Raw genomic sequence first — 56,852 nt, 5'->3', positions numbered from 1 at the left:
TCTCGCCCCTCTATGAGTTCCATATAGAAATCTGTATACGCAGCCTCCAAGTCTTTATATGACTGTAAACTTGTCTCAGTGAAAAGCTTGTAACCTGGAATATCTCGTGGCTCAACCATTTCAGTGATTTGGCCTCGCTCTGCTCGGGAAAGCAAACCTTCAAGATCCAATAACAATATTGAAGCATCAGGGTCATGACTCTTATAGAAGTCAAGCTTATCTCTAAGCTTTATAGCTGCCGCCTTCAAGGCATTAATATTCATGCTCGTGTAACCCCTAATTATCTATTGCACCAATTAACCGAGGTGCAGACCATTCACCTCGGTTCGTTACTATACTTTGAAACGCTTCACCAGACCTGGCAATACTTCCACCAAACTCCGTAGTCGGTGCGACCTTGTTCACGAAAACTTCGGTTGGCTTTATTGGTACTATTTCGAATACCGAATATTTTGATGCTTCACTGGTTAGGGGAAGGCCAAAATAATCCGCGAGTGTAGACTCGCTTTGACTGGCTTTTTTTAATTCATCCATCGTAGTGAAGAAGGGTGAGTAGTCGGTAACTTCTTTCCCTACAGGCACGATTTTGACCAGTGGTGAATCCATCACCACTATTTTCGGTATTGTGCTTCCAGATCCAATTTGGCCAACAGCACGTTTGAATATTTCGTCAGCAGATGCGTCTGGCGCAGCAGCTCGCAACTTATCCAAGTACAGCTGTCCATCTCCTGTAGAAAGATAATCTGTTATTTCCTTTTGAGAGAGGCCTTGTGTATCAAACATTTTTGCTTTTTCAAGTTTAGTATCATGAGACACAAAATCAGAATCTTGCTTGGCATAGTACTCGCGCATATTATCGAGTTCTACGTTCTTTAGCGGAGCCGGCCCATTAACCTGCAACTCAGGCAGAGTCAACAACTCCTGCTGATTACGCGCCAACCAATTCGCAAACTGCTTGTTCGAAATCTCGGACTGAAGCTTGGCACTGCGCGCTGCGATGCTGTCCATGCTGCCCATGAGGCCTGCCTTGACCTGCCCACGCGTCATATAAGTCACGATGGCAGTGAAGAGCAGCAGCACGAGTTGTTCCTGACCTTTGGCCAGTTGTCGAGCTCCGCGATCAATGCGCTCCTGGATTACGTATGCCGAACCACCGGTAGGATCGAGGCCCTCGGGTTTCAGCCCTTCATCAGCGTGCCAGGCAGTGGCGAAGCCTTCCTGCAAGGTAGAAAGGCAAGCAGGCAGACCTTTATAGAAATATTCAGCGATAGATGAGAGGCCCAGCGCCATTAGGATCAGATTGCCGACCTGCAGACCGATGCCCGCGCCAGCTGCTGCTACGGGCACAGCGCCCACACCAAAGAAGAACGCCCCGGCGACGCCGCCAGCGACTGTCCCGACCGCAACGCTGCCGCCCAAAATCATCGCCACTTCTTTGACCAGTTGCAGGAGCACCGGGAGGATTTGTTCAATCTCGATGGACGCCCACTTACGCTTGAGATTTGACTCGATGATGGGGTAGGAAAGCCTCATCGCCGTTTTCACCGAGTCAATGCGGTTGCCGCCCATGAATCCGTAAGCTTGAGTCGCGGTGATATTGACGCGTCGGGTGAAGCCATTCCAGCTATCATTGGCGCTCTGCAGCCCATCGCTGTAGCCTTGATTCAGCGTGTTGAATTTATAGTCGAGGTTTCGCTCGATGTCATCCCAGCTTGGAATATTGGCTAAAAGGTCCATTTACACATCACTGTCCCTGGATTGAAGGAGGCTTGCACCGATGTCTTACGTGACCACACATTGACATGATCTGAGCATTGCGTATGTCGCCCTATCAGACCTGAATATTTGAGCTGAATCCAGGACGAGCTCATTTTTCTCATCTGCAAAACAGACCGCGATGATGACAATACGCCACTACAAAGTCGAGTCTCCACTTAACTCGTTGTTACGCTTGGATATGTGCCAGCTAGCGCATTCTTCTAGCGCTCCGCAATTAAGACAGCTCACCTATGCTGGGAATGCCTCAGATGAGCGCTATCGTCCGAGGCCCTTCGTTGTGGTTGACACGGCGCAGCGCCCCGGTGTCTCCTTTCAGCCTCTCTGGAACTGTAACGGTTTTGAGAGAAATGTTGGCTGTTTATTAACGGGCTAGTGGCACTTTCGCACTATCTTGTGGCCACACGTTCCAGTAATTGCGAGATACGGAATGCGTCTGTAGCTTTGGTCTGACGAGATTTTCAGAGTTTTAGGACCGGTGAGTATCTGTTGCTGATGTCGGAGCAATATCCTAACTGGTTGATACTTAAGCACCAGACCCGTGCCTCACTTGTCAGTTTGTAAACGTAAGCCGCTGACTGCGGCGGTGCTGGCCTCCCTGCCTTCAAGGAGATAGACCTGGCCGCGATGCTTTCGCCGCAGAACCGGCGCCTTTTCAAATTCAAGAACCTCGCCAACCCTGAGCAGGAATTGCTGCTGGAGTCCTTTAGAGGGACTGAAGGTCTGTCACGTGCGTACCAATTTGACCTGCTGTTGGTGTGTCAGGACTCCGGAGTCGAGCTGAAGTCGATGATGGGTCAGCATGTGGGGACAAAAACTCAACCCTTAATTTAATCCAATAAAAACAGGCCGAAACTCAACAATAACGCCGCCCACAAGCCGGCTTTTTAATGCCTGAAAGAAAGCCTACCTGTCATCTGAAACGACTGAATGAGGGGTTGTCGAGCCAAGGACTCATTGATGTCGTAACGACAAACGTCATTACAGGTATCTCACCATGGCTTCCATCAACATCCGCATCGACGATGACCTGAAGCAGCGTTCATTTGCTGAGCTGAAAAAGCTCGGGGTAACGCCTTCCGAACTTCTGCACCAAACCCTTCAATACGTCGCCGAACACGGTAAGTTGCCTTTCAAAGCAGCATTACTCAGCGAAGAGGATGAAGCGCTCATCGCCGTAGTCACCGAACGTCTTACCGCCCCTCAGCGAGTCAAGGTAAAGCTGGATGAGCTATAGCCAATCGCACCACCCTCAAAGCTCAAACCGTATCCGACTTTCCTGCCGCTGCCCCACCGGCAACTCCTCCCCCCGCCTCACCGCCACCAACATCTGCTCAACCCCCACATGCACCGCATCCGCCCGCACATTCACCGGCTTGAAACCCACCGCATTATCAAGTCCTTCCCTATGCGCCTGAATGATTTTCACGTCCTGGCGAATGACGATGCGGGTGTACAGGTGGATGAACGGGCGCAATGTTCGCAGTAGCCAGCGGGGTAAGCGGAAGCGGTAGGCGATGTAGGTGTAGACGCGGGACTGGCGGGTATTTATCGGTGTGATTTGGCTGATGATGTAGAAGGCCGAGCGGTCGCCCCACTGGTAGTCGCAGCGCGTGACGTTGGGGGCAAAGAAGCGATCGGTGTGGACCAGTGGCTCGCCGTCGGGGTTGCTCAGCCAGTTCAGGAGTCCGATTTTGTCGCCGTCGTCGTGATAGGTCACTTCGATGCTGTGTGCCTTGCAGGCGAGTGTGGCTTCCATGGTGCGGCCGGTGCCGGACCTGAAGATGCCTTCGTGGACGAAGACGGTGTGTGGCACGTCCATGAAGTTTTGCACCAGGCTGCCGACGTCGGCCTCGAAGGTGTTGATCATGAAGTAGGACTGCCAGCCTTTTTCGGTGTAGGCCGGTAGCCTGAACACCGGTTTGGCTTGCGGGTCGCTGGTGCCGGTGTACACCCAGATCAGTCCGTCCAGTTCTTGCACGGCAAAATGGCGCTGTTTAAATCGATGCTCTCGCGCTGTCGATGAGCACGGTTTATCGCCGACGCTGGGGATGTACACCACTTGTCCCTGGGCGTCATAGCGCCAGCCATGGTAGGGGCAGACGAGGCAATCGTCGGCGATCTTGCCGGCCGACAATCGTGTGCCTCGGTGCAGGCACTGGTCGAGCAATGCCGCGACCTGGCCGTCACGCTGACGAAAGAGCACAAGGTTGAGTTCAAGAATCCTTGCCCGGTAAGGCTTGCCCTTGGGCAGTTCCTTGCTGGAGCAAGCCACATACCATTGTTCGAGGGTTGCATCGCAAGGCACCTCGACGGTGCTGATCAAAGGTGCTGACATTGGGTTTCCGTCAGGGCAAGAATGGCGTCGGCTGTCTCAAGCCGATTGATAAGTGGGCGCGGTTTGACGTCACCTGCGCGGATACCGCTTAACTCCGCCGCCTGTTGCAGGACCTGAGCGAGCAGATCAGCGCCACCGTTGAGCAATCGAACCCGTAGCGGCGCCAGTTGCCCAAGGCTGCGGGCCTGGGCGTAATGAAAGACGCCCGACAGTGCCGACTCGATAGCCAGCGCCAGCGCCTGTGGAGCAATGTCTTCGCCGGTGGCGACCAACGCCAGGTAATACGGCGGCGTGGCCGAGGCATTGGGGATCAGGCACGCGGCGGCCGCTGTGGTAAGGCAACGATCGAAGATGCCCTGGACGATTTGCTCATCGAGCTTCTCACCTACCAGATCACTGGTCACCGCGGCGCGCCCGATAAACTCCACGCGCGGCGTACGACCCTGCATACCAACGACCCGGACCCGATCCCCCAATGCGTAGCGATACAAGCCGCCACCGGTGGTCAGCAAGACTTCTGCGGTTTCTCCCATGCGCAACGCATGAGCATTGCGCAAGGAACCGTCGTCGCTGAGAAATTCCAGGTAATGACTGCCAATTGCAAGCGGGCACCCGGCCTCGTCACCATAGGGCACGCTGACCACGCCTTCAGTGGCGAACAGACCTTTGGGTAGCCATTGTGCTTGCGGAAAACGCACCGCCAATTGTTTGAAGTAGGTGCGGCTGGGGCCGTCCATCCAGCAGCTGACGGCGGCCAGTCGCGGCCAGAGTTCGGTGCACACGCCCTGGGATCGCGCTCGACGCAAGGCAGACTTGCGTGAGGCGGGAAGCGCCTCTTCCAGCCAGGCAAATGTCTGGGCATGTTCAGGTGTTTCGCCGTCAAACAACGGCTGCAACAGACTGGTCAGGAACGTCGGGCTCCACACACTGATAAAACTCAAATCAGCATCGGCCAACAATGCCAACAGGGTCTGGCGGCGCCACTGCGACGGATCGCCGGCAAATTGTGGAATCAGCAAAGTCCCTGCCAGGCTGGCGACATTGCTGCCGCTCAGATACTCCAGATCACTGGTGGAACCAATGGAAACCCCATTGGGAGCGGCCACCGGCATTTGCAGCGGCGGCGACATCGACCAGTAGCCTGAGCCATGACTGATCTCGGGGACTTGACGATACATGTCGGCAAGCCAGACGTTTAACGCACTGTGCATTTCACCGAGGAAGGCGCGCGTATAAGGAATCGCTTTTTGCAGGGCACTGCTGCCGCTCGTGCGCTCGAAAAACACCGGCGGGACGGAGGTCAAAATCGCTTCTGACTCGTGCTGCGCGCGCTCGATCCAGGGATGCAGTTGCGCATAAGAGTGGATCGGTACGTTATCGCGAAACTGCGTTGAATCAGCGATATGGGCGAAGTCGTGGGCACGCCCGAATGCGCAGTCACGATTGGCTTTCAGCAGTCGCTGCAATACCCGTTCTTGCGCCAACTCCGGCTGTTCAGTTTGTTCTCGCCAGAGATCAAGCGTGGGCTGGGCACTGTCGATAAAACCCTGCCACAGGGCACGTTTGGCGCCGTTGTTGGCGCTCATCAAAAGTAGGTCTTGTCGAGTTGGGTCAAGTCATCGGGCAAGCGTTGGGGCGGCAGGAACACCTGCAGCCAGCCAAACCATAATGGCCGGGTTTCCTTGAGGTTCGATGCCCGGTGCATCTGCTGCCAATGCAGCCCCGATTGCCGGTGATGGGTCAGGTTGTAATTGAAGTTCAGAAACGCCCAGCGGACGAGGCGCGGCGCCCGCATGTTATAGGCGCCCTCGACGACATCCAGCGGCGTGCGCATGTGGTACACCCACTGCAGCGATGACCAGGAAAATGCAAAAGCGATGTAGGCAATGAGCACCACCTGCCATGTCCAGCCCAGCAATAGCCCGGCCGATAACCACACCGCGAGACTGGCGATCACCTCCAGGCGGATACGCCGGAAGTCGCTGTTGGAGAAATCCTTGAAGGCCGCGGCGTAGGTATTGACCTCAGCGGTTTGCGACCATTTATCAGTGATGCGCGCCGGTAGCAGCGGTAACAAGAGACTGCCGATAAACGCCGCGAGCCAGATACCGCCGAGCACCGCAAAGTAGTACTCGATCCGCTTGCGCAGCAGCGACTCATCCGCGACCGCGAAATCCGCCAGTTCGGCACGAGTGCGATTGCGAGTGTGGTGGCCCAGATGGTTGATATGAATCAGCGTGGCCGAGGCACCAAACAGCGTTGAAGCCCACCACATGACGAAGTAGTTCAGCGACTTTTTACGGTGGGCCAACCCATGAAAGGACTCGTGCATCATCGAGAACACGCCTTGCATGACCAGGCAAAACGGAATCAGGACAAGCCACTTGAGCCAACCCGCATCGGTGTGTGACAACCAGGTCAGCGTCGCCCCCCACATCAGGGTTTGCAGCGCCAGAACACACAGATTGGCCACGTCGAAACGACTGGTTTGTGAACTGTCAGTGGAACTGCGCATGAGGGATCCTGTGGAAAGGTCGAATGTGCCGAGTATAACGCCCAGTCCTCTTCACTCACGATAACTTGCCCGGTCTATGCGGCAACGACGAAACGCAAACAACTTCGCTATTTCTACTGGTTGCGATGCTCAAGAAAAGAGATAGCCTGTAGTTTTTCAAGGCAGCTCCCGTCGATATGTCGTATCTCAAACGCCTGTTCTCCCGGTGCCCGCCTGCACAATCAACTAGCACAACAATTCCCCATCGCAACGTTCGCTTTGCACTGGATGCGAGCATTCCCCGTTACTGGTATCGAGACTGGCCCCTCGTCACGCGTTTTTTTGATGGGCTGTCGATCATGTTTCCCCTCGGCGAAAAACTGTTTATTGATAGTGTCGTGCACTTTCGTGCCGCGATCGAAACAGATGCCACGCTTTGCAGGGCGGTTGACGAGTTTGTTTATCAGGAAGCGTCGCATATTCGTGAACACCGGCTGTACAACCAACTGCTGGCGGCACAGGGCGCGCCGATTGATGAACTGGAGAACCTTCTCCGGCGCCGACAGGAAGTCGGCAATCGGTTTACGCCTGCGACGCGTCTGGCCATGACCGCCAGCCTCGAGCATTTCACCGCCATTCTCTCCGATCAGTTGCTGCGCCACCCCGCCGTGCTGGAAGGCGCCGACCCTAGGATGGCCATGCTGTGGCGCTGGCACGCCATCGAAGAAACCGAGCACAAGGCTGTCGCCTTCGACGTGCTGTGCGCGGTGGTGCGCAATCCGCTGTGGCGCTACCTGATGCGCTGCGGGGTCATGCTGACCATGACGGCTTACTTTGCCGTCGACGTCATGTATTTCATCTACCGCCTGGCCGGGAATGATGGGCAACGCCGTAACTGGCGAGGGTGGCTGCGCTTGCAATGGTGGTTATTTGTGAACCCCGGCCCGCTGACACGCGCCTTTCCAAGGTGGCTGTTCTGGTTCGTTCCGGGGTTTCACCCCAACCGCCTCGACACCACTCAAGCCCTGGACGCGGCACGCCAAACGCTGGACGAATACGCCAGGCCCAATCAATGAACACGCCTTGGATGCCAGAAGGCTTTGACGATTGGCCGCTGCATTTTCCGGCCACGCCATTCGTAAGGCCTGCGGCGCACCTGGATTGGACGGGGCGATTTATCTCGTGCTGGGACAACCCCACGCCAAGCCTTCCCCCAAGCACCCTGGTGGTGCTGGTGGCCGGTTTGTTTTCTGAATGGTTGCCACGGTGTTTTCAGGATTGCGCCCAGGCGCTGAGGGACGCGGGTTATCAGGTGCTGCGCATGCCCGTACGTTCTTCGCGCGGGGTCATGGCGCAAGGCAGGCATATCAGCAAAGTGCTGACCGCCGAACTCCAGCACGGGCAACGATTTGTCCTGCTGGCGCACAGCAAGGGCGGGCTCGACGCGTTGGCGGCATTGTCTCAGGACAAAGCTTTGAGCGACGCGTGTGATGGCGTTGCGCTGGTGCAACCGCCGACCGGTCCGTCGACCGTCATGGATGAGGTGCTGGGTTGCGCCGCCGGGCAACCCGGCCACAGCTACCCGCTCGACCGGGTTCGCCGGGTGCTGGCAAAAACGCCGTGGATGGCCGCTGGCACACGGGATATCAGCAGCCTGCGCGACCCGCAAATCGCGCAACTACTCAATCAACTGCCCGCCGACTTGCATGCTACCCACGTCGTCAGTTGGACCGCCGCGCCCAGTTCGCGCTTCGACACCCATCATGCGCGCCTCAATGCCCAACGACCGGGTTGTGCCCATGACGGCCAGTTTTACATCGAGAACCTGCGCATCGAGGGCATGCCGCAGATTTGCCTGCCGCACCTCGATCACGGCCAGCCGGTGCTGGGCGGTGGTGGCTTTGACGCGACCCGTTTCTGGCTGACGCTGCTGAATGTGTTGCATGAGACCCGGCCCGGTCAGACCAGATAAATCTCGAACCCCGGGATACGTCCTGCATCCAGCGCCAACGCGGGGGCGGTGCCGACGCAAGGCGCCGTGTACAGATCCATGGGAATGGACACTGAGCGATAACGTTTCATCGCCCTCCACAGCGGATCATTGTCATACAGGCACATTTGCATCAGCGCGTACCGGCCGCGAAGACGCGCCCAGGCGACATCCAGCAGGGCGGCAAAAATCTGCGAGTTACGCTGCCGTATGTGTAGATGAGTCAAGTAGATGTCTTGCAGCGCCTGGCCTGGGGCGGCGATCGCCGGGCGACCCAACGCCGGCGCACAGGCATTGAACGCGAGGCGCAGCGCCTGGTGTGACAGCGGCAGTTTCTCCAGCACCACCCGCTTGATACGCCCGGCATCCCAAGGGGCGACGCAACCGAGCAGATTGTCTCGCGCGTCCACGGCCAGGATAAATGACTCGATACCGAAGTCCGGCCAGGTCTCCAGGCGCCGCGAAAACTGCGCTTCACTAAAGACGCTACCAAAGGGCTGGCCCGTCGATTCACTGTCGAGAAATGCCCGCAACGCATCGGCATGGCGGGGCTGTGCCTGGACGATGCGCACGTTCTCCACCGTTCGCGGCGCGCTTCCCCAGCCCCGCTGACCATACACGGCGACGTTGCTGTAGCCGCGCCAGTGGGAAAGCATCAGCGGATTGGCACGCCGACCACCGAGCAGCGAATGTGCCGCCAGCCGATTGCTGCGGATGACGCAGCAATAGGCGTGCTGCACACCGGTTTCATCGGCCAACGCTTCGAGCCGGACTTTGACCTCGGCCATCCACGACTTTGACAGGCGCCGGTCAGGCACCAGCCGCAGATCCCCCAGGTAAGCCACCGGCTGAATGCGCTCCTGCAAGTAGCCATCACGCACCACCAGGCTGGCGATGCCCTTCAGCTCACCGACCTCGCTTTCGGCAAGCCACGTTCGATGATCCGCGGCATGGCAATGGTGCAGCGCGAAATAGTCCGGCCCGCGATCAAAGCGCATCGGCAAGTTACCCTGCATCGCCCGCAGCGCCTGAAAGTCGAGCAGTTTCAGGTTGTCTGCAACGCTGGCCTGGCGGATCAGCATGGCGTCGGGCGCGCGTCTGCAAACAGGCGCAGTGCCAGGGGCCGAAGATTGTCGGGGTGCAATTCACACAGGCATGCTAGTTCGTCACCGGAGGCATAGCGGGGATTTTTTTCGAGGAAATATAGAACGTTGTTCAGGCGCAGATGAGGCGCTGGAACCTCGGCCAACTCCGTGGTCAGGCGACCTTGAGGCACGTCGAAAGACAGCACACCGGTGTTCGGATCATAGGCTTCGCCGAAGCGATCGATCGCCAGGTGATCCAGCAATGCCTGAGTATCAGGATCCGTCACCGCACCCGCGCGCGGGGCATAGCTTAGCGCCATGGCGCCCAAGTACCGATAGGTCCGGTGGCCCTTGCAGATCAGGAACCAATAGAGCGGGACGTCAGGCATCGCCTGCCAGATCTCCCCCGTCAGCCGCATCCAGGCGAATGCCAGTTGCTGGCTCCCCCAGTGTTCACGATCAATGATCGTATCGCCCGAAAAAATCACTCTTATCGGTTTGCCCGCCCAGGTTTTTTCATAAAGCTTGAGGGTGGTAAACCCGACAATAACTTCAGCTGCATCACGCAAAACGATGCAGTGGGTTTTGTCCTTGAGATCCTGATCAAAGCGTAAACGCGAGGTATCGTGGTACGACGCAGAATAAATCTCGAACATCCGATCAATTTCATTTAGGCGCAGCCGGGAGCATTCAAAGGACGTTGCGCATAAACTCATGGAGACCTTCTGCATCAAGAGCAAGATAGCCGGATTTTGGCGGGATCAATCGGCCGATGCAACGTAGACTTCCGTGGGTCAAACAGGTCAACCAAGTACAAACTTCACCCATACGTGTCCTGATATATCCAGGTGCCTTTATTCATGCCCCACGCCGCTACCAGTCTTGGTTTTAATACTTCCCGTGTGACCCGCCCCTTTAGTTGGCTAGTGGTCTACATCCTGGTGACCGGTGTTTTATATTTTCTCGTCACGCACTTCCCGATGGGGCCGGTGCGGATTATTCAGCCGGGCATGATTGACGCACACATTGCGAAGTTACCCTACACGCTGCCGCTGTATTTGAGTTATCTGTTGATCATGCCGGTCCTGGTGTTGATGGGCCGGCGTCGCGAGTGGCTGCTGCCGGCCTTTTTTGCCGCCGCCCTGGCCTCCGGGACTTGCCTGGTGAGCCACCTGTTCTGGCCCACCCTGGTGATGCGCCCGGACACTCCGTCGCAGTTGCTCACGTGGTTTTACCGGATCGACTCACCGCTGGCCGCCTCCCCCAGTGGCCACGTCGCGCTGCCAGTGGCCATCAGCGTGGTCCTGGGTTATCTGCGCGTGCGCCAGGCCCGGCTGTTTGCGCTGTGGAGCGTGGTGCTGGCCATGACCGTGCTGACCACCGGGCAACATGTCTTTCTCGACGCGGTATACGGCATTGCCGTTGGCGGCGCAGCGGGCCTGATAACCGTCCTGCTGCATCGGCTGAAGGTGGATTTGCGCACCATGGGCGCCATTCTGCTGGAATGGCTATGCATCATCGTGACGCTGCGCATCGCGATCTATGTCGCGGACTGGCGCTTGTATGGCCTGGCCTTCGTCATCATTGCCGCGCGCCAACATGCGCTGTTCATCCTGTACCACGACGCTACGCACTACCACCTGACGCGCCACCGCCGTACCAACGACTTTTTAATCAACCTGGCCATCGGTGTTCCGGGAACGGTGCCCATCGAGTTCTATCGGCCGCTGCACCTCGAGCATCATCAGCACACGGGCGCCGCAAGAGACCCGGAGCGGCGCTTTCTTTATCATCGACAACCCTGGCAGTTCCGGCCCTTGAGCGGGAGGTTGCTGCTCCGGCAATTACTGGGCGATTTGTTCATCATCAATATGCTGCGTAATCTGCGCGCTTACAAAAACGCAGGCGGCGCATCACTGAAGATGAGCCGGCCTGTTATGGCTGCGGGCATTATCTGGCTGGCGCTGTTGTCAGTGCTGGCCTGGCAATGTTCCGCACAAACACTGTTGCTGCTCGCCCTGCTATGGTTTGTGCCACTGGCCACGCTGGGCACCCTGCTGCAGAAAATCCGCAGTATTGCCGAGCACAGCGGTGGACCCGATGTAACCCCCGGCTGGCCGGAATGGACTTACGCATGGCAAGTGGGCTGCATCGGCAGGTTTTTCATTTGGCCGTATCACATCAATCTGCATTTGCATCATCATCGCAGCGCCAACCTTCCATGGCATGCCCTGCCGGGACTGGTCAGCGCCGATGAGCGTCTCATGGACTCCCGTGCGCTGCTGGCCCTGCTCTGGTCGGGGTCGAAGCAAAAAGGCTGAGTTCATTCGCTTCGGGCGAAAACGCTTGGGCTAACACACTTATTACGAAGCAACTCGGGATGCCAATGGCGCATAGAAACAGGGAAGTAACGAGCGGCCTGGATGTCGTCGCGGCCAACACGGCATTAGTCGTCGAAACCAATAACCTGCGCGGCGGCCATGATTCACAGGAAGCGTTGGCGAGCCTGAAACGGCTGATCATCGCTTTTGGCCAACAAACACTGGCACCGCAGACTTTTGCGCAGTGGGTCATCACCCATGACGGTCTGGATGCCCAGGCGTGCAACGAGCTTTCAGAACTGGCCGGGCGGCCGATCGACTTCATCGAAATTGATGCCCGCACCGGCTACTACGATGCGAAAAATGTCGGTTTCGACGCTGTCGATCAGCGCCGCTGCCAATACGTGGTCTTTGCCGATGCCGATTGCAGTCCCTGCCTCGATTGGCTTGAGCAGTTGCTCTCGCCCTTCGCCCAGCCCGGGGCGACGGCACCGATGGCGGTCGCCGGGCGCACCAGTTACGACGCGAGCCCGACCGGAAGCGCCCTGACCGCGATCGACTTCATGTATTTCCCCAGCCCGTTGCGCGAAGGCGCCACGCGCAACTTCTACGCGAATAACGTCGCGTTTCGCTGTGACACCTTCGAACAGCATCGCTATGAACCGCTCGATGGCGTGTACCGCGCGCATTGCCAGGTCATGGGCCTGCGCCTGCAAGCCGCCGGGGTTGCGGTGCAGTACGCCCCGCGCGCGCACACCGAACATAAACTGCCGGACACCCGTGGCGAAGTGGTGAAACTGCGTTGGCTCCGGGGCGGCGACAGCGTCGGCCTCACACCCTATCTGGTACGCGCCTATATGCCATCCTGGCTGCAATGGCTCGGCCGCAGTGGGCCGCTGGGCCCTTTTTGCGTGATGGCGGGACGTCTCGGTTACAGCCTGCGCGCCTTGAACCATCAGGATTTACCGCCGCTGCACGGTGTGCGACGCATCGCCGCGACGGTGATTGTAATTGGCATGTCGTTGCTCGATACCGCAGGTGCAATCGTTCGTGGGCTGGGCATCTCTGCCGGGCGCGCGAAAGCTCGCCATTCTGAAGCACTGTCCTATCACCGACCTTTGGATTGATACCGGGCAACGTCGCATTTTTTTGCACGTAAACCCGATTACAGGAAGTAATGATGAAAACTGACTCCTTCGCCTCACGCTGTTCCTACCTGACAGCCCTGGTCCTGCTGTCGCTGAGTATCCAGGCCAGCGCTACGCCAGCCGAGTTTACCGGCCGCGGCGTCTTTCACTTCGCCTCCACCGAGGGCTGCCCGCCAGACCTCATGGGCGGCACGACGGGCAATAACGCGCAGTGCAACCGCATCGCGCTGGATCTACCGGATGCTCGCGCCAGCCTCGACACTGAAGCCCACACCATCGTGATTTCTGCCTATGCCGCCCATGACAGTAAAACCGTGATCGGCGACGTACTGCTGCACGGCAGCGGTATCGCGTCTGACGGTCAGCGTGTGCCGTTGAGCCTGCATGTGCTGCTGCGCCGATCGGGCAAGACCTGGAAACCCGACACCTACGTCCACTCGCCGGTGCGCGGCAAATTCGACGACATCGTGATGCCTCCTTACCGGATCAGCGTTCGCGAAGGCAGCACTGAGCGCGTGCTGTTTACTGCCAAACAGGCGCGCGATGTGCTCGCGCATCCATCGCTTGCCGCGCGGGTGGCCAACTATTTCGTCGCCGTACGCCCAAGCGATGCGCAGAATCCTTCCGCCAACGACATTACGATTGCCCTCGGCGTCGGCAAGGTCTCGAAGTCACTGATGCGGGCCGGTTTTACCTCGGATGAATCGACCAGCACCGACCTGAACCAACTGCTCACCAATGGCAGCTGGGGTCTCAAACTGCAAGCGTTGAGCAGCCACATTCCGGTGTGGGTGGTGCAGCGCCAGCTGTTTATCTTCGGTCTCGAAGACAGTCCGCTGCTGCAGGACGTGCGTGAGCATGGCTTTAATAAACAGGACACGCTGGAATTCGGGGCTCGCAACGGCAAAGGTTATCTGCGTTACAACGATCGTGAAGAAGCCTTCCCCGGCGCCGCCACTTCGGGTTACGCGTTTATGCAGGACAGCTTTATCGGCTTGATCCTGGCCTGGCACCGCAAGCCGCAAGCGCAAACCACAGCAGCGACCGTCGACACCGCGCAGCAGTCGGCGCAATGACTGTGGTTGAACAAACCTGCGTCGATGACGGATTTGCCTGCCTGGCGACACCCAAGGCGCAAGGCCTGGGCGCCGTGCAGGCGCGCTGGGTGGACCGGATCAAGCGTGCCGCACTCGCACGTTTGCACCGCAGCCAACGCGGCGAAAGGTTGCTGCTACGCATGTACCTTGCCGGGGAAGACGCGACGGAACGCGCCCTGCTGGAAGAGTTATTGCCGCAGTCGCCCGACTGGCTTGAGCGTCAGGTCGAGCAGCATCTGGCCGATGAACGCCGGCATGTGACGCTGTTCAGCGAAGCATTACGCGCGGTGGGGGACGATGGCGAAACGCACCTGGCCCCGGACTGGCTCAGCCGGCGCAAGATCCTGCGCTGGCAACGCCTGGCGCATCGCTATGCAAAGCACTTTGAACACGGTTTGTTGGTGCCCGCTTACGCGACAGGGCTGTGCGCCGAGCAGATGGCCGAGCGCGTACTCAGTCGCCACTGCGCCGTCATCGGCCCCGAGCATGGATTCTATCCGTTGTTATCCCGGGTGCTGGCCGACGAAAAAGCCCACGTCCGGCTGTGCGAACACACCTTGCGGCGCATCGTCGGCCCCCAGGAAACGGGCCACCTGAGCACGTTGCTGGCCGAGATTCGCACGATCGAATCCGGCTTCGGCGTGACCGGTGCACTGGCGATGTACGTGGCCGGCTGGGTCTATGGCGGGACACGCGGTGGTGACCGATGAAGCCGCGCATTCTCTACCTCGCCACCGCCGATGCACGCGGCCATTTGATGCGCGCACAACTGCTGGTGCACGCGCTGCACAAGGCCGGCACGCAGGTCGAAGTGCTGACCACCTCGGACGAAGGACAACGCTTTCTGGAAAGCTTCGGCATCAAGGCCGAGATCCTGTCGCGGCACTATGCGGTTCAGTTCGACAGCGGGCAGAACATGCTGCGCAAAGCGACCAACAGCAATGTGGCGCACTATGTTTTTCGCCCTGGCAGGATGTTTCGCGACATCGTCCGCCTGCGCGACAAACTGCGTAGCGTCGACCTTGTGATCAATGACTCCTTCCACCCGGCACTGCTGTTCATGGGCACGGTGCCCGGGTGGCGACACAAAGTCGTGCATGTGTACGGTGCGAGCCTGAAGGTCGCGTTGATCAACAATTTCGAGGGCATGTGGCCGCGCGCCTTCGGGCGGTTGTTCGGCTGGATCGTCGGCCGGCAGATAGACGCGGCGCGAGCGTGTATCGAGCATGACTTCGCCCATGAGATCGACGATTCCAAGGCACCAGCGCTGTTTCGATTACCGACCCCGGTTGCCCTGGCTGACACGCAAACGCCATCACAGCCGGTTGGCGCGGCGATTTACCTGAATCCGCATTTCAGTGACGTCAGTCTGGCCGAAGCCTTGAGCGCGGGCATCGCCGATGCAGGCCTGAGCGCCCATCAAGTGGGCGAAGGCTACGCCGGTGTTGGCGGCTGGCTCGGGGTTGACCCGGACTGGGCCAGCCGCGCGGCGCAAGCGCAGTTGATCGTATCTGCACCGGGCATGGCCGCGTTGTCGATCGCGCGGGTCTATCGGCGGCCGATCATCCTGGTCCTCACCGATCAGCCCGAACAGGCCACCAATGCCGCCCGCGCGGCACAGTTACAGCTAGAGCACCGGGTGGTGACCTGGCGCAGTGACGTCGCTGATTTTCGCGGCCAGGTGGCGAAAGCCGCAGCGGAATTGACCGAGACTCAAGCGCCTGATCGCGACGGAGCGACCGGCAACGCGTGCGCCCAGGCGCGGATCGACGCGTGGGTCAGTCGCCTGCTCAGCTTGTGAATCCGCTCACTCACGCCGCCACACACAAGGAGGTGACGCAGGTGTCCAAACCCAATTCCCGTGCCGGCGACAATCCGGCCCTGAATGCTTTCACGCCGCCCGCTGAACTCTTTGCGTTGAAACCGTGGCTCACTCTGCTGGCACTGCTGGCGGACTGGGGATTGATCGCTGCGTCATTTGCCGCGGCGGCGCTGTGGCCGCACCCGATCACTTACCTGCTGGCGGCGATCATCATTGCCCGCAGCCAACTGGCGCTGGCGGTGATCATGCATGAAAGCGCCCATGGCGTGGTGCTGCGCCATCAGGGTCTGAATGATTTTATCGGGCAGTTTTTTGCCGCCGGTCCGTTGTTCCTGTCGCTGCACACCTACCGTGCCGGGCATTTGAAACATCATCTCGCGCCGATGCGGCATGACGACCCGGTGGTCGCGGTGTTTGGTCTCGGTGACTTCCCGCTGCCCAGGGGCAAACTCGCCGCAAAGCTGTTGGCGGACATCTGTGGGGTGGGCTACTTCATCAGTGCTGGCAAATTTGCCCGCGGCGACTATCGGGACATCATGCCCAAGGTCAATAAATCACCGGGCCAAATGGCGTGGGAAGTCTTTTCAATGCTCGCCAGCAACGGTTTGCTGCTCGGCGTACTGGCGTGGTCCGGGCACGCCTGGCTTTACCCGATCTTGTGGTTGCTGCCGGCCATTACCCTGCTGCCCTTCATGGGCCGCGTCCGGGCCATCATGGAGCACGCCGGCCTGCCCGCCTGCGATGACCAGAGCCAGAATGCGCGGAGCATTGTCCGGGGCAACTGGCAGACCTTTGTGTTCGGCCCGCACGCCATTCACTACCACATCGAGCACCACCTGTTTGTGCGCGTGCCCTTCTACCATTTGCGCAGCGTGCATCAACAACTCGTGGCCCGGCAGCTGGTACCCACCGGCAATCTCTATAACGGCTACATCGGGGTCTTGCGCGATGTCAGCCTCCCGGCCGCTAAATTGCCGACCGCCTGATTCGACATCCTGCGGGGTTGCTCAACTGGCGGCGTCGCCTTTTGGGGTTCACAGTCCTCTGGCTACCCCCTTACGGATAGCTGAACCCCTTAACCAGCGTCAACTCCCCCACCGCCCGCATCGGCACCAGGAACGTCTCCATCTTCTCGTTGGGCGTTCCTTCCTCGGTGATCACCGTCACCTGCGCCGTGGTCAAAGCCTGAACCGCATCCTCCTGCCCTTCCTCATCATTACGATAGCCACCGCCAAAGTAATTCACATACACCAGGTACTGGCCTTTGATCGGCGCCGGCATGGCGAAGATTTCCGGGCCATACCCCGTGGTCACGTCGACATCGAGCGCCGCGCCATTGGGTGCAACCCGGTCGCCGTACCAGATGTGGGCGCCATCCGGGGTAATCAGGTGCAAGTCCAGATCGGTGTTGTCGCTGTCCCACGACAGCAGCACCCGCAACTTGGCCGGCGTCGCCCCGCCACTGACATTGAGGAACTGCGTGCGATGCCGTTGCTGGCCATCAGGGCTGCGCACTTCAACGCTGTTGCTGCCATTGGGAAACGAGAACGGTCGATCAAAGCGTCCAGCCGGATCGATTTTCAGCGGCATGCTGACGCCATTGACGATCAACCGCCCAGGCTCACTCGACTTGGGTGTGGCGTTGATCTGCCCGGTAATGCGCGCGGTGTTGGCCTGCCCTGCCGGTGTATTCACCGAGGAGGCCGGGTAGTTGACGCTCTGGCGAAAGTTTTCGCCTTCGCCCTCGATGGCGCCGGTACGCCAGCCACCGACGGGGGTGTCGAGTTTGACGGCAGCATCAGCAGCGAAGGTCGTCGGCAATACGCAAAAAGAACAGAGGAACAGGAAGACCTGTGGATAACGGAGTTTCATGGCCTATTCCAGCAAGAGGTGGCGGGCGAGCCCTTCGATGTAGGTTTCATCCTGGCCATTGGGATGTGCTTCAAAGGCCAGGTGCAAGTATTCGTGGGTCAGGTCGAGGCGGTCCTGCAACGACAGCACGCCGCGCACGTAAATGCGCTGGCGTTCGCGGTCGACATAAGGACGGCCAAAGGCCAGGCGGCAGACGGCGAAGGTGTTGACTTCGTTGTAGCCGACTTCGTTTTCGAGTTGCTGGCGCCAGCCGCGACGTTGTTTTTGCAGCCAGTCTTGCGCGGCGGGCAACGCTTCGCAGGAGGCGACAGGGTTGTCCCAGCGGCTGAGGCTGGCGCGCGGGTAGGCGTGCAGCAGAATGGCGTCGTAGCGTTGGCCGGCGCTGGCTTGTTCGACGGCTTGTTGCCAGGACAGTTTGTCCGGTCCGGGTTGGTCGGAGTGATAGGTGACAGTGCTGCCGGCCAGGACCAGGTCGCTGGTCCAGGCGGCGATGTCGCGCGCTTCGGCAGTGGCCGGACGTGGGGCGACCCGTTGACGGCTGCTGCTGTCGTCGATGCTCAGGCAGTCGCCGTTGCGCGTGGCGTTTTGCAGCAGGTAGGTTCTTATCGCGATGGCCAGGGCTTTGGCGGCTTCAGCGGGTTCGGACTTGGCTTCGCGCTGGAGGACGCGGGCGACGTATTCTTCGCGGTCCAGGCGCGCGACCAGCTTGTCGTTGAGTAAAAACAATTCGCCGTCGCTGTGGATGTTCAGTTGATTGCCGTTGGCGAATTCGACGCGGTAGTCGCCCTGCAAGGGGCCCGACTCGACCACCCGATCCCCCGCCAGGACGCGGCCGACCGGATAACGCGAAAACAGCCCCACCTCAACGCAACGCCCAGCATCCACGGGCCAATCCGTCGGCACCACCGAAGCCAGCGCCACACCATAATTGCGCAGCACCATTTGACTGGTCCCGCGCCCACCAGCCCAGATCGGCGTGCCATCCTCTGTCCAACCGGCAAACCCGCCCTGACGCGACGACGGATCCTGATCTCCCAACCAGCTCCAGGTTTTCACCCGCAACCGGCCACCGAGTTCGCCCACAGCATTGCCGTCAGCGGCGTTCAACACCACGTCCAGCAACACCCGCCGCGCCTGATCCTGCGCCGGCATCACGGTCAGCGCCTTCAATAATTCCGCCACGGGAACCCGCGTCGCAGGCTGCAACGACGGCAAATTCAGCAACCATTCCGGCGCCTGTCGGGCCTGCCAATATTTACGCCAATCACCCTCGACAATGCCCAGCCGCGCAGGCTCAAAATACAACCCGCACGACTTCACCAACGCCTGATCACGACCAATCCTGCCGCCCGCGGTGCAGCAATACACTTCTTCCTTGGACTGCCCGCGACATTCATAAGCAGGTTCCCGCGCGCCGGTATCCACCAGCCAGCCGTAGACAAACAGCTTCCACAAACTCCCTAACGGCGTCTGCAGATCTGCAGGCAACGGCTCGCGGGCCATCACCTGGGTCTGGCTCAGCGACAGCAATTCGCCCTTGAAGCCCAGTCGTAACGGTTCGTCCTGCGCTGTCGCCAGCGCAGGGAGCAAACACAACAGCCACCAGACCAGAGGCCGGGTCATGTCAGTTGACCGTGACCTGGCTGAGCGCCGGTTTCTGTTCCTGGGCCTGATGCTGTGGCGCATAGACCTGGGTGAAACGCACCGGCGGCAGGTTGAACTGGCCTTTTTGCGAGAAGCGCACCAGATGCCGCACGCGCAACTCGCCGCTCAAGGCATCCACCGGAATGGCGTAAGCCAGTTGCCCCGGTTCGAAGCGCGCCTTTTCCAGCGCCGTCGGTTCAGTGCCAGCCTTGCCCATCAACTTGATGCCCCACGTGGTGCGCTCGACGTCGGCGCCCGGTGGCAGCGGCACTTCGAGCATGCCGTAACGCAGCGGCTTGGCGGCTTTGCTGGAGATGATCACTTCGTCGAGGTACAGGCTGTCGCTGGACAATGGCTTGGTGCCAACCGCTTCGAGTTTGAATTCGAACGCTTCGTCACCCGGCACCAGACGCGACAGGCGACGGGTGATGGTCACGGCCATCGGGTCGATGGCGGGTTGCTTGGTCTGATAACTCAGCGCAGCACGCAACGGGCGCTCCTGGGTCCCGGTCAGGGACAACGCCGCCGGCACCGGCGTAGCGCCCTGCCATGTCCAATACATTTCACCGGTATCACCGTAGTTTTTCTTCCAACCTTCACCCGGTGCCAGGGCGATGGTCGGCGACGCCTGCTCGATGCTGTGTTGCAACCAGCTCAGGGCCAAGGCGCGTTCAAGGGTCGATTGCTGTGGCAGCAGGCGCTGCAACAACTGTTGCGCATGAGCCTGATCGAAGGCTTGCAGCGACAGATTCAGGGCTTCGGCAAACGGCTGCGAACTCACGGCCAGACGTTGTTGCGCATCCGGCAATTGACGATTGAACGCATCCGGCAACGTCACCTTGGACTGCTTGGCCAACGAAGCCGTCAGCGCACGCGCCGCCGCCAGGCCCAGCGCCGAATCCGGATCGCTCATGACCAGGCTGTCTTCGCCATCGTCCATCAGGTTCGCCGCGTTGCCGTCGCCGGCCTTCGCCAGGTCATCCATCAAACCGCTGAGCAAGGTGTTCACCGGCAATTGCATCTTCTTGGCGAACGACAGGATCAGCGCCCGTTGCAACAGCGGCGTGTTTTTCGCTTGCTTGGAATAGACCTCCAGCACCCGCTGCCAATGCTCCGGCGGCAAGCTCAGCTCCAGGGCTTTGCTGGCGTACCAGTCGGCGTAATAGGCGTAAGCGGTGAGGAATGCATCCGGCTCACCGTCCTGGCCCCACCAGGTGAAACTCGCCGACGGCCCGGCCATTTGCACCAGGCGCAGACGGCTGTTTTGCATGATCAGGCGCAAGCGATCACGAACCTGTGGATTCGACGACAGCGATGGATAGGCAATGCTCAGCGGCAACAAACGGCTGGCCGTCTGCTCGACGCCGCCGTACGGATAGCTCAGCAAATCATCGAGGGCCGAACGGAACAGCGCTTGCGGACTGTCATCCAGGCGCAGGCGAATATCCGTCGCGTCGGACGGCAAGGTCAGCGCGGTATCACCACTGGCCGCGTCCACCACTTGGCTCTGGGTGACCTGCCAACCGTCACCGGTCGCGGTCAGGCGCACGGCCAGGGCATCGGCGGTCTTGCCGTCCTGCACCAGCTCGGCAGTCCAGTCACCACTGGCGAGCGCAAACGCTGGCAGTGCGATGTAGTTGATGCCGCTGTTCAGGGTCACCGGCATACGCTGCTCGGCGCCGCTGTAATGGATCACCAACTCAGCCTTGACCGGTTTCTCGGCCTGGCTGAAGGCGAACACGCCGAGGGCCGGTTTGTCGCCGGTGCGGAATTTGCTCGGGCCGCTCCACTTCAGGTACAGCGGTTTTTCCGAACGCACGAATTGTTTCTTCTGCCCGACCTGACCGTCATCGGCAATGGCCCGGGCGGTGATGCGCCAGCGAGTGAGCGAGTCCGGCATCTTGAAGGTGAAGCGGGTTTTGCCGTTGGCGTCGGTGATCAATTCCGGCTGCCACGCGGCGGTGTCGACGTCTTCACGACGCGGCCGCTCCAGCACTTTCACCCCCCGTTCGCTGCGGTTGGCTTTGCCCGGCGCACCGGGGCTGCCCGGCAACGCGACGTCGTAGCTGATGAACGACAGGCTGGCGCTGGTGCGCACGTTGTTTCGGCGCGGATGATAGAAGAACTGGTCGATGGTCGGCGCGACTTCCGGTTGCAGCGCGTAGATCATTTCGTCGACGACGCTGACCGTCAGATGCGCCGGAATCGGCTTGCCGGCGAACTGCGTCGTCAGGTCTACCGACACGGTGTCACCCGGCTGATACGACTCTTTATCGGTGGCAATCGCCACGTCGATTTGCGGCGCCACAACTTTGATACCGGCGTTCTGGAAGCTGTACTGCCCGCCCTTGGTGTAGAGCACGGAGAAGGTCAGGTTCGGCGCAAAATTGTCCTTCACCGCAATGCGCGCGCGGTATTGGGTGTCGCTGAGTTTTTCCATCTTCAGCCAGTCGCCGCCCTTGGACAGCAGCGCCGTGGCCTCGACCTTGTCCCGCTCCAGGGACAGCAGCGCATCGCTGACCGGTTCCGGGAACGTGATCAACACCATGGCTTCGTCGCCGGCCTTGTACTCGGGTTTGTCGAGGACGATTTCCACGGTCCCCGGCACGGCTTTGACGCCCTCGCCAGTGACCGAATGCCCAGTGGCGCCGACGACGCGGCCATGGTCATCCTTCAAGGTCAGGTTGTAGGTGCCCGGCCGCGCGAACGCCACGCTGAAGCCTTTGTCCTTCGCGGTGAGTTTGCCGTCGCCGGTGGTCTGGTCTTCCAGGCGTACCCAACTGTAGCTGCTTGGGGTGACGGCTTTGGTCTGTTCGCTGCCGCCTTCGTTGACGTAGCTGAAGGCAACTTTGTCGCCCACTGCGCTGAAGCGTTGCGGCGCGCGCAGGTTGAAGCTGGCGGCGCCACGGTCGATGAGGATTTCCTTGGTGGTCTTGACCCGATACGCCGCGCCATCGCTGGCAAACACGGTGAGCATGTAGCGGCTCGGTTTGTCGGCGGCCGGCAGGTCGAGGGTCGCGTTGCCCTTGGCGTCGGTGGTCAGTTCGGTGCTGGTCAGCTCCACCGGGAATTGCCCGAGGTATTGCAGCTCGTTGTCGACCATCGACAGTTGCTGGGCGCGCAGGCTCAGGGTCAATTTGGCGTCAGCCACCGGTTTGCCGTCCGGGTACAGCAGCACCAGACTACCCTTCACCGGTTCGCCGGTGCGGTAATCCTGCTTGGCCAGGTTCAGCGAGATTTCGAAGTGCGGCTTGATGTATTCGGCGACGCGGAAGGCGCTGCTGTAGGCCTGGTCCTTGTAGCTGAAACGCAATTCATAACCGCCCGCCACCGCGTTGTCCGGCAGCTGGAAACGGCCTTGGGTGCCGGACTTCGAATCGAGCTTCAGCGCCAACGATTGCAGCGCCGTACCCGTGGCATCGAGCACGGTCACGTTGACGTCGGCAGCGGTCGGCGCCACCGAATCCCGGGCGTTCTTGAACTCGCGACCCACGATCTTCAGCGACACCCAATCCCCCGGCCGGTACAGCGGCCGGTCGGTGAAGGCATAGAGTTTGGTGTCGTAGATTTCGCTGTCGTAATAGAAGTTCTCGGAGACAAACACTCCGCCCTCTTCATCCTCACCAATCACGAACGAACGCTCGGGGCTGACGTGTTTCAGGCGCAGCAAACCATCGGCATCGGTCGCACCGCTGCTCATCACACCGAGGCCATCGGTCCACAGCACATTGACCTTCGGCACCGAACTGCCTTCGTGTTTGCGCGCGGCCCACACCAGCAACTCATCACCGGCAATCTTGCTCACGGCCACGGTGTTGGAAACGAAGACCATGGTGGTCGCGCGGTATTTGCCGATCAACGCTTCCACCAGGTACAGGCCCGGCTTCAGCTGGCCCAACGGGATGTACACGTTGCCCGGTGCGACGCTGACGAATTCACTGGAAGAACCGGCCAGGTTCACGCCGGCAGGCGGCTGGATCGGTTTGGCTTCCCACAGCGGATAGCGGAACTGACTGACAACCGGCAGGCCCGGAATCAGTGCGAATTGCGGCTGGGCGTCGTAGGGCGTTGGCGCGGCAATCGCGGCACCCATCTTCAGCTCGGGCACTTCCTCGGTGACTTGTTTGCGCGACTCGTAGGAAAACGCTCGCTGCATCACGCGACGGGATTTGCGGTACCAGTTGTCCCACAGGTACGCGAGGGTATTCGACAGGCCTTCGCCCTTGAACTGGCCGTCGCTGACCACGCGGTGCAGGTTCTTCTGGCGCTTGAGGAAGTCCAGCGGCTTGTCGATGCGATACACACGAATGTCGGCGCCGCCATAAGGCTCCATGCGGAACCGGCGGTAATCGCGACCCGGCGCTTCGAGACGGACCATCGCCTGTTCGTCGGCGGCGAAACTGCTGTCGGCCAGCAGGAAGAAACTTTCACCGGCCACCGGCGTGTAGCCGCTGGGCTCGACGGTGTCTTCGGCGTTGACCGTCGAAAACGGCAGCACTAAAACCAATAGCAAAGGCAGTAAACGCAACATGCGGGCACCGATCATTGGGAGAGAAAGTTCAGTCGATAGACGCCGATGAAGTTGGGGTTGGCTGCGTCGGGTATCCATCGGGTGTCCTTCCATGTCATGAGTTGCTGCAGGCTCGCGGATCGCATGCCGTTGTCAGTGGGGGTTGTAGTGCCGGTGTGATAGGCGATAAAGCGGCCCATCCAGATCATCAGGTGCTGGTCGTCGCCCTGATCGAAAAACATCAGGTCGCCGGGCCGCGCTTGCGACACGTCGCGGCTGACCAGATGGCTGTTGAACTGAATCAACTTGATCGCGTTGACGTACGGCCCGACCTTGCCGCCGCCCTGCTGCCATTGCTGGGCGAGACCGCGCTGGGCGTCGCTCAGTTGCAGTTCCGGCGGCAGGTAACGGTTGGACAGGCCATTGCTGCGCAGCCATTTGTCGTCATGGACTTTCAGCGCTTCGTTGGCAGCGAAGCGCACCAGGCCCGCGCAGTCCTGCTGAAACCAGCGCGGGCTCGGGCCTTGGGTCAGTTGTTCCTGGGCGATGCGCACAAACCAGGCGCGAAACACCTGGGATTGCTGCACGTCCAGCGGTGGCGCCTCAGTGGCAAACGCCCGACTGCCCAGCAACATCGCCAGCAGGCCGAGGCCTCGGATAAGGGCTGTCACAGGGCTTTCCACTCCAGCGGCAGCCATTGCCAATAGCCGTCCGGCTCGCTGCCCTCGGGCAAGGTCAGCGCGTATTTGCCGTAACCGCCGAGCTTGCGCAGTTTCGGGATCAGATAGGTTTGCGCGGCGTTGTAGAACACCGGTTCCATGTCCTGGGGCAGGCTGTCGAGGGTTTCCTGTTGCATCAGCTGGGCCATGGAATCCGGGCCGAAGTAGACCGGCATCAGCAGGTCTTTCGGCACCACGTCGGCCATCGGCGGGAAGCGTTTGTCGAGGGTGCCGAGGGCTTTATCCACCAGCTTGTCGTCGAGGGAAAACAGCAGGGTCGAACCGTGACGGGCCAGGCTGACTTTCATGAACGCCTTGCCGGTGATCGCGTCCGGGTTCTCGGCGTCCTTGGCTTTATAAGGGCCGAAGTTGGAGCTGACCTGACGCTGCCACTGATGGCTTTCGCCTTCCTTTTTCTCAACCACCGGGAACGCGTGTGCTTCGACGTTGCCTTCATAGGCGCCGACCATCGAGCCGAACAGGTTGCCCAGGTCGCCGTCGAGTTGGGCGCTGTCGCTGTCATTCAGGCTGGCCACCAGCAGCGGTGTGTACAGCCGCGAATCGGCGTACCAGCACAGGCCAGCGGCACCGGCCATGTGTTCGGTCAGGGCTTGAGCCACTTTTTCTTCGGCGCCGAGTTTGACCAGCAAGGGTTTCTGTTGCTCCGCCGCGAGGGGCAAGGCGACGCAGGCGCTGGCGCCCATCGGCATGGCTTGCCAGATCGGTTTGAAATCGAAGTCCGGTTGGTTGTCCAGTTCGTCCATGGCGAGGAAGCTGTGCCAGCCCTTGTCGTCCATATCAAAACGCAAGCCGGCGAAGTTCGGGATGAAGCGCTGATAACCCATGGCCAACACGCTGGAATTGACTGACAGGCGTTGTTTCACTTCAGGCGCACGGGGTTGCAGGCCGAAGGCTTCGGGGAACAGTTTGTCGCCGTTGAGCAGCGCGGCGATGGACTTGGTGGAAACGGCACCCGACTCTTCAGAAGCACCACTTTGCGCATCGTAGAGTTTGGTCGGATTGGACAGCACCACCAGTTTGTCGCCATGGGAGGCGAACATCAGCGCCTTCGTAGCGTTGTAGGTCAGTTGATAAAGCGCCACGTCATCGGCGCCGACTTTCACTGAGCCGACCTGGGTCAGTTGCGTGTCATCCAGCGCGACTTTGGCCAGCGGCTCCAGCAGTTTGGCCAGGCCACCGCGATCCATCACCAACAGGAAATCTTTGAGTCGACCATCCGCCCCACGCCACAGCGCCACGTCCGCCGGTTGATCGAAAAGCTGCTCGATCAGGCTGTCCTGCAGCTTGAGGTCATGTTCGTAAATGATCCGCCGCAAGCTGCCGATCAAGCCGAGGCGATCGGCATGAGCTTCGTAATAGAAGACGAAATCTTCGGTCAGGGTTTCCTTGAGGAACGGCACCGCCAGCAAGTCCTTGGGCAATTGGCTCAGGGAGTTGGTTTCCAGCAAACCGTCCGGGCGGCCCATGCCCAGTTTGTCACTGGCCAACGCCGCCAGCGGCACTTTGGGTTTGTGCATGAACCAGCCCAATCCGCCCGCAACGCCGGCCACCAGGCACAGCCCGATCAGCACGGCTGGCCAGCGACGTGGAGGTTTGGCGGCAGGCGTTTCGGCGGCCGGAGAAGCAGTGTTATCGCTCATGTTCACGCTCATGTTCCCAAAGCTCAGCAATTCATCCGTGGAGCGGGATGCTTAATAGTTGAAAGTCTTGACCAGCAACAGGTCACCGATGGCCCGCAGGGGCACGATGAAGGTCTCGCGTTTTTCGTCGACGGTGTTTTCGTTGAGCACCAGGTTGATCTGCGAGGTGATGACCTCGTTCTGGTTGCTGGTCTCATCGAAGTTATAGCCTTCGCTACCGAAGTTGCCCCAATAGTTCACGTAAACCAGATAGGTGCCGTGCATCGGTGCAGTCATGGTGAACATTTCCGGGCCAGGGCCATCGACGCCGTCCGGGTCCAGGCCGCCGCCGTTGGTCAACGCCGTGTGGGCGAAGAACGCGTGCTGGCCGTCCGGGGTAATGATGTGCAAGTCGAGTTCGGCTTTCGGATCGTCCCAACCCAGCACCACACGAATCCGCGCCGGGGTGCGCAGGTTGTTGGCTTCATAGAATTGAACACGCTTGAGGGATTTGCCCTCGGCACTGCGCACTTCGACGCTGTTGGAACCGGCGCCAAACGCGTACGGCCGGGCGAAACGCCCTTCGTCGTCGGTGTACAGATTCAGTGGATTGCCGTTGACCGCCAGGGTGTGCGGCCCGCGCTGGGTGCCGATGGCCTTGAGCTGGCCTTCGATCATCGTGCGATTGCGCTGGATACCGCGGTCGATGGGTGGCGTGGGATAGGCGACTTGAGGGTTTTCACTGCGATCGAGCAAGCCGTTATAACGCCAGCCGGCTATCGGCTCCGACAACTCGGCCGTCGGCTCGGCCCAGGCCGCGCAGGCCCAGACCAGCATTATCAGCAGTGAAAGAAAGCAACGCATGTGACGCCTCCTGCCATGCACAACGAAACCCTGCGCCCGGTCCTCGGCGCGTTACAGATGCAAAAACTGCGTTTCGTCAAAATGACCCGTAACTATTGGGTCGTAGAAGGCACGAAGGTTAGCGATATGGCGATTTTTTAACAATCAGATACATCTCTATTTGTGGTGGAAATCACTACGAATGTTGGGCGCGAGCCGAATAAAGTGGTTATTCGGCTCACGAAATGAGCCGAATAAGACTATTATTCGGCTCATTGACCTTGGAAGTACCCGAATTCATGGCGTCGCACTGGATCTGGCAACAGCCCGACTGGCCGAGTTTCACCTGGCATGCCGAGCGCCTGACACCGCTACTGCGCGAGTGCGTGCAGGCACAAGGTCGGTTAATGGGCATGGCCAGTTCCGTGGGTAGTTCGCTGAGCGCGCAGAACGAACTGGACGCGCTGTTGCAAAACATCGTGACCTCTTCAGCTATCGAAGGTGAAACGCTGAATGTCGGCTCGGTTCGCTCCTCGCTGGCGCGGCGCTTGGGGCTGGAACAGCTCGATGGCGATCACGTCAGCCAACGCAGTGAAGGGCTGGCGCAGTTGATGCTCGATGCCACCCAGCGTTTTGCGCAGCCCCTGACCTTGGAGCGGCTGCTGGAATGGCATGAGTGGCTGTTTCCGGATCAGGAAGCGGACCTCGCTGCCCGCGCGATCCATGTCGGTGCATTACGCGGTGATGAGCCGATGCAAGTGGCTTCGGGGCGCCTCGACAGGCCGACCGTTCACTTCGAGGCACCGCCTCGCCTTGGCCTTGAGCAGCAATTGAACACTTTCCTCACTTGGTTTGAAGACAGCCGGGGCCAGGAACAGCTCGATCCATTGCTGCGGGCCGGTATTGCGCACTTCTGGCTCGTCACCCTGCATCCCTTCGATGACGGCAACGGGCGCCTGACACGCACCATTACCGATCTGGCATTAGCCCAAGGCGAAGCGCAGGCCATTCGTTTTTATGCGATGTCGGCGAGCATTCTTGAGGACCGATCTGGCTACTACCGAGTGCTGGAGGCCAGTCAGAAGGCGACGACGGATATTACCGAGTGGCTGCAATGGTTCCTGAAAACCTTGCTGCGCAGCTTGCTGCAGGCGATGGTGCGGATCGAATCGGTACTGGGCAAGGCGCGGTTCTGGCAGGCGCATCGGCAGTCCGCGTTGTCGGTGGAACAGACCAAAGTACTGAATCGCTTGCTCGATGGCGGTGAGCGCGGTTTCGAGCACGGCATTAGTGCGGCGCAGTATCAGGCTGTAGCGAAGGTGTCCAAGGCGACGGCAACGCGTCATCTGGCTGAACTGCTGGAAAAGGGCTGCCTCAAACGCCTTCCCGGTGGCGGGCGCAGTACTCGTTACGCAATTAACTACCCTGGCACTAATTGATGCCACGCGACGACCTGTAGCAGCTGGCGAAGCCTGCGTTCGTCTGCGCACCAGTCTTAAAATCGGCACTCTCGGCACATCAGGTATGCCGTGCAAGAAGGGTTGGCGGCTGCTGCGCAGCCGAACGCAGGCTTCGCCAGCTGCTACAACGGTTGCGTCGAACCCCCCGCTCATTTGCCCATACCCCCCATGTCTGCTAGTGTCGCGCCGGTTTAACGTCAACCGGAAATAGCCGCCATGGCCCGCAAAAAAGCTGCACTGGATTTCGAACAATCCCTCGCTGACCTGCAAACGCTGGTAGAGCGACTGGAGAACGGCGAGTTGTCGCTGGAAGATTCGCTGACGGCTTTCGAGCAAGGCATCGGTCTGACCCGCGATTGCCAGGCAGCGCTGGCCCAGGCTGAGCAAAAGGTTCAAGTGCTGCTCGAGCGTGATGGCGAGCTGGCCGAGGAACCCTTTGAAGCGGATCAGCCAGAATGATTGCGGCGTATTCGGCGACCAGCCAGGCCCGCGTCAACGCTGCGCTGGAAACCCTGTTCAACCCGCCGAGCCCGGAGCTCGCGCGCCTCTATGACGCCATGCGCTACAGCGTGATGAATGGCGGCAAGCGCGTGCGGCCACTGCTGGCTTACGCCGCGTGCGAAGCGCTGGGCGGCAAGGCTGAGCAAGCCAACGGCGCGGCGTGTGCGGTGGAGTTGATCCACGCTTACTCCCTGGTGCACGACGATTTGCCGGCGATGGACGACGACGATCTGCGTCGCGGCCAGCCGACCACCCACAAAAAATTCGATGAAGCCTGCGCGATCCTCGCCGGTGACGGCTTGCAGAGCCTGGCGTTCAGCGCCCTGCTCGACCCGCGTCTGAGCACGTCGGACGCCGAAAACAAACTGCAAATGGTCAGCGCCCTGGCGTTGGCGGCAGGCCCGGCGGGCATGGTCGGCGGCCAGGCCATCGACCTTGGCTCGGTCGGCCTCAAGCTGGATCAGAAAGCCCTCGAATACATGCACCGGCACAAGACCGGCGCGCTGATCGAGGTCAGCGTCAAACTCGGCGCCCTGGCCAGTGGTCGGGCCGAGAAAGACGAACTGAAGTCATTGCAGACTTATGCACAGGCCATCGGCCTGGCGTTTCAGGTGCAGGACGACATTCTCGACGTCGAAAGTGACACCGAAACCCTCGGTAAACGCCAGGGCGCCGACATCGCTCGAGACAAGCCGACCTACCCGGCCCTGCTCGGCCTCGATGCAGCCAAGGTCTACGCCCTGGAACTGCGCGATCAGGCCCTGCATGCGCTGCGACCGTTTGACGCGGCAGCCGAGCCTTTACGCGATCTGGCCCGCTATATCGTCGAACGCCGCAGCTGACAGCGTATCCGCCAAAAAAGAGCAACGCGTGGGCAGGGACCGATGCATCAGGTAAACTGCCGCCTCTTCTATACCTATAACGATTCGCCTGATGCCCACGACGTTTCATGAGATTCCCCGCAAACGCCCGACCACGCCCCTGCTCGACCGTGCTAATACGCCGGACGGCCTGCGCCGGTTAGGCGAAGCCGAGCTGGAAACCCTGGCCGATGAATTGCGCCTGGAATTGCTCTACACGGTCGGTCAGACCGGTGGGCATTTCGGTGCCGGCCTGGGCGTCATCGAGCTGACCATCGCGTTGCATTACGTGTTCGACACCCCGGATGACCGGCTGGTGTGGGACGTGGGTCATCAGGCTTATCCGCACAAAATCCTCACCGGCCGTCGCGAGCGCATGGGCACCCTGCGCCAGAAGGACGGCGTCGCCGCCTTCCCGCGTCGTTCCGAGAGCGAGTACGACACCTTTGGCGTCGGCCACTCCAGCACCTCGATCAGCGCCGCGCTGGGCATGGCCATTGCCGCCCGCCTGCAAAACAGTGATCGCAAGGCGATTGCCGTGATCGGCGACGGCGCGTTGACCGCCGGCATGGCCTTCGAGGCGCTGAACCATGCGCCGGAAGTGAACGCCAACATGCTGGTGATCCTCAACGACAACGACATGTCGATCTCGCGCAATGTCGGCGGTTTGTCGAATTACCTGGCAAAAATTCTCTCCAGCCGCACGTATGCAAGCATGCGCGAAGGCAGCAAAAAGGTCCTGTCGCGCCTGCCCGGTGCCTGGGAAATCGCCCGGCGTACCGAAGAATACGCCAAAGGCATGCTGGTCCCCGGCACGCTGTTCGAAGAGCTGGGCTGGAACTACATCGGCCCGATCGACGGCCACGACCTGCCCACCCTGATCGCCACCCTGCGCAACATGCGCGATCTGAAAGGCCCGCAATTTCTGCACGTGGTCACCAAGAAAGGCAAAGGCTTCGCCCCGGCGGAAGTCGACCCGATCGGTTATCACGCGATCACCAAGCTCGACCCCCTGGATGCGCCGGCCGCTGCGCCGAAGAAATCCGGCGGGCCGAAGTATTCCGGTGTGTTCGGCGAATGGCTGTGCGACATGGCTGCGGCCGATCCGCGCCTGGTCGGGATCACCCCGGCGATGAAGGAAGGCTCCGATCTGGTAGCGTTCAGCGAGCGTTTCCCGCTGCGCTATTTCGACGTAGCGATTGCCGAGCAGCACGCGGTCACCTTCGCTGCCGGTATGGCCTGCGAAGGCGCGAAACCGGTAGTGGCGATTTATTCGACCTTCCTGCAACGCGGCTACGACCAACTGATCCATGACGTCGCGGTGCAGAACCTCGACGTGTTGTTCGCCATTGACCGCGCCGGTCTGGTGGGCGAAGACGGCCCGACCCATGCGGGCAGCTTCGATCTGTCGTTCCTGCGCTGCATCCCCGGCATGCTGGTGATGACCCCGAGCGACGAAAACGAATTGCGCAAAATGCTCACCACCGGCCACCTGTACAACGGCCCGGCGGCGGTGCGTTACCCACGCGGCAATGGCCCGAACGCGACCATCGAGAAAGACCTGCAACCGATTGAAATCGGCAAGGGTGTGGTTCGTCGCCAGGGCAATAAAGTCGCCCTGCTGGTGTTTGGCGTGCAACTGGCCGAAGCGCTGAAAGTCGCCGATACGCTGGATGCGACCGTGGTTGATATGCGCTTCGTCAAACCGCTCGATGAAACGCTGGTTCGTGAAATTGCCGCCAGCCACGAGTTGCTGGTGACCATCGAAGAGAACGCGATCATGGGCGGCGCCGGTGGCGCGGTCAGCGAGTTCCTGGCGCGGGAAAACATCCTCAAGTCGATGCTGCACCTGGGCTTGCCGGACAGCTATGTCGAACACGCCAAGCCTGCGCAGATGCTGGCCGAATGCGGGCTGGATGAAGCCGGGATTGAAGCGTCGGTGCGTGAGCGTTTACAACTGCTCGCCAAGTAATTCCCCGCCCCTGTAGGAGCGAGGTTTGCCCGCGAAGGCGTTTTAACAGGCAACGTAGATGTTGAATGTTATGGCCTCTTCGCGGGCAAGCCTCGCTCCTACAAGTACCGTGTTTGCTACGGATATCTATGAAACTCTCTCCTCTCGCCCTGACGCTGACACTCCTGCCGGCCGGCCAACTCCTGGCCGACACCTTCGAACGCGATCAAGCCCTGAAGCTCCCCGACGTGCTGATCAGCGCCAACCGCCAGGTCGAGGCGCGCAACGACAGCAGCGCGGCCAACACCGTGTTCACCCGCGAAGACATCGATCGCCTGCAACCAAGCAGCGTCACCGATCTGTTGCGTCGGGTGCCGGGCGTGCAAGTCGGGCAAACCGGTGGGCGCGGCAGTTTGCCGGGGATCTACATTCGCGGCACTAAATCGGCGCAAAGCCTGGTGCTGGTGGACGGCCAGCGCATTGGCAGCACCACGTCCGGCGACAGCAACCTGCAACACATCAACATCGAACAGGTCGAGCGCGTGGAAGTGTTGCGCGGCTCCCGTTCGGTGATTTATGGCAGCGATGCGATTGGCGGGGTGATTCAGATTTTCACCCGTCGTGGCGGCGAACAAGGCCTGCAACCGCGGCTGCATGTGGGCTTTGGCAGCAACCAGACGTGGGAGCGTAGCCTCGGCCTGTCCGGCGGCGATGAGAAAACCCGCTTCAATCTCGGCGCCAGCCTGGATGAAACCGCCGGGATCGACCGCACTCATGAGTCGTATCCCAGCGATGGCGATCACGACGAATACCGCAATAAATCGGTGAGTTTTAGCCTGAGTCATGCCCTCACCGACGACATCGAAATTGGCGCGAATGTGCTGGATAACCGCGGCAAAAGTGAACTCGACAGCCCCTTCTACCAACAGCAGCCTTACAGCGATTTCACAGTAGGCGGCGCTAGCGGTTACATCGATGCGCGCATCAACGACCTGTGGAAAACCCGCATAGAGTTCGGCCATAGCGAGAACCGCGACAAAAACCTCGACAAACTTAGTGATGAACACAGCGTTTTCAACACCTACCGCAATTCAGTGAACTGGCAAAACGACCTGACGCTCAACGAGCGCAACAGTTTGATCGTCGGCGGCGACTGGTACGAAGACCGGATCAACAGCAGCACGCCGTTCGATGAGGACAGTCGCTGGAACCGCGCTGCGTTTATCCAGCATCGTTATCAGGCGGACAGTTTCTCCACAGAGTTGGGCTTGCGTCGCGACCAGAATCAGCAGTTCGGCGGGCAAAACAGTTGGAGCGGCACCTTCACCCTGCCGTTGAACCCGGACAACGATGTGCTGCTGACCTACAGCGAAGGCTTCCGCGCCCCGACCTTCAACGACCTGTATTACCCGGAGTTCAGCAACCCGGACCTCAAGCCTGAAACCTCGACAAGCTATGAGCTGCAATGGCGCAGCCAGTTGACCGACACCAGCCGCCTGGAAGCGTCGCTGTACCGCACAGATCTAACAGACGCGATCATCGTCAGCAGCAATCTCCCGCAAAACGTCGCGTCGGCACGGATCAACGGCTTCGAAGCGGCGTTGAAACACGAACTGTTCGGCTGGCAGAGCAACCTCGGCGTGGCGATCATCGACCCGCGGGATCGCGACAGCGGCCACACGTTGGCCCGCCGTGCGCGGCGGACGTTGAGCCTGGATCTGGATCGCCAGTTTGATCGGTTGGGACTCGGCGCCAGTTGGCAGGCGGTCAGCGGCAGCTATGACGATGAGAACAATCAGCAGCCACTGGGTGGCTATGCGTTGCTCGGGTTACGCAGCAGTTGGGCGTTGAATCGGGAAGTGAAGCTGGATCTGAAGGTCGATAACTTGCTCGACAAGGGTTACAGCCGGGCGTTGTACAGCTATGACGGCAGCCAGTATGGGTATCGCGAGGAAGGTCGGGCGTGGATGTTTGGGGTGACCTGGACGCCTGAATTATAAGACCGAGACCGATTGTTCCCACGCTCCGCGTGGGAACAATCTGTAGGAGCAAGGCTTGCCCGCGAAGGCCACACCTCGGTCTCAGCGGTCCGGCGCGATCACTTGGCACAACTTGGCTGTCGCCTCGATCATCTGCCCACTCGGCCGCTCCAAGCCCTTATCCGTCACCAACAACAATTGCCCCTGCACCACCGCCGCTACCTGCGGCCACGCCTTCCAGGCATCCAGCTGCGCCTGGTCACTGGCCAGAATCACCTCGGGATTGCGCTGCAACACCGCCTCGACGCTGACCTGCGGCGCCGGCAAGGTCAGGTCGGCAAATACATTGCGTGCGCCGCATACTTCCAGCGCATCGCTGATGATCTGTCCGCCGCCCACGGTGTACAGCGGCCGATCCCAGACTTGATAGAACACCGTTAGCGGCTTATCCCGGCGATAGCGCTGACGCAGGTTATCCAGTTTCAGCCGCAGATCAGCAGCCAGGGTCACACCCCGCTGCGGCCGGCCGAGTTGCGTGGCGATCGCTTCAATCTGCGCCGTGAGCTGGCCGAGGCTGTGGGGTTCAGCGACGTAGGTGGGAATGTTCAAGCGCTTGAGCTGTTCACGCTGGGCCGGGCCGACGCTGCCGGGCCAGAGCAATAACAAATCGGGTTTGAGGCTCAGCAGTTGCTCCATGTCCAACTGGCCGTAGCGGCCAACGGAAGGCAGATCTTTGAGTTCGGCCGGACGCTCACCGGCATCCAGCACCCCGACCAACAAATCGGCGGAGCCCAGTTCAACAACGATTTCAGAGAGAGAAGGCGCGAGGCTGACAACACGCTCAACGGAATAAGCCGAGCCGCTGACGGCCAGCAGCAAAACCGCCAGCCAGACGCGCAGCATCAGCCGAGTTGACGCGGGATACGGTAGAGGTAGAACAGCACCGCCGTCGACAGCGCCAGCAATACCAACGGCACCGCTTCGAGGCCGACGAACACGGCCAACGCGCCGATCCACGCCGGCAGGCTCGCGGCTAAAAAGGCGATACGACGCTTGGCTGCCAGGGCAATCCAGGCCGCCGGTTCTTCAGGGGTATCGAGGGCTTTCTGGGTGGCGATCAACGCATGTTTGTAGCCGCCGAAAAACTTCAGGCTGACAAACATCGAGGCCACACCGGCGATAAACAACGGCATCGCCAGCACCGGCAGGATCGCTTCGCTCTGGCCGAACACGCCATTGATCACGAACAGTGGCACCAACGCCAGCGCCAGGTATTGCCACCAGTTAAAGGACAGTCGCCGCCGCACCTGACCGCGAGTCACGCCCGATCAGCCTCGCCCTGATGCTCGTTGCCCATCATGTGGTCGAGCTTGCTGGCCTTGGTCGCCAGGTACAGTTTGTTGTGCGGGTTGTGCCCGGTGTGCAGCGGCACGCGCTCGGCGACCACGATGCCCATGTCGGTCAAAGCTTTGACCTTGCGCGGGTTGTTGGTCATCAGGCGCAGGGATTTCACCCCCAGGTGCTGCAACATCGGCAGGCACATGGCGTAGTCACGCTGGTCGGCAGCAAAGCCCAGACGCTCGTTGGCTTCAACGGTGTCGGCACCGCCGTCCTGCAACTCGTAGGCGCGGATCTTGTTCAACAGGCCAATGCCCCGGCCTTCCTGACGCAAGTACAGCAACACGCCACGGCCTTCGCGGGCGATGGCCTGCAACGCTGCCTCAAGTTGCGAGCCGCAGTCGCAACGCTGACTGAACAAGGCGTCGCCGGTCAGGCATTCGGAGTGCAACCGGCCAAGTACCGGGGCACCGTCGGCGAAGTCGCCCAGGCTCAGCACCACGTGCTCGCGCCCGTTCTCTTCATCGAGAAAGCCGTGCATGGTGAATTGCGCAAAAGGTGTTGGCAGCTTCGAAGCGGCGACAAAAACGACAGGCACCGGTGTGCTCCTGATCAATAAGTACTGGAGATTCGCAGAGGCGGCATTGTAACAGCAGGTTCCGACCGACGCTTAGGCTGAATTATGGGGCATAACGATCAAAAAGTTTGATCTGAGATGCCAATACCCAGTCTGTGTCCACTTGTAGCAGCTGCCGAGGTACGAGGCTGCGTCCGCTGTAGCAGCTGCCGAGGTACGAGGCTGCGTTCGGCTGCGCAGCAGTCGTGAAATCAGGCGATGCGGTGTTTCAGCCATACCGCGCGCTCAGGTTTTACGACTGCTTCGCAGCCGAACGCAGCCTCGTGCCTCGGCAGCTGCTACAAGCCGAGCGCACTTCGCGGGCTCGGCAGCGCCTACAAACGCTAGCTGCGACCGTTCAATTTGCATCAAATGGATAAGGCTGTTTCCACTTGGCAAAGATCGGTTTCAACTCGCCGCTTTTCACCAGCAGTTCCATGCGCTGGTCGAACAACGCCATCAGCGCGCGGGCCTTGGGGTTGTCGGCAAAACACAGGTACAGCGGCAGCTCGGCAATGTGGGTTCGGCGGAACTGCGACGGATCCCTGGCCCGGGCGAGCACATAGTCGATCTCGGTCAGGGCATCGATGTAATAGTCGGCGCGGTTGTGGGTCAGCATCGACAGGATGCCGGTGCGCCGCACCACTTCGTTGTAGCGCTGCACGTTGGGCAGGTAATCCTGGTACTTGTAGCCGCGCACCCAGGCCAGCCGATAACTACCGAGATTATCGAGGGTCGGCGCCGGATTGCTCGCCAGGCCCAGGGCGTAGATGTGATCGGTGTCGAAGTTCCAGTGCGGATAAAGCACGTCGCTGGTTTCATTGCGATAGGCGCCGACGCAGGCGTCCACCTCCCCGCGCTGGGCCAGGCCGACGGCGCGGGTGTAGGGTTCGCTGCGGATATCGAGCTTGACCCCGGCCGGTTCAAAGACGGTGCGCAACACGTCCCAGCCCAGGCCGTGACCGTCAGCGGCGGTGTAGTTTTCCCAGTCTTCGCTGGCCAGATGAATCACGGACGGCGCCGGCGTCGCATCCCCCGCCTGGGCGAGCGAGCAGAACATCGCGAAAACCACCATCAACCAGCGTCTAGCCATACCTAATCCCTGCTTCACCACTCAGGCGAAAAACCACACCAGGCCCTGCATCCCCAGCCATGCAAAGACCCCGGCCAATACGTCGTCGAGCATGATCCCGACACCACCGTGCACATGCCGGTCCACCCAGTGAATCGGCCATGGCTTGAGAATGTCGAAGAAGCGGAACATCAGGAACCCCGCCAACAACCAGTACCAACCTTCCGGCACCAGCCACAGGGTGATCCACATCCCGACCATCTCATCCCAGACGATGCCTTCGTGATCGTGTACCCGTAAGTCGTCGGCCACTTTGCCGCACAGCCAGAAGCCAAACAGCATGGTGATGCCGAGCATCAGCCAGTAGCCCCAGTCGGGCAACATCTGCCACAACGGAATAAAGGGTAGCGCAACTAACGAACCCCAGGTGCCCGGAGCCTTGGGCAAGGTGCCCGAGCCGAAGCCGAACGCCAGGAAATGCCAAGGGTTGCGCCAGACCGAAGGCGGTACGAATTCCGCCGGCGTCTGATTGGGGTGATCGGTCACGGGGTCTCCGGAAAATGTTGATAACCCCGTGTTTGCGGGGTGATGTCACGTCCATCGGCGTCCAGTAGCGCAACGCCCTGCCCGGTCACGACCCGGCCGACCACATGGATCGGCCAGCCGTCCGCCAGCAACCGGGGCAATTCGACGGGCGGCACGGTGAAGGCCAGCACGTAGTCGTCGCCTCCGCTCAGGGCGGCGTCCTCGGCGCCTGACTGGCCGAGGAAAGCCACCAACGCTTGCGACACCGGCAACTTGCTCCGCTCGATCTGGATGCCGACCTTCGACGCGAGCGCAATGTGCCCGCAGTCGGCGAGCAGGCCGTCGGAGATATCCAGCGCCGACGAGGCTCTGCCGCGTAGCGCTTGCCCCAACGCCAGTTGCGGTTGCGGCGACCAGTAATGGCGCAGCAGCGGATCGGCGATGGCTTCATCGGCAGTCCGTTGGCCAAGCACCAGCGGCAAGGCCCCGGCAGCATTGCCCAACTCGCCACCGACACACAGCCAGTCGCCCGGCTGCGCGCCGCTGCGGGTCAACGCCTGACCGGCCGGCACGCGCCCAAACACGGTCATGGTCAGACTCAACGGCCCACGGGTGGTGTCACCACCGACCAGCGCCACGCCACAGCCCTGAGCCATGACATTCAAACCACGGGCGTAGGCATCCAGCCAATCGGCGGTCACCGTCGGCAAGGTCAGGGCAAGGGTAAAGGCTACGGGAGTGGCGCCCATGGCGGCCAGGTCACTGACCGCTACAGCCAGCGAGCGCTGACCGAGCAAAAACGGGTCGCAAGGATCTGCGAAATGCACACCGGCAACGAGGGTGTCGGTAGAAATCGCCAACTGCTCCCCAGCGGGAACAGCCAGCAGGGCGCAATCATCGCCGATCCCCAGTGCAACGCCCTCGCCGCCCTGCGCACAAGGCGCGGCGGCGAAGAAATGGCGGATCAGCTCAAACTCGCCCATGGCAACTACAAGCGCTTATTAGCGCTTGAACGCCTTCACTTCAGCTTCACGCAGACGTGGGGCCAGCTTGTCGAGTACACCGTTGACGAACTTGTGGCCATCGGTGGAACCGAAGACTTTCGCCAGCTCGATACCTTCGTTGATCACAACGCGGTACGGCACGTCGACGCGCTTGAGCAGTTCCCAGGTGGACAGGCGCAAAACCGCCAGTTCAACCGGGTCCAGCTCTTCGATGGTGATGTCCAGGCAGGGCGACAGTGCAGCGTCGATCTCAGGCTTGTGGGCCGGAACGCCGTGCAGGATGTCGTGGAAGTAGGCGGCATCTACATCGCTGAAATCGTTATCGACCCGGAACTGCGCTTCGATCTCGTTCAGCGACTGCTTGGCCATGTGCCATTGGTACAGCGCTTGAGTCGCGAGCTGACGGGCTTCGCGACGCTTGACGCTTTTCGATGGCTTGCCGGCATCCGCAGGCTTTGGATCGCGCGGGTTGAACTGATCGCTGTCGTCGCTAATCACTTGGCCTCCAACTGTGCCAGCAGGCTGACCATTTCCAGGGCGGACAGGGCAGCTTCGGCACCTTTGTTACCGGCCTTGGTGCCGGAACGTTCGATGGCTTGCTCGATGGAATCAACGGTCAGGACGCCGAAAGCGACCGGTACGCCGAACTCCATGGACACTTGGGCCAGGCCCTTGGTGCATTCGCCCGCCACGTATTCGAAGTGCGGAGTACCGCCACGAATGACCGCGCCCAGGGCGATGATTGCCGCGTATTCGCCCTTCTGGGCTACTTTCTGCGCAACCAGCGGGATTTCGAAGGCGCCAGGCGCACGGATGATGGTGATGTCGCTTTCGCTCACGCCATGGCGAACCAGGGCATCAACTGCACCGCTGACCAGGCTTTCAACGACGAAGCTGTTGAAACGGCCTACTACCAAAGCGTAGCGGCCTTTAGGGGCGATGAAGGTACCTTCGATGGTCTTCAGGGTCATTCGTTAGATCTCTTAAAGAGCCGGGACGCGTTTTCTACGCGTCCCTCAGTGATGTGTTAACCGCGAATCAAGGCCCGGAAACAACCGGTCATTATTCGGAGGGCACGTATTCTACAACTTCCAGATCGAAACCGGATATCGCATTAAATTTCATTGGCGCGCTCATCAGGCGCATTTTGCGAACGCCCAGGTCGCGCAGGATCTGCGAACCGGCACCGACGATGCTGTAGGTGGTCGGTTTTTTCGCCGGGACGTGCTCCGCTGTTTCGCGGATGTGCGCCAGCAATACATCGCCATCGAGCGGGTGACCGAGCAACAGCACCACGCCGCTGCCGGCCTCGGCGACCGCGGCCATGGCGGCGCGCAGGCTCCAGCGGCCCGGTTGCTTGACCATCAACAGATCGCGCAATGGGTCCATGTTGTGCACCCGAACCAGGGTCGGCTCTTCGGCGCACACGGTGCCCAGGGTCAGGGCCATGTGCACGTCGCCTTCCACGGAATCACGATAGGTCACCAGGTTGAATTGGCCCAGTTCGCTGTCCAGCGGCTGCTCGGCAATCCGCTGAACGGTACGTTCGTGGATCATCCGGTAGTGAATCAGGTCGGCGATGGTGCCGATCTTGATGTTGTGTTCGGCGGCGAAGGTTTCCAGTTCGGCGCGGCGGGACATGGTGCCGTCGTCGTTCATCACTTCGCAGATCACCCCGCTCGGCTCGAAACCGGCCATGCGCGCCAGGTCGCAAGCGGCTTCGGTGTGGCCGGCGCGAGCGAGGGTGCCGCCTGGTTGGGCCATCAGCGGGAAGATGTGGCCGGGGCTGACGATGTCTTCAGCCTTGGCATCCTTGGCGGCGGCAGCCTGCACAGTGCGGGCGCGGTCGGCGGCGGAGATGCCGGTGGTCACGCCGGTGGTGGCTTCGATCGACACGGTGAACTTGGTGCCGAAACCGGAACCGTTGCGCGGCGCCATCAGCGGCAGCTTCAACAGTTCGCAGCGCTCGCGGCTCATCGGCATGCAGATCAGGCCACGGGCGTGCTTGGCCATGAAGTTGATGTGTTCCGGCTGGCAGCACTCGGCGGCCATGATCAGGTCGCCTTCGTTCTCGCGGTCTTCGTCATCCATGAGGATGACCATCTTGCCTTGGCGGATGTCTTCAACCAGTTCTTCGATGCTATTGAGCGCCACAAGGCACCCCCTTGAGTCAGGATTTGAGGTAGCCGTTGGCGGCCAGAAAGCTTTCGGTGATGTTTCCAGAAGTTGGCTCTGCGGCCTTATCGCCCAACAACAGGCGCTCCAGATAACGTGCCAGCAAGTCCACTTCCAGATTCACCCGGCGACCTGGCTGGTAAGACGCCATGATGGTTTCGCTCAGGGTGTGGGGAATGATCGTCAGCAAGAACTCGGCGCCATCGACTGCGTTCACGGTCAGGCTGGTGCCATCGACGGTGATCGAGCCTTTATGGGCGATGTACTTGGCGAGGTCTTTCGGCGCGCGGATGCGGAATTCCACCGCGCGAGCATTCTCGGTGCGGGCAACCACTTCACCCACGCCATCGACATGGCCGCTGACCAGGTGCCCGCCGAGGCGAGTGGTCGGGGTCAGGGCTTTTTCCAGGTTGACCGGGCTGCCGCTTTTCAGATCGTTCATGGCGGTGCAGTCGAGGGTTTCGCGACTGACGTCCGCTGCAAAGCCGTTGCCTGGCAGCTCAACCGCGGTCAGGCACACGCCGTTGACCGCGATGCTGTCGCCCAGTTTGACGTCGCTCAGGTCGAGCTTGCCGGTTTCTACGTAGACCCGCACATCTCCGCCTTTTGGGGTCAATGCACGAATACTGCCGATGGATTCGATGATGCCGGTAAACATGGAGTCCTCCTCGAGAACAGGCCGTCTTGGCTCAGGCCGGGAATTATACGCTCGCGGCTGGCGAAGGAATGGCAGTGACTCGCCAGTCATCGCCAACCGCGCGAATTTCGGTGATTTTCAGCTCGGGCGCGTCTTTCATTTGCGCCAGCGGCCAGTCGAGCAACGGGCGGGCCGAGGAGCCAAGGAATTTGCCGGCGATGAAGATCTGGAACTCATCCACCAGGCCTAGCTGGGCAAACGCCCCAGCCAGACGCGGACCGGCTTCGACCAACACTTCGTTGACCCCACGGTTGGCCAGTTCGACCAGCAGTTTGCGCAGGTCCACCAAGCCATCGTCGCCAGCCACGATCAGGCATTCCGGGCCGTTGGCGTATTGCTCTTCGATGGCCATGCAGGTGGCGACCAGCACCGGGCCAGCCTTGAAGAATGGGGCATCCAGCGGCACGCGCAAGCGGCCGTCGATCAGTACGCGCAGCGGTGGACGGCTCATGGCCAGCGCGGTTTGCTCGGCGTCCAGACCCAGTTCGGCGGCACGCACGGTCAAACGGGCGTTGTCGGCCAGCACCGTATCGGCGCCGGTCAGCACCACGCTGGCCTGGGCGCGCAGGCGTTGCACCGCCGAGCGTGCGGCCGGGCCGGTGATCCATTGGCTTTCGCCGCTTTCCATCGCCGTGCGACCGTCCAGGCTCATGGCCAACTTGACTCGCACGAACGGCAAGCCGTGTTCCATGCGTTTCAGGAAGCCTTCGTTGAGCTTGCGCGCCTCGCCTTCCAGGACGCCGCTTTCGATGGCGATACCGGCCTGGGCGAGGCGCTGCATGCCGCGACCGGCCACCGACGGGTTCGGGTCCTGCATGGCTGCCACTACACGGGCGAGGCCGGCATTCACCAGCGCATCGGCACAGGGCGGCGTGCGGCCGTGGTGGCTGCACGGTTCGAGGGTCACGTAAGCCGTGGCGCCTCGGGCCTTGTCGCCAGCGTCGCGCAGGGCATGGACTTCGGCGTGGGGTTCGCCGGTGCGCACATGCCAGCCTTCGCCGACGATCTGCCCGTCCTTGACGATCACGCAGCCTACCCGCGGGTTGGGGTGGGTCGTGTAGTGACCTTTGCGCGCCAATTCCAGCGCGCGGGCCATGTAATGGGCGTCGAGGATGGCTTGCTCTGCGGCTGTGGTCATTCTTTCACCGGCTCTCGGGCCAGGCGATCGATCTCTTCGCGGAACTCGTTGAGGTCCTGGAAGCGCCGATACACGGAGGCGAAACGAATGTAGGCGACTTCGTCGAGCTTTTGCAGCTCGGCCATCACCAGTTCACCGACCACGAGGGATTTGACCTCACGCTCGCCGGTGGCACGCAGTTTGTGTTTGATGTGCACCAGCGACGATTCGAGGCGCTCGACACTCACCGGGCGCTTCTCCAGCGCCCGCTGCATGCCGGCGCGGAGTTTTTCTTCGTCGAACGGCTGGCGGCTGCCGTCGGTTTTGATCAGGCGCGGCAACACCAGTTCGGCAGTCTCGAACGTCGTGAAACGCTCGCCGCAGGCCAGGCATTCACGCCGGCGGCGCACCTGTTCGCCCTCGGCGACCAGTCGCGAGTCGATGACCTTGGTGTCGTTGGCACCGCAGAAGGGACAGTGCATGGTGGCAGGCAACAAAAAAAGGGAGGGCCATGGTAGCGCATCCCCGTGGCAAGACAAGCCATAGGGTTTGCGGTATACAGACGAGCTATTATGGATTTCATGTTGCTGGAGCCAAAAATGTCGTTACGACCGCTCGTCCTGCTCAGTATTTTAAGCCTGCTGGTAGCCTGCAGCAGCGATGCGCCCAAGCCTCAGCCGCCGACCCCGGGCCCCGCGCCACAAGCGGCGCAGAAGAAAGCCAAGGAATCGGCCGCCCTCGGCCCGCTGCCGGCGTATCAACGTGAACTGAGTGGCACCCTGCAAGGCGTGCCGGCCGGCGCCGAAGTGGAACTGGCGCTGCTGGTGATCGACGACAAGTCTCGCCCGCAACAGTTGTTGGCCAGTTCCAGCCTGATCGGCACCAATCAGATTCTGCCGTTCCACCTGCGTTTCAACCCGGAATCCTTCCCGGTCGGCGCCCGTGTTGAACTGCGTGGCCGCGCCAGCCAGTCCGGCCAACTGATTTTGCACCTGCCGTCGCAGACCATCACCCAGCCGACGACCCAAGCGTTGGGCCAGCTGCAATTCGTCAAAGCCCCATGATTGCACCGCTCGACCTGCAACAGGCATTAGACGAACTGCTCGGCGACGCGCAACTCGTCGCCTGCCCATTACCGGATACTGACCTGAAGCTCTGGCTGATCGACGGCGACAATATGGACCGCGCCTTCAGCCAGGAAGAAACCCGCCGAATCCTGCATGAGCCGCCCTATTGGAGTTTCTGCTGGGCCAGTGGCCTGGCAGTGGCGCGGTATCTCGTTGAATTTCCCGAGTGGGTCAAAGGCAAGCGGGTACTGGATTTTGGCGCCGGGTCTGGCGTTGCAGGGATTGCAGCGGTAAAGGCCGGGGCGCTGGAAGTGGTGGCCTGCGACCTGGATCCGCTGGCGATTGCCGCGTGTCGGGCGAATGCCGAACTCAACAATGTACAGCTCAACTATTCGACGGATTTCTTTGCCGAGGCGGATCGCTTTGATCTGATTCTCGTCGCCGACGTGCTGTATGACCGGGCGAATCTGCCGCTGCTCGATGAGTTTTTGAGTCGTGGGCGGGAAGCGCTGGTCGCGGATTCGCGGGTGCGGGATTTTCGTCATCCGTTGTATCGCCGCATCGAGATGCTGGAGGCGATGACCTTGCCCGATCTGGCCGAGCCGGAAGAGTTTCGACATGTGAGTCTTTACCACGCCTCCCGCCCCTGATCGTTCCTTCTTCCGGCGACACCCCGCCAAGCCTTATAGTGGCCTCATTCACGCTTCCAAGAGATCCCCCATGAGTCAGGAAACGCCGTACATCTTCGACGCCACGACTGCCGATTTCGACCAGTCGGTGATCGAGAACTCTTTTCACAAACCGGTGCTGGTGGATTTCTGGGCCGAATGGTGTGCGCCGTGCAAGGCCTTGATGCCGATGCTGCAAACCATCGCCGAGAGCTATCAGGGCGAGTTGTTGCTGGCCAAGGTCAATTGCGACGTCGAGCCGGACATCGTCTCGCGCTTCGGCATTCGCAGCCTGCCGACCGTGGTGCTGTTCAAGGACGGTCAACCGGTGGACGGGTTTGCCGGTGCGCAACCGGAATCCGCGGTGCGCGCGATGCTTGAGCCGCATGTGCAGATGCCGCCGCCAGCCGCCGCCGATCCTTTCGAACAGGCTCAGGCGCTGTTCGATGACAACCGTTTTGCCGACGCCGAAGCCATCCTCAAAGTGCTGCTGGGCGAAGACAACACCAACGCGAAAGCGCTGATCCTGTACGCCCGCTGCCTGACTGAACGTGGCGAACTGGGCGAAGCGCAAACCGTGCTCGACGCGGTCAAGACCGACGATCACAAGGCTGCCCTGGCTGGCGCCAAGGCGCAGATCCAGTTCCTCGGTCAGGCCAAGGATTTGCCGGATGCCGCCGATTTGAAGGCGCGCCTGGCGAAAGATCCGCAGGATGATGAAGCGGTGTATCAACTGGCGATTCAGCAACTGGCGCGCCAACAGTACGAACCGGCGCTGGATTCGTTGCTCAAGCTGTTCATCCGCAACCGCAGCTACAGCGAAGGCTTGCCGCACAAGACTTTGCTGCAGGTGTTCGAACTGTTGGGCAATGATCACCCGCTGGTGACCACGTACCGGCGCAAGTTGTTTGCTGCGTTGTACTAAGTAACCTTGTAGGAGCAAGGCTTGCCCGCGATGGCGTCCGTAAGATCGCCAACGCGAGCAAGCTTTGCTCCTACGAGGGTTCAACCCAGCTGTACAGCGGCGTATCCCCGCCGCTCACCACTTTTACATCCGCACAATGGCGCAGGCGCACCAACAGGCGTTTACCCGACGCCGCGCTGCCGGTCAGCCCTTCCAACTGCTCAAGCAAATCCGGCCCGCTCAATTGCCCGGCCTTGCGCAGCAAGTCCTTGGCGATCTGCCACAGCGCGTCATCCTGGTTCAGCGGTTTGGCCGCCGGGGCGCTGACTTCCTCGGTTTTACTGACCTGCAACTGCGCGCCGAGCCGCGCCCAATCGCCGTCGTCCATCTCCAGGGTCAAATCCACCGGCCAGTCGCCGATGCTTCCGCGTATTCGCAACATAAGTCCGCTCCTGCACATTTCTGACCTGCATGCTCCCATGGGTCTTGTGTAACGCCAAGCGGGCGGTCAAACTCTCCGCACTTTCGTTATAAGATTACATAACAAACCTTTCACTTTACTTCCCGGAGACCCGCCATGCGTCGTCTGCTGCTCGCTCTGCCGTTTGCCCTGTTGCCGCTGGCCGCTGCCTTTGCGGCCAATGAACCTGAACACGGCAGCCTTGGCGCCCACGAACATGGCGTCGGTCGCTTGAACGCGGCGCTGGACGGCCAGACTCTGGAGCTGGAACTGGAAAGCCCGGCGATGAACCTGGTGGGCTTCGAACACGCCGCCACCAGCGACACCGACAAGGCCAAAGTTGCCGCCGTCCGGACGAAGCTGGAAAACCCGCTGGTGCTGTTTGCCCTGCCAAAAGCCGCCGGCTGCAAAGTCGCGACTCAGGAACTGGAAAGCCCGCTGTTCGGTGACAAGCCAGACGCCGACGATGATCACGACGAAGCGGTCAAGGACGGTCATGAGCATCACCACGACCACAGCGAAATCCACGCCCGCTACCAATTCAGCTGCGCGGCACCCGGTGCGCTGAAAACCCTGGACCTGTCGAACATCTTCAATACCTTCCCGGCGACCCAGAAGATTCAGGTGCAACTGATCAGCCCAAGCGGCCAGCAAGGCGTTGAAGTGACGGCCAAGGCGGCCTCCCTGAAATTCTGATCAACCCCCAATCCCGTAGGAGCGAGGCTTGCCCGCGAAGGCGATCTGTCAGTCGACATCTCAGTTGAATGTGATGGCCTCTTCGCGGGCAAGCCTCGCTCCTACAGGGATCGGGGTTGTTGGTGCAATCAAGACTACCCATGAAATCGGCGCCATGACCCAAGCACTCATCGAACTGTCCGACCTGGGCTTCAGTTGGCCCGGTCACCCGCCGCTGCTGGATATCCCGGCGTTTCGCCTGGAACCCGGTGAAACCCTGTTCCTCAAGGGTCCCAGCGGCAGTGGCAAGACCACCCTGCTCGGCCTGCTCGGCGGTGTGCAGAAGCCTGATCGCGGCAGTATCCGTCTGCTCGGCCAGGAACTGACCGAACTCGGTGCCGGCGCTCGCGACCGTTTCCGCGTCGATCACACCGGCTATATCTTCCAGCAGTTCAACTTGCTGCCGTTCCTCTCGGTACGCGAGAACGTCGAGTTGCCCTGTCACTTCTCCAAATTGCGCGCCGAACGGGCGAAACAGCGCCACGGCAGCGTTGATCAGGCCGCCGCCACTCTGCTCGCGCACTTGGGCTTGAAGGATGAAAGCATCCTCAGCCGCCGCGCCGATTCGCTGTCCATCGGCCAGCAACAACGGGTTGCCGCCGCCCGCGCGTTGATCGGTCAACCGGAACTGGTGATCGCCGACGAACCGACCTCGGCCCTGGATTACGACGCTCGCGAGAACTTCATTCGACTGCTGTTCGCCGAATGCCGCGAAGCCGGGTCGAGCCTGTTGTTCGTCAGCCATGACCAGAGCCTCGCGCCGCTGTTCGACCGCAACCTGTCGCTGGCCGAGCTCAATCGCGCCGCCACCCCGTTCGAGGTCTGAGATGTATTTGTTTCGTCTAGCCCTGGCCAGCCTGGCTAACCGCCGCTTCACCGCGATCCTCACCGCGTTCGCCATTGCCCTGTCGGTGTGTCTGCTTTTAGCCGTTGAACGCGTACGCACCGAAGCCAAGGCCAGTTTCGCCAGCACCATCAGCGGCACCGACCTGATCGTCGGCGCCCGGTCCGGTTCGGTGAACCTGTTGCTGTACTCGGTGTTCCGCATCGGCAACGCCACCAACAACATCCGTTGGGACAGCTTCGAACACTTCGCCAACAACCCGAAAGTGAAGTGGGCGATCCCGATGTCCCTCGGCGACTCCCATCGCGGCTACCGCGTGATGGGCACCACCGAGGCCTACTTCGAGCATTACCAGTACGGTCATCAACAACACCTGGAACTGGCCGACGGCCGTGCCTTCGCCACCGACCCGTTCGAAGTGGTGCTCGGTGCCGAAGTGGCGGATGCGTTGCATTACAAACTCGGCGACAAACTGGTACTGGCCCACGGCGTGGCGGTGATCAGCCTGGTCAAGCACGACGACAAACCGTTCACCGTGGTTGGCATCTTGAAACGCACCGGCACCCCGGTGGACCGCACGTTGCACATCAGCCTCGGCGGCATGGAAGCGATCCACATCGACTGGCACAACGGCGTGCCGGCGCAGGGCAAAGGCCGGATCAGCGCCGATCAGGCGCGCAACATGGACCTGACGCCGCAAGCGATCACCGCGTTCATGCTTGGCCTCAACAGCAAGATTTCCACCTTCGCGGTGCAACGCGAGATCAACGAATTCCGTGGCGAACCGATGCTGGCGATCCTGCCGGGCGTGGCGTTGCAAGAGCTGTGGAGTTTGATGAGCACGGCGGAAAAAGCCTTGTTCGTGGTCTCGCTGTTCGTGGTGTTGACCGGGTTGATCGGCATGCTCACGGCGATTCTCACCAGCCTCAATGAACGACGGCGCGAGATGGCGATCCTGCGTTCGGTGGGCGCGCGGCCGTGGCACATCGCGACGTTGTTGGTGCTGGAAGCCTTTGCCTTGGCGCTGTCCGGGGTTATCGCTGGTGTGGCGTTGCTGTATGTGTGCATCGCCGCCGCCCAGGGTTATGTGCAGGCGAATTACGGTTTGTACCTGCCGCTGGCCTGGCCGAGCGAATATGAATGGACGCTGCTCGGTGGCATTCTGATCGCCGCGCTGCTGATGGGCAGCGTGCCGGCCTGGCGCGCGTATCGCCAATCATTGGCCGATGGCCTGTCGATCCGTTTATGAGGACGTTGAAGATGCCCCGCGCTCTGCTCGCGCTGTTGATACTGGTCGCCCTGCCGCTGTGGGCGGCCGAACCCGCGGATTTGACCTGGTCGGAAATGATCCCGCCGGACGCCCCGGCAGAAGTGCCGAACATGACGCCGCTGCACGACCTGTCGCAGATGAGCAGCGCCCTTGAATCGGCCCCGGCCGCCAAGCAGGACCTGCCCAACGCACCGGTGGTGAAAAGCCTCGACGGCAAGAACATCCGCTTGCCGGGCTACATCGTGCCGCTGGAAGTGAGTGAAGAAGGTCGCACCACGGAGTTTCTGCTGGTGCCGTATTTTGGCGCCTGCATTCATGTCCCGCCACCGCCGTCGAACCAGATCGTGCATGTGAAAAGCGAAGTCGGCGTGAAGCTGGATGAGTTGTATCAACCGTACTGGATCGAGGGGGCTTTGCAGGTTAAAGCGTCCAGCAGCGAATTGGCGGATGCCGGGTATCAGATGGAAGCGGACAAGATTTATGTGTATGAATTGCCGGAGTAAATCCGGGGGTTCGTTGTTGTTGGTGAGGACGCCTTCGCGGGCAAGCCTCGCTCCCACGGATTGCGAAACCTCGTAGGAGCAAGGCTTGCCCGCGAAGGGGCCGGCAAAGGTTCCACAAAAACCCACCCCATCACTGTTTCATTGAGCTGAATCAAAAGACCGTATCAGATGGCTCTTTACCATTGGACATCAAACATTTTTAACGTCCTTTGGAGCCCCCATGAACAAGTCCTTGCTCAGCGCCTCGCTGTTTGCCCTCGCGCTCGCAGCCCCGCTCGCCCACGCCCACGAAGCCGGCGACATCATCGTTCGCGCCGGTGCGATCACCGTCAACCCGAAGGCTGACAGCTCCAGCGTCAAGGTCGATCAAGGCCCGCTGGCGGGTGCCGACCTGGGTGGCAAGGCGACCATGAGCAGCGACACGCAACTGGGTCTGAACTTCGCCTACATGATCGACAGCCACTGGGGGATCGAGCTGCTCGCGGCCTCGCCGTTCGAGCATGACGTGAAGATCAAAGGCACCGCCCTGGGCGCGGCCAACGGCAAACTCGGCACCCTGAAACACTTGCCGCCGACCCTCAGCGTCGTGTACTACCCGCTCGACGCCAAGTCCGCGTTCCAGCCGTATGTCGGTGCCGGCATCAACTACACCTGGATCTACGACGAACACGTCGGCAGCGAAGCCCAAGCCAACGGCTTCAGCAACTTCAAGGCGAAAAACTCCTGGGGCATGGCGTTCCAGCTCGGCGCCGACTACATGATCACCGACAACATCATGCTCAACGCCCAGGTGCGCTACATCGACATCGACACCCGCGCCACCGTGGAAAACAACGCCGTGGCACCGGGCACTCGGGCCAAGGTCAATGTGGACGTGGATCCGTTTATTTACATGGTTGGCCTGGGCTACAAGTTCTAAATCCCACGCACAAAAAAAGGCGCCTGAACAGGCGCCTTGATCGTTCTCACGCTCCGCGTGGGAATGCAGCCCGGGACGCTCCGCGTCCCATCCAAAGCCGAACGCGGAGCGTCCGTTGAGGCATTCCCACGCAGAGCGTGGGTACGATCAGCGCCCCAGCAACCGCGCCAAACCAACGCTCATCGGCGTTTGCTCAGGGTAGGTAAACCGCTCCAGCAAGCGCCGGTTGTTCGCCCGCGAATGGCGGATATCACCGGACCGCGCCGGGCCGTAGCTCACTGGCGGCAATTCACCGACCACTTGTGCCAACGCTTCGAGCATCTGCTTGAGGGTCGTCGCCTGATTCCAGCCAACATTCACTGCGCCGACTTCGACCTGCGGCTTCTCGATTGCCTGCACCAGCAAATCCACCAGATCCTCGACGTAGACAAAATCCCGCGTCTGCTCGCCGTCACCAAACACGGTGATCGGCAAACCTTTCTGCGCGCGTTCGCTGAAGATGCTGATGACCCCGGAGTACGGCGAGGATGGATCCTGGCGCGGGCCGAAGATGTTGAAGAAGCGGAACACCACCGGCTCCAGGCCATGCTGGCGGCGGTAGAAATCGAAGTAGTATTCGCTGGCCAGTTTGTCTGACGCATAAGGCGTCAGCGGTGCCTTGGCGGTGTCTTCGTCAATCGACTCGCCTTCGCCGTTGTTGCCGTAAACCGCCGCGCTGGAGGCAAACAGCACCCGTTTGACGCCAACCTGGCGCATGGCTTCGCAGACATTCAAGGTTCCGATGAAGTTGCTTTGGTGGGTCTTCACCGGATCGTCCACCGACGCCTGCACCGACGCCACGGCCGCCAGGTGCGCGACGGCGCTGCAACCGATCATCGAACGGGCGACCAGTGCCGCATCGGCGACATCGCCGACAATCAGCTCGACCTTGGGGTTGTCCAGCGGCAGGTTGCTGCGTTTGCCGGTGGACAGGTCATCGAGGATGCGCACCGCGTGGCCCTTGGCGAGCAAGGCGTCGGTGAGGTGCGAACCGATGAAACCGGCGCCGCCGGTGATTAAAACTGGGCCGTCAGCCATGGCGATAGAACCTATCCAGTAAGCCCGGGAGCGCCGCGCGCCAGGCGCGAGGCTTGATCCCGAAGGTGTGCAGAATTTTCTTGCAGGCCAGCACCGCGTGTTGCGGCTCTTCGGCAGCGTCGGGCCGCGCGGCGTGGGCCTGGGCGGTCGGTGCTTCGATGGCCAGCTCGTGCAGGTTGCGTGCTTCGGTAATGATCGCCTGCCCCAGCGCCAGCGGCGTAGTCGCCTCATGTCCGGCGTAATGATAGGTGCCCCACAGCGGTGCCGCACAATCGAGTTGCTTGAGCACCGAAATGATCACCCGGGCCGCGTCGTCCACCGGCGTCGGGTTGCCCCGGCGGTCGTCGGCCATCAGCAATTCTTCAGGTGTTTCGGCCCGGGCGAGGAAGCGCCCGAGGGTGCCATCGGCGCTGTCATCGAGCAGCCAGCCGAAACGCAACAGCACATGTTGCGGGCAGGTGGCGCGCACGCTTTGCTCGATTCGCCACAGCGCCTGACCGCGCAGGCCCAGGGGCACCGGCTCGTCTTTTTCGCTGTAGGCCGTAGCGCGCGAGCCGTCGAATACGCGATAGCTCGAGGGTTGCAGCAGCACGATGTTGTGGTGCTGGCACAGTTCGGCCAGACGCTCGACCGCGCGCTCCTGCCCGGCCAGACGCTGCTCGCTGACGGTCTCCGCCTGGAACCAGTCGAAGTAGTAGGCGAGGTTGATCAGCGCGTCCGGGCGGGTGTCGTCGAGCAGTTGCGTCAGGCTCGCGGCATCCCAGCCGTCTTGTGGTGGGCGGGGGGCGAGGAAGCCGATGTCTTCCTCCGCACCGAGGCGAATCAGCGCCTGCCCAAGGGCATTTCCGCCGCCCAATAACATAAGGCGCATTCGCATAGAGTCAGCAGGCCCAGTCTGATTGGAACAATGGCTTAATCGACAGCGCCCGCAGGCAATGCCGTCGATAGTTGCCGGAATCGTTGCATTTTGCGGGTTTAGTGCGCAACCGTCATCCGTAAAGTGTAGATCCATGGCTTGACCGCGCCCTGTGGCGAGGGAGCTTGCTCCCGCTGGGCTGCGAAGCAGCCCTAAAACCTGCCTCCCTATTCATCCTGACACACCTAGCCGCCTGATTTTACGACTGCTTCGCAGCCGAGCGGGAGCAAGCTTCCTCGCCACAGGGGTGGGGATAACCCCAGCGGTACTTGCATCTTCCCCACCCCGCCCGCATAAATTACCCCATGAACCTGCCCATCCCCGCAGACAGCGCCCTGGCCGGCTTCCATCCTGCCGTCAGTGCCTGGTTCAGCCATACCTTCCCGACGGTGACTGCCGCCCAGGCCCGGGCGTGGCCGTTGATTCGTCAGCGCCGCTCGACGCTGATCGCCGCGCCTACCGGTTCCGGCAAGACCCTCACGGCATTCCTCGCAGTCCTTGATGATCTTTTCCACCAAGGCCTGGAGAACGGCGGTCATTTGCCCGACGAAACCCTGGTGGTCTACGTTTCGCCGCTCAAAGCCCTGTCCAACGACATCCAGATCAACCTGCAAAACCCGCTGGCCGGGATCACCGAGCAATTGCGCGTCATGGGCCTGCCCGAATTGCAGATCAACACCGCCGTGCGCACCGGCGATACCCCGCAAAAAGACCGTTCGACGATGCGCAAGACTGCGCCGCACATTCTGGTGACCACCCCGGAATCCCTTTATGTGCTGCTCGGTTCCGACTCCGGGCGAAAAATGCTCGGCACCACGCGCACGGTGATCGTCGATGAAATCCACGCCATTGCGGCCAGCAAACGCGGCAGCCATTTGGCCTTGAGTCTTGAGCGTTTGCAGGCGCTGTGCCCGGAGCCTTTGATGCGCATCGGCCTGTCCGCCACGCAAAAACCTATCGAAGCGGTGTCGCGCTTCCTCGTCGGTCGAGATCGCCCCTGTGAAATTATCGACATCGGCCACGCCCGCCCCCGCGACCTGGACATCGAAGTACCACCCGTGCCGCTTTCGGCAGTGATGGCTAACGACGTCTGGGAACTGGTCTACGACCGCCTCGCCGTCCTCGCCCGTGAACACCGCACCACGCTGATTTTCGTCAACACCCGGCGTTTGGCCGAACGCCTGAGTCGGCATCTGAGCGAACGCCTGGGTAAAGAAGCCGTCGCCGCGCACCACGGCAGCCTGGCCAAGGAATTTCGCCTCGACGCCGAACAGCGGCTCAAGCGCGGCGAGCTGCAAGTATTGATTGCCACGGCGTCCCTGGAATTGGGCATCGATATCGGCGATGTCGATCTGGTCTGTCAGATAGCCTCGCCCCGCTCGATTGCCGGTTTCCTGCAACGGGTCGGCCGTTCCGGACACCAGGTTGGCGGCACGCCCAAGGGTCGCTTGTTCGCCACCACCCGTGACGACTTGATCGAATGCACCGCGCTGCTCGATTGCGTGCGCCGGGGCGAACTCGACACCTTGTTGATCCCCGAGGCGCCGCTGGACGTGCTGGCCCAGCAAATCATCGCCGAAGTCAGTTGCCAGGAATGGCAGGAACAAGCGCTGCTGGAACTGTTCCGCCAGGCTTCGCCTTACGCCAACCTCGACGAAAAACACTATCAGGCGCTGCTGCAAATGCTCGCCGAGGGCTACAACGGTCGCCAGGGCATCCGTAGCGCCTATCTGCATCGCGACGCCGTAAGCCGCACCCTGCGCGGTCGTCGCGGCGCCAAGCTGACCGCCGTGACCAGCGGCGGGACGATTCCGGACAACGCCGACTACAGCGTGTTGCTGGAACCCCAAGGGCTGAACATCGGCAGCGTCAACGAAGACTTTGCGGTGGAAAGCATTGCCGGGGATATCTTCCAGCTCGGCAACACGTCGTACCGAATCCTGCGGGTCGACACCGGCAAGGTCCGGGTCGAGGACGCCCAGGGTCAGCCGCCGACCATTCCGTTCTGGCTCGGCGAAGCGCCGGGACGTAGCGCGGAACTGTCGTTCGCCGTGGCGCGTCTGCAAGCACAACTGGATGAACTGCTCGGCGCCACACCCGGCAATTTGCAGCCTGCCATTGACTGGCTGACCGACACCCTCGGCCTGAACCTCGCCAGCGCCGAGCAACTGGTGGATTACCTGGCCCGTGCACGGCTGACCCTCGGTGCCTTGCCGTCTCAAGACACGCTGCTGATGGAGCGGTTTTTCGACGAGTCCGGCGGCACGCAATTGATCATTCACACACCGTTCGGCAGCCGCATCAACCGCGCCTGGGGCCTGGCCCTGCGCAAGCGCTTTTGCCGCACCTTCAACTTCGAATTGCAGGCCGCCGCCAGTGAAGACGCGATCGTGCTGTCGCTGTCCACCAGCCACAGCTTTGAACTGGATGACGTCTGGCGTTACCTGCACAGCAACAGCGCCGAGCACCTGCTGATTCAAGCGGTGCTCGAAGCGCCGCTGTTCGGCGTGCGCTGGCGCTGGAATGCCGGCGTCGCCCTGGCGCTGCCGCGTTACACCGGCGGGCGCAAAGTCGCGCCGCAGATCCAGCGCATGAAGAGCGAAGACCTGATCGCCAGCGTGTTCCCCGATCAGATTGCCTGCGTGGAAAACCTCGCTGGCGAACGGGAAGTGCCGGAGCATCCGCTGATTGAACAAACCCTCGACGATTGCCTGCACGAAGCCATGGACACCGAAGGCTGGCTCGCCTTGTTGCGGCGCATGGAGAATGGCGACGTTCGACTGATCAGCCGCGACCTGCCAGCACCCTCGCCGCTCGCAGCGGAAATCCTCAGCGCCCGGCCCTACACCTTTCTCGACGATGCACCGCTGGAAGAACGCCGCACCCAAGCAGTGCTTAACCGACGCTGGACCGATCCGCAATCCACCGACGACCTCGGCGCGCTGGATGCCGAGGCGATCCAAGCGGTGCGCGACGAAGCCTGGCCCGCGCCCACGAACGTCGATGAAATGCATGAGGCGTTGATGAACCTGGCGTGCATTTCCGACGCTGAGGCGCAGGCTAATCCGCATTGGTTGGAATGGCTGAATGCGTTAGCCGAAAGCGGCCGCGCCAGCCGCTTACAGATCAACCCCGATCAATCACTGTGGCTGGCACTGGAACGGCTGACCTGCCTGCAAGCGATTTATCCACAGACGATTTTGCAGCCCGCGTTGGAGGCGCTGCCCGGTTTCGATGAAGCCTGGGAATCCGATGAAGCGGTGCTGGAAGTGATTCGCGCACGATTCAGTGCGTTTGGCCCGTTGCCGCTGAAGGCGATTGCCGAGCCGCTGGGCTTACCGGCGACTGAAGTCGTGCAAGTCCTGGCGCAACTGGAGCGTGAAGGTTATGTGCTGCGCGGGCAGTTCACGCCGGGCATTGATCAGGACGAATGGTGCGAGCGGCATCTGCTGGCGCGGATTCATCGCTACACGGTCAAGCGTCTGCGCCGGGAAATCGAGCCGGTGGCGTTGCAGGATTTCATGCGCTTCCTGTTCGACTGGCAGCACCTGTCCCCGGCAACCCAAGGCCAGGGCAGCGCGGTGTTGCCGTCGATTGTCAGTCAATTCGAAGGCTACCCCGCCGCGGCTTCGGCATGGGACAGCAACCTCCTGCCGGCGCGGCTCAAGGACTATTCGGCGAGTTGGCTGGATGACCTGTGCCGCAGCGGCAAACTGGTGTGGACGCGCCTGACCGCGCGCAACAAAAGCACGAGCACGGCGCTGCGCAGTACGCCGATTGTGCTGTTGCCGCGTAGCCAGGTTGGCTTGTGGAGTGGTTTGACCGAGCAAACGCCGGTCAGCGAACTGTCGCCGAAGACGCAAAAAGTCTTCGAGGCCCTGAGCCAACACGGTGCGTTGTTTTTCGATGAGCTGATTCACGAAGCGCACCTGCTGCGCACGGAACTGGAAATCGCCTTGCAGGAACTGGTGGGCGCCGGGTTGGTGAACGCCGACAGCTTCGCCGGGCTGCGCGCGCTGATCACACCCGCGAGCAAACGCCAGCAACGCAGCAGCCGTCGCGGGCGCGGGGCGTTTGTCGGCGGCATGGACGATGCCGGACGCTGGGCCTTGCTGCGCCGTGGACCGCCGCCGGCGGTTGTGGATAACAAACGCCCGGCGCCCACGCCCGCCGAAACCCTGGAACACATCGCCATGACCTTGCTGCGCCGCTACGGCGTGGTGTTCTGGCGGTTGCTGGAGCGTGAGGCGGACTGGCTGCCGAGTTGGCGCGAGTTACTGCGCACGTTTCATCGTTTGGAGGCGCGCGGGGAGATTCGGGGCGGGCGGTTTGTCAGTGGTTTGGCCGGTGAACAATTTGCGCTGCCCGAGGCGATTCCGCTGCTGCGGGAAGTGCGGCGCCGACCCCATGACGGGAGTCTGGTGGCGGTGTGTGGGGTGGATCCGCTGAACCTGGCCGGGACGTTGCTGCCGGGGGCGAAAGTGCCGGCGCTGGCGAGTAATCGGTTGGTGTATCGGGATGGGCTTCCGGCTGCTGCGCAGATTGCCGGCAAATCGGTTTTTTGGGTGAAACTGGATCAGCAAGCCAATGCTGAAATTCGTCAGAAACTGATCCAACACCGATAACCAGACGCCGCGAACCTGTGGCGAGGGAGCTTGCTCCCGTTGGACTGCGCAGCAGTCCCCCTGCCCTTAAAGCGAGGGCCGCTTCGCAGCCCAGCGGGAGCAAGCTCCCTCGCCACAGGGGGGGGTGGGGTTATTGGGTACGCGGCTGATCCGGCAGCAACACCGCCGAATGCTCCGGCACCGGCCCCTCCTCTTCCGCTTCCACAACGCCATGCCTGGGCATCAAAACCTGCTGTGGATAAGTCTGCGCGAAATGCACCCATGGGCTGT

General features: G+C 61.0%; 52 protein-coding genes and 1 pseudogene (2 of these 53 only partly in view). 24 read left to right on the top strand and 29 right to left on the bottom strand.

Features of this window, described 5'->3' with window-relative positions; genetic code table 11:
* Both HKK53_RS24440 and HKK53_RS24435 read right to left on the bottom strand, forming a co-directional pair.
* Window positions 1-263, bottom strand: the 5' portion of a protein-coding gene (locus HKK53_RS24440; protein WP_169372902.1) for a hypothetical protein. The gene continues 46 nt to the left of window position 1, outside the view; the window shows 263 of its 309 coding nt (coding positions 1-263); the start codon lies at window positions 261-263; its stop codon lies beyond the left edge, outside the window.
* Between the two features lie 13 nt (window positions 264-276).
* The gene (locus HKK53_RS24435) at window positions 277-1,737 is read right to left on the bottom strand and encodes a DUF6861 domain-containing protein (RefSeq protein WP_169372901.1); all 1,461 of its coding nucleotides are present in this window, start codon (window positions 1,735-1,737) and stop codon (window positions 277-279) included.
* 666 nt (window positions 1,738-2,403) lie between these two features.
* On the opposite strand from HKK53_RS24435, the pseudogene HKK53_RS24430 reads away from it, so the two are divergent.
* Window positions 2,404-2,583: pseudogene (locus tag HKK53_RS24430) on the top strand (type VI secretion system tip protein VgrG); the annotation flags it as partial.
* A gap of 190 nt (window positions 2,584-2,773) precedes the next feature.
* On the top strand, window positions 2,774-3,013 hold the full coding sequence (locus HKK53_RS24425; RefSeq protein ID WP_169372900.1) for a type II toxin-antitoxin system RelB/DinJ family antitoxin: 240 nt from the start codon (window positions 2,774-2,776) through the stop codon (window positions 3,011-3,013).
* 15 nt (window positions 3,014-3,028) lie between these two features.
* On the opposite strand, the gene HKK53_RS24420 is transcribed toward HKK53_RS24425, so the two are convergent.
* From HKK53_RS24420 to HKK53_RS24410, 3 genes are read right to left on the bottom strand one after another with little or no spacing between them, the layout of a single operon-like run.
* Entirely contained in the window at window positions 3,029-4,114 is a 1,086-nt protein-coding gene (locus HKK53_RS24420; RefSeq protein WP_169372899.1) for an aromatic ring-hydroxylating oxygenase subunit alpha, read from the bottom strand.
* Window positions 4,099-5,700, bottom strand: a complete 1,602-nt coding sequence (locus HKK53_RS24415) for a GH3 family domain-containing protein (protein ID WP_169372898.1) — start codon at window positions 5,698-5,700, stop codon at window positions 4,099-4,101. Before HKK53_RS24415 ends, HKK53_RS24420 begins: the two co-directional genes overlap by 16 nt.
* Entirely contained in the window at window positions 5,700-6,629 is a 930-nt protein-coding gene (locus HKK53_RS24410) for a fatty acid desaturase family protein (protein ID WP_169372897.1), read from the bottom strand. Before HKK53_RS24410 ends, HKK53_RS24415 begins: the two co-directional genes overlap by 1 nt.
* A 176-nt stretch (window positions 6,630-6,805) precedes the next feature.
* On the opposite strand from HKK53_RS24410, the gene HKK53_RS24405 reads away from it, so the two are divergent.
* Both HKK53_RS24405 and HKK53_RS24400 read left to right on the top strand, forming a co-directional pair.
* A complete protein-coding gene (locus HKK53_RS24405; protein ID WP_169372896.1) occupies window positions 6,806-7,684 on the top strand; it encodes a metal-dependent hydrolase in 879 nt (292 codons plus the stop codon).
* The gene (locus HKK53_RS24400) at window positions 7,681-8,580 is read left to right on the top strand and encodes an esterase/lipase family protein (protein ID WP_169372895.1); all 900 of its coding nucleotides are present in this window, start codon (window positions 7,681-7,683) and stop codon (window positions 8,578-8,580) included. Before HKK53_RS24405 ends, HKK53_RS24400 begins: the two co-directional genes overlap by 4 nt.
* On the opposite strand, the gene HKK53_RS24395 is transcribed toward HKK53_RS24400, so the two are convergent.
* Both HKK53_RS24395 and HKK53_RS24390 read right to left on the bottom strand, forming a co-directional pair.
* Window positions 8,568-9,680 carry a hypothetical protein gene (locus HKK53_RS24395; protein WP_169372894.1) on the bottom strand — a complete coding sequence of 371 codons (1,113 nt, stop codon included), beginning with the start codon at window positions 9,678-9,680 and terminating at the stop codon, window positions 8,568-8,570. The two genes, HKK53_RS24400 and HKK53_RS24395, sit on opposite strands and share 13 nt — an antisense overlap.
* Window positions 9,674-10,339, bottom strand: a complete 666-nt coding sequence (locus tag HKK53_RS24390; protein WP_202027608.1) for a hypothetical protein — start codon at window positions 10,337-10,339, stop codon at window positions 9,674-9,676. Before HKK53_RS24390 ends, HKK53_RS24395 begins: the two co-directional genes overlap by 7 nt.
* Before the next feature lie 204 nt (window positions 10,340-10,543).
* Here HKK53_RS24390 and HKK53_RS24385 point away from each other — a divergent pair, with 204 nt between their 5' ends.
* From HKK53_RS24385 to HKK53_RS24360, 6 genes are all read left to right on the top strand, one after another.
* Window positions 10,544-12,004 (top strand): fatty acid desaturase, encoded by a 1,461-nt coding sequence (locus HKK53_RS24385; protein WP_169372892.1) that lies wholly within the window; start codon window positions 10,544-10,546, stop codon window positions 12,002-12,004.
* 65 nt (window positions 12,005-12,069) lie between these two features.
* Window positions 12,070-13,131, top strand: a complete 1,062-nt coding sequence (locus HKK53_RS24380) for a glycosyltransferase (RefSeq protein ID WP_237150601.1) — start codon at window positions 12,070-12,072, stop codon at window positions 13,129-13,131.
* Between the two features lie 53 nt (window positions 13,132-13,184).
* A complete protein-coding gene (locus tag HKK53_RS24375; RefSeq protein ID WP_169372890.1) occupies window positions 13,185-14,228 on the top strand; it encodes a hypothetical protein in 1,044 nt (347 codons plus the stop codon).
* Window positions 14,225-14,959: a hypothetical protein gene (locus tag HKK53_RS24370; RefSeq protein WP_169372889.1), complete on the top strand. Its 735-nt coding sequence runs from the start codon at window positions 14,225-14,227 to the stop codon at window positions 14,957-14,959. Before HKK53_RS24375 ends, HKK53_RS24370 begins: the two co-directional genes overlap by 4 nt.
* Window positions 14,956-16,050: a hypothetical protein gene (locus tag HKK53_RS24365; RefSeq protein ID WP_169372888.1), complete on the top strand. Its 1,095-nt coding sequence runs from the start codon at window positions 14,956-14,958 to the stop codon at window positions 16,048-16,050. The genes HKK53_RS24370 and HKK53_RS24365 overlap by 4 nt, the downstream gene beginning before the upstream one ends.
* A gap of 41 nt (window positions 16,051-16,091) precedes the next feature.
* Complete coding sequence (locus HKK53_RS24360) at window positions 16,092-17,057, top strand: fatty acid desaturase family protein (RefSeq protein WP_169372887.1); 966 nt, start codon at window positions 16,092-16,094, stop codon at window positions 17,055-17,057.
* A gap of 70 nt (window positions 17,058-17,127) precedes the next feature.
* Here HKK53_RS24360 and HKK53_RS24355 read toward each other — a convergent pair whose 3' ends face one another.
* Genes HKK53_RS24355 through HKK53_RS24330 form a run of 6 tightly spaced genes read right to left on the bottom strand, consistent with a single transcriptional unit; the run spans window position 17,128 to window position 27,320 of the window.
* Window positions 17,128-17,943: a YfaP family protein gene (locus HKK53_RS24355; RefSeq protein ID WP_169372886.1), complete on the bottom strand. Its 816-nt coding sequence runs from the start codon at window positions 17,941-17,943 to the stop codon at window positions 17,128-17,130.
* Between the two features lie 3 nt (window positions 17,944-17,946).
* Window positions 17,947-19,566: a DUF2300 domain-containing protein gene (locus tag HKK53_RS24350; RefSeq protein WP_169372885.1), complete on the bottom strand. Its 1,620-nt coding sequence runs from the start codon at window positions 19,564-19,566 to the stop codon at window positions 17,947-17,949.
* A gap of 1 nt (window position 19,567) precedes the next feature.
* Window positions 19,568-24,133: an alpha-2-macroglobulin family protein gene (locus HKK53_RS24345; protein ID WP_169372884.1), complete on the bottom strand. Its 4,566-nt coding sequence runs from the start codon at window positions 24,131-24,133 to the stop codon at window positions 19,568-19,570.
* On the bottom strand, window positions 24,130-24,795 hold the full coding sequence (locus HKK53_RS24340; RefSeq protein WP_429512684.1) for a DUF1175 domain-containing protein: 666 nt from the start codon (window positions 24,793-24,795) through the stop codon (window positions 24,130-24,132). Before HKK53_RS24340 ends, HKK53_RS24345 begins: the two co-directional genes overlap by 4 nt.
* A complete protein-coding gene (locus HKK53_RS24335) occupies window positions 24,765-26,477 on the bottom strand; it encodes a DUF2138 domain-containing protein (RefSeq protein WP_169372883.1) in 1,713 nt (570 codons plus the stop codon). The genes HKK53_RS24340 and HKK53_RS24335 overlap by 31 nt, the downstream gene beginning before the upstream one ends.
* A gap of 51 nt (window positions 26,478-26,528) precedes the next feature.
* Window positions 26,529-27,320, bottom strand: a complete 792-nt coding sequence (locus HKK53_RS24330) for a YfaP family protein (RefSeq protein ID WP_169372882.1) — start codon at window positions 27,318-27,320, stop codon at window positions 26,529-26,531.
* A gap of 278 nt (window positions 27,321-27,598) precedes the next feature.
* Here HKK53_RS24330 and HKK53_RS24325 point away from each other — a divergent pair, with 278 nt between their 5' ends.
* The 5 genes from HKK53_RS24325 to HKK53_RS24305 all read left to right on the top strand — a co-directional run bounded on the left by HKK53_RS24325 (window position 27,599) and on the right by HKK53_RS24305 (window position 34,071).
* On the top strand, window positions 27,599-28,738 hold the full coding sequence (locus HKK53_RS24325; protein ID WP_169374287.1) for a Fic family protein: 1,140 nt from the start codon (window positions 27,599-27,601) through the stop codon (window positions 28,736-28,738).
* 237 nt (window positions 28,739-28,975) lie between these two features.
* Window positions 28,976-29,218, top strand: coding sequence for an exodeoxyribonuclease VII small subunit (locus HKK53_RS24320; RefSeq protein ID WP_056743654.1), 243 nt, complete (start codon window positions 28,976-28,978; stop codon window positions 29,216-29,218).
* Entirely contained in the window at window positions 29,215-30,102 is an 888-nt protein-coding gene (gene ispA / locus HKK53_RS24315) for a (2E,6E)-farnesyl diphosphate synthase (RefSeq protein WP_169372881.1), read from the top strand. Before HKK53_RS24320 ends, ispA begins: the two co-directional genes overlap by 4 nt.
* Window positions 30,103-30,193: 91 nt before the next feature.
* Window positions 30,194-32,092, top strand: coding sequence for a 1-deoxy-D-xylulose-5-phosphate synthase (gene dxs, locus HKK53_RS24310; RefSeq protein ID WP_169372880.1), 1,899 nt, complete (start codon window positions 30,194-30,196; stop codon window positions 32,090-32,092).
* A 128-nt stretch (window positions 32,093-32,220) separates the two neighbouring features.
* Window positions 32,221-34,071 (top strand): TonB-dependent receptor domain-containing protein, encoded by a 1,851-nt coding sequence (locus HKK53_RS24305; protein ID WP_169372879.1) that lies wholly within the window; start codon window positions 32,221-32,223, stop codon window positions 34,069-34,071.
* 81 nt (window positions 34,072-34,152) lie between these two features.
* Here the strand turns inward: HKK53_RS24305 and HKK53_RS24300 are convergent, their stop codons facing one another.
* The 12 genes from HKK53_RS24300 to nrdR all read right to left on the bottom strand — a co-directional run bounded on the left by HKK53_RS24300 (window position 34,153) and on the right by nrdR (window position 43,076).
* Window positions 34,153-34,953, bottom strand: coding sequence for a cobalamin-binding protein (locus HKK53_RS24300; RefSeq protein WP_169372878.1), 801 nt, complete (start codon window positions 34,951-34,953; stop codon window positions 34,153-34,155).
* Window positions 34,953-35,372, bottom strand: a complete 420-nt coding sequence (locus HKK53_RS24295) for an MFS transporter (protein WP_149660939.1) — start codon at window positions 35,370-35,372, stop codon at window positions 34,953-34,955. Before HKK53_RS24295 ends, HKK53_RS24300 begins: the two co-directional genes overlap by 1 nt.
* Window positions 35,369-35,986: a GTP cyclohydrolase II gene (gene ribA, locus HKK53_RS24290; protein WP_054052350.1), complete on the bottom strand. Its 618-nt coding sequence runs from the start codon at window positions 35,984-35,986 to the stop codon at window positions 35,369-35,371. The genes HKK53_RS24295 and ribA overlap by 4 nt, the downstream gene beginning before the upstream one ends.
* 376 nt (window positions 35,987-36,362) lie before the next feature.
* A complete protein-coding gene (locus HKK53_RS24285; protein WP_169372877.1) occupies window positions 36,363-37,097 on the bottom strand; it encodes a transporter substrate-binding domain-containing protein in 735 nt (244 codons plus the stop codon).
* Between the two features lie 21 nt (window positions 37,098-37,118).
* Window positions 37,119-37,622, bottom strand: a complete 504-nt coding sequence (locus HKK53_RS24280; RefSeq protein WP_169372876.1) for a phosphatidylglycerophosphatase A family protein — start codon at window positions 37,620-37,622, stop codon at window positions 37,119-37,121.
* The gene (gene thiL, locus HKK53_RS24275; protein WP_169372875.1) at window positions 37,619-38,584 is read right to left on the bottom strand and encodes a thiamine-phosphate kinase; all 966 of its coding nucleotides are present in this window, start codon (window positions 38,582-38,584) and stop codon (window positions 37,619-37,621) included. Before thiL ends, HKK53_RS24280 begins: the two co-directional genes overlap by 4 nt.
* A gap of 18 nt (window positions 38,585-38,602) precedes the next feature.
* Window positions 38,603-39,103, bottom strand: coding sequence for a transcription antitermination factor NusB (gene nusB / locus HKK53_RS24270; RefSeq protein WP_123509921.1), 501 nt, complete (start codon window positions 39,101-39,103; stop codon window positions 38,603-38,605).
* Complete coding sequence (gene ribH, locus HKK53_RS24265; RefSeq protein WP_003185938.1) at window positions 39,100-39,576, bottom strand: 6,7-dimethyl-8-ribityllumazine synthase; 477 nt, start codon at window positions 39,574-39,576, stop codon at window positions 39,100-39,102. Before ribH ends, nusB begins: the two co-directional genes overlap by 4 nt.
* Window positions 39,577-39,667: 91 nt before the next feature.
* Window positions 39,668-40,759 carry a bifunctional 3,4-dihydroxy-2-butanone-4-phosphate synthase/GTP cyclohydrolase II gene (gene ribBA / locus HKK53_RS24260; RefSeq protein ID WP_123596788.1) on the bottom strand — a complete coding sequence of 364 codons (1,092 nt, stop codon included), beginning with the start codon at window positions 40,757-40,759 and terminating at the stop codon, window positions 39,668-39,670.
* Window positions 40,760-40,775: 16 nt separating this feature from the next.
* Complete coding sequence (locus tag HKK53_RS24255) at window positions 40,776-41,438, bottom strand: riboflavin synthase (RefSeq protein ID WP_054616781.1); 663 nt, start codon at window positions 41,436-41,438, stop codon at window positions 40,776-40,778.
* Between the two features lie 43 nt (window positions 41,439-41,481).
* Window positions 41,482-42,615: a bifunctional diaminohydroxyphosphoribosylaminopyrimidine deaminase/5-amino-6-(5-phosphoribosylamino)uracil reductase RibD gene (ribD, locus tag HKK53_RS24250; protein ID WP_169372874.1), complete on the bottom strand. Its 1,134-nt coding sequence runs from the start codon at window positions 42,613-42,615 to the stop codon at window positions 41,482-41,484.
* Window positions 42,612-43,076 (bottom strand): transcriptional regulator NrdR, encoded by a 465-nt coding sequence (gene nrdR / locus HKK53_RS24245; protein ID WP_003228656.1) that lies wholly within the window; start codon window positions 43,074-43,076, stop codon window positions 42,612-42,614. The genes ribD and nrdR overlap by 4 nt, the downstream gene beginning before the upstream one ends.
* 117 nt (window positions 43,077-43,193) lie before the next feature.
* On the opposite strand from nrdR, the gene HKK53_RS24240 reads away from it, so the two are divergent.
* The 3 genes from HKK53_RS24240 to trxA all read left to right on the top strand — a co-directional run bounded on the left by HKK53_RS24240 (window position 43,194) and on the right by trxA (window position 45,254).
* Entirely contained in the window at window positions 43,194-43,658 is a 465-nt protein-coding gene (locus HKK53_RS24240; RefSeq protein WP_169372873.1) for a hypothetical protein, read from the top strand.
* Window positions 43,655-44,311, top strand: a complete 657-nt coding sequence (locus tag HKK53_RS24235; protein ID WP_169372872.1) for a class I SAM-dependent methyltransferase — start codon at window positions 43,655-43,657, stop codon at window positions 44,309-44,311. The genes HKK53_RS24240 and HKK53_RS24235 overlap by 4 nt, the downstream gene beginning before the upstream one ends.
* Window positions 44,312-44,381: 70 nt before the next feature.
* Entirely contained in the window at window positions 44,382-45,254 is an 873-nt protein-coding gene (trxA, locus tag HKK53_RS24230) for a thioredoxin (protein ID WP_169372871.1), read from the top strand.
* A gap of 70 nt (window positions 45,255-45,324) precedes the next feature.
* On the opposite strand, the gene HKK53_RS24225 is transcribed toward trxA, so the two are convergent.
* Window positions 45,325-45,675 carry a hypothetical protein gene (locus HKK53_RS24225; protein WP_169372870.1) on the bottom strand — a complete coding sequence of 117 codons (351 nt, stop codon included), beginning with the start codon at window positions 45,673-45,675 and terminating at the stop codon, window positions 45,325-45,327.
* A gap of 135 nt (window positions 45,676-45,810) precedes the next feature.
* Here HKK53_RS24225 and HKK53_RS24220 point away from each other — a divergent pair, with 135 nt between their 5' ends.
* The 5 genes from HKK53_RS24220 (at window position 45,811) to HKK53_RS24200 (ending at window position 49,964) form a co-directional block, all read left to right on the top strand.
* Entirely contained in the window at window positions 45,811-46,389 is a 579-nt protein-coding gene (locus tag HKK53_RS24220; protein ID WP_169372869.1) for a DUF2796 domain-containing protein, read from the top strand.
* A gap of 154 nt (window positions 46,390-46,543) precedes the next feature.
* Complete coding sequence (locus HKK53_RS24215) at window positions 46,544-47,254, top strand: ABC transporter ATP-binding protein (RefSeq protein WP_123404426.1); 711 nt, start codon at window positions 46,544-46,546, stop codon at window positions 47,252-47,254.
* Window position 47,255: 1 nt separating this feature from the next.
* Complete coding sequence (locus tag HKK53_RS24210) at window positions 47,256-48,521, top strand: ABC transporter permease (protein ID WP_169372868.1); 1,266 nt, start codon at window positions 47,256-47,258, stop codon at window positions 48,519-48,521.
* 11 nt (window positions 48,522-48,532) lie between these two features.
* Window positions 48,533-49,045, top strand: a complete 513-nt coding sequence (locus tag HKK53_RS24205; RefSeq protein ID WP_169372867.1) for a DUF3299 domain-containing protein — start codon at window positions 48,533-48,535, stop codon at window positions 49,043-49,045.
* 220 nt (window positions 49,046-49,265) lie between these two features.
* Window positions 49,266-49,964, top strand: coding sequence for an OmpW/AlkL family protein (locus HKK53_RS24200; protein WP_169372866.1), 699 nt, complete (start codon window positions 49,266-49,268; stop codon window positions 49,962-49,964).
* A 147-nt stretch (window positions 49,965-50,111) separates the two neighbouring features.
* Here the strand turns inward: HKK53_RS24200 and HKK53_RS24195 are convergent, their stop codons facing one another.
* Window positions 50,112-51,041, bottom strand: a complete 930-nt coding sequence (locus HKK53_RS24195; RefSeq protein ID WP_169372865.1) for an NAD-dependent epimerase/dehydratase family protein — start codon at window positions 51,039-51,041, stop codon at window positions 50,112-50,114.
* Window positions 51,034-51,918 (bottom strand): sugar nucleotide-binding protein, encoded by an 885-nt coding sequence (locus HKK53_RS24190; protein ID WP_133837495.1) that lies wholly within the window; start codon window positions 51,916-51,918, stop codon window positions 51,034-51,036. The genes HKK53_RS24195 and HKK53_RS24190 overlap by 8 nt, the downstream gene beginning before the upstream one ends.
* 344 nt (window positions 51,919-52,262) lie before the next feature.
* Between HKK53_RS24190 and HKK53_RS24185 the strand changes: the two genes are divergently transcribed.
* Window positions 52,263-56,582 carry a DEAD/DEAH box helicase gene (locus HKK53_RS24185; RefSeq protein ID WP_169372864.1) on the top strand — a complete coding sequence of 1,440 codons (4,320 nt, stop codon included), beginning with the start codon at window positions 52,263-52,265 and terminating at the stop codon, window positions 56,580-56,582.
* Window positions 56,583-56,712: 130 nt separating this feature from the next.
* Here the strand turns inward: HKK53_RS24185 and HKK53_RS24180 are convergent, their stop codons facing one another.
* Window positions 56,713-56,852, bottom strand: the end of a protein-coding gene (locus HKK53_RS24180; protein WP_169372863.1) for a mechanosensitive ion channel family protein. The gene runs 1,981 nt beyond the window's last position; 140 of the gene's 2,121 nt are visible here — the last part of the coding sequence; its start codon lies off the right edge, out of view; its stop codon occupies window positions 56,713-56,715.

It is taken from the genome of Pseudomonas sp. ADAK7, assembly GCF_012935675.1.
Lineage (GTDB): Bacteria > Pseudomonadota > Gammaproteobacteria > Pseudomonadales > Pseudomonadaceae > Aquipseudomonas.
This window is presented reverse-complemented; position numbering and strand designations above follow the sequence as displayed.

Excerpts from the sequence above, each read along its gene's own strand:
- HKK53_RS24370 (WP_169372889.1), top strand. The coding sequence starts at position 14,225 with ATGACTGTGGTTGAACAAACCTGCGTCGATGACGGATTTGCCTGCCTG.
- HKK53_RS24340 (WP_429512684.1), bottom strand. The coding sequence starts at position 24,795 with ATGGCTGCCGCTGGAGTGGAAAGCCCTGTGACAGCCCTTATCCGAGGC.
- HKK53_RS24350 (WP_169372885.1), bottom strand. The coding sequence starts at position 19,566 with ATGACCCGGCCTCTGGTCTGGTGGCTGTTGTGTTTGCTCCCTGCGCTG.
- HKK53_RS24375 (WP_169372890.1), top strand. The coding sequence starts at position 13,185 with ATGAAAACTGACTCCTTCGCCTCACGCTGTTCCTACCTGACAGCCCTG.
- HKK53_RS24345 (WP_169372884.1), bottom strand. The coding sequence starts at position 24,133 with ATGATCGGTGCCCGCATGTTGCGTTTACTGCCTTTGCTATTGGTTTTA.
- HKK53_RS24215 (WP_123404426.1), top strand. The coding sequence starts at position 46,544 with ATGACCCAAGCACTCATCGAACTGTCCGACCTGGGCTTCAGTTGGCCC.
- HKK53_RS24365 (WP_169372888.1), top strand. The coding sequence starts at position 14,956 with ATGAAGCCGCGCATTCTCTACCTCGCCACCGCCGATGCACGCGGCCAT.
- HKK53_RS24400 (WP_169372895.1), top strand. The coding sequence starts at position 7,681 with ATGAACACGCCTTGGATGCCAGAAGGCTTTGACGATTGGCCGCTGCAT.
- HKK53_RS24200 (WP_169372866.1), top strand. The coding sequence starts at position 49,266 with ATGAACAAGTCCTTGCTCAGCGCCTCGCTGTTTGCCCTCGCGCTCGCA.
- HKK53_RS24225 (WP_169372870.1), bottom strand. The coding sequence starts at position 45,675 with ATGTTGCGAATACGCGGAAGCATCGGCGACTGGCCGGTGGATTTGACC.
- HKK53_RS24305 (WP_169372879.1), top strand. The coding sequence starts at position 32,221 with ATGAAACTCTCTCCTCTCGCCCTGACGCTGACACTCCTGCCGGCCGGC.
- HKK53_RS24425 (WP_169372900.1), top strand. The coding sequence starts at position 2,774 with ATGGCTTCCATCAACATCCGCATCGACGATGACCTGAAGCAGCGTTCA.
- HKK53_RS24205 (WP_169372867.1), top strand. The coding sequence starts at position 48,533 with ATGCCCCGCGCTCTGCTCGCGCTGTTGATACTGGTCGCCCTGCCGCTG.
- HKK53_RS24390 (WP_202027608.1), bottom strand. The coding sequence starts at position 10,339 with ATGTTCGAGATTTATTCTGCGTCGTACCACGATACCTCGCGTTTACGC.
- thiL (WP_169372875.1), bottom strand. The coding sequence starts at position 38,584 with ATGGGCGAGTTTGAGCTGATCCGCCATTTCTTCGCCGCCGCGCCTTGT.
- HKK53_RS24410 (WP_169372897.1), bottom strand. The coding sequence starts at position 6,629 with ATGCGCAGTTCCACTGACAGTTCACAAACCAGTCGTTTCGACGTGGCC.
- ribH (WP_003185938.1), bottom strand. The coding sequence starts at position 39,576 with ATGACCCTGAAGACCATCGAAGGTACCTTCATCGCCCCTAAAGGCCGC.
- HKK53_RS24240 (WP_169372873.1), top strand. The coding sequence starts at position 43,194 with ATGTCGTTACGACCGCTCGTCCTGCTCAGTATTTTAAGCCTGCTGGTA.
- HKK53_RS24285 (WP_169372877.1), bottom strand. The coding sequence starts at position 37,097 with ATGGCTAGACGCTGGTTGATGGTGGTTTTCGCGATGTTCTGCTCGCTC.
- HKK53_RS24300 (WP_169372878.1), bottom strand. The coding sequence starts at position 34,953 with ATGCTGCGCGTCTGGCTGGCGGTTTTGCTGCTGGCCGTCAGCGGCTCG.
- HKK53_RS24235 (WP_169372872.1), top strand. The coding sequence starts at position 43,655 with ATGATTGCACCGCTCGACCTGCAACAGGCATTAGACGAACTGCTCGGC.
- dxs (WP_169372880.1), top strand. The coding sequence starts at position 30,194 with ATGCCCACGACGTTTCATGAGATTCCCCGCAAACGCCCGACCACGCCC.
- trxA (WP_169372871.1), top strand. The coding sequence starts at position 44,382 with ATGAGTCAGGAAACGCCGTACATCTTCGACGCCACGACTGCCGATTTC.
- HKK53_RS24420 (WP_169372899.1), bottom strand. The coding sequence starts at position 4,114 with ATGTCAGCACCTTTGATCAGCACCGTCGAGGTGCCTTGCGATGCAACC.
- nrdR (WP_003228656.1), bottom strand. The coding sequence starts at position 43,076 with ATGCACTGTCCCTTCTGCGGTGCCAACGACACCAAGGTCATCGACTCG.
- HKK53_RS24380 (WP_237150601.1), top strand. The coding sequence starts at position 12,070 with ATGGCGCATAGAAACAGGGAAGTAACGAGCGGCCTGGATGTCGTCGCG.
- HKK53_RS24330 (WP_169372882.1), bottom strand. The coding sequence starts at position 27,320 with ATGCGTTGCTTTCTTTCACTGCTGATAATGCTGGTCTGGGCCTGCGCG.
- HKK53_RS24325 (WP_169374287.1), top strand. The coding sequence starts at position 27,599 with ATGGCGTCGCACTGGATCTGGCAACAGCCCGACTGGCCGAGTTTCACC.
- HKK53_RS24405 (WP_169372896.1), top strand. The coding sequence starts at position 6,806 with ATGTCGTATCTCAAACGCCTGTTCTCCCGGTGCCCGCCTGCACAATCA.
- ispA (WP_169372881.1), top strand. The coding sequence starts at position 29,215 with ATGATTGCGGCGTATTCGGCGACCAGCCAGGCCCGCGTCAACGCTGCG.
- HKK53_RS24435 (WP_169372901.1), bottom strand. The coding sequence starts at position 1,737 with ATGGACCTTTTAGCCAATATTCCAAGCTGGGATGACATCGAGCGAAAC.
- HKK53_RS24190 (WP_133837495.1), bottom strand. The coding sequence starts at position 51,918 with ATGCGAATGCGCCTTATGTTATTGGGCGGCGGAAATGCCCTTGGGCAG.
- HKK53_RS24320 (WP_056743654.1), top strand. The coding sequence starts at position 28,976 with ATGGCCCGCAAAAAAGCTGCACTGGATTTCGAACAATCCCTCGCTGAC.
- HKK53_RS24185 (WP_169372864.1), top strand. The coding sequence starts at position 52,263 with ATGAACCTGCCCATCCCCGCAGACAGCGCCCTGGCCGGCTTCCATCCT.
- HKK53_RS24415 (WP_169372898.1), bottom strand. The coding sequence starts at position 5,700 with ATGAGCGCCAACAACGGCGCCAAACGTGCCCTGTGGCAGGGTTTTATC.
- HKK53_RS24355 (WP_169372886.1), bottom strand. The coding sequence starts at position 17,943 with ATGAAACTCCGTTATCCACAGGTCTTCCTGTTCCTCTGTTCTTTTTGC.
- HKK53_RS24220 (WP_169372869.1), top strand. The coding sequence starts at position 45,811 with ATGCGTCGTCTGCTGCTCGCTCTGCCGTTTGCCCTGTTGCCGCTGGCC.
- ribD (WP_169372874.1), bottom strand. The coding sequence starts at position 42,615 with ATGACCACAGCCGCAGAGCAAGCCATCCTCGACGCCCATTACATGGCC.
- HKK53_RS24385 (WP_169372892.1), top strand. The coding sequence starts at position 10,544 with ATGCCCCACGCCGCTACCAGTCTTGGTTTTAATACTTCCCGTGTGACC.
- HKK53_RS24195 (WP_169372865.1), bottom strand. The coding sequence starts at position 51,041 with ATGGCTGACGGCCCAGTTTTAATCACCGGCGGCGCCGGTTTCATCGGT.
- HKK53_RS24335 (WP_169372883.1), bottom strand. The coding sequence starts at position 26,477 with ATGAGCGATAACACTGCTTCTCCGGCCGCCGAAACGCCTGCCGCCAAA.
- HKK53_RS24395 (WP_169372894.1), bottom strand. The coding sequence starts at position 9,680 with ATGCTGATCCGCCAGGCCAGCGTTGCAGACAACCTGAAACTGCTCGAC.
- HKK53_RS24255 (WP_054616781.1), bottom strand. The coding sequence starts at position 41,438 with ATGTTTACCGGCATCATCGAATCCATCGGCAGTATTCGTGCATTGACC.
- HKK53_RS24210 (WP_169372868.1), top strand. The coding sequence starts at position 47,256 with ATGTATTTGTTTCGTCTAGCCCTGGCCAGCCTGGCTAACCGCCGCTTC.